The organism is Stenotrophomonas sp. OVS01A (assembly GCF_019969775.1).
In the GTDB taxonomy this organism is placed as follows: Bacteria; Pseudomonadota; Gammaproteobacteria; order Xanthomonadales; family Xanthomonadaceae; genus Stenotrophomonas; species Stenotrophomonas indicatrix.
The window spans coordinates 519,045-573,472 of record NZ_JAHXYV010000002.1 but is presented as its reverse complement, the minus strand read 5'-3'; the positions used below and the strand labels follow the sequence as shown (position 1 = coordinate 573,472).

The following is a 54,428-nucleotide window of genomic DNA, read 5'->3' as shown; positions in this document are numbered from 1 at the left end:
GGGCTGGGGCGGTTGCAACCGCTGCTGCACTGCGCCATGCTGCGCGTCTACTGTGACGAGTACCGCTTCATGGCTGCGACCCGCATCATCAAGAAGTATCCGAACCGCCGTCTGTACGACACCGAGATCTCCAGCTACATCACCATCGAGGACGTGCGCCAGCTGATCCTCGACGGCGAAGACTTCGAAGTCCGCGACGCCAAGAGCGGCGACGACCTGACCCGATCGGTCCTGCTGCAGATCATCGCCGACCAGGAACAGGACGGTGAACCGATGCTCTCCACCCAGCTGCTGAGCCAGCTGATCCGCTTCTACGGCGATTCCCTGCAGGGCTTCATGGGCAACTACCTGGAGCGCAGCATGCAGGTCTTCCTCGACCAGCAGCAGCAGTTCCGCCAGCAGATGGGCAACCTGCTGGGGCAGACGCCGTGGGCGATGATGAACCAGCTCACCGAGCGCAACCTGGAGTTGTGGCAGGAGTTCCAGCGCAACATGGGCAGCGGTTTCGGTGGCCCGCGCCCGGGTGGCACCGGAACGGGCACCGGCGCCGGTACGGCTGGCAAGCCGAACGATCCGACCGGCGGCACCGGCACCGGCGGCAAGACCCGCCGCTGAGCCCCCCGCCCCGGCGGATACGAAAACGGCGCGCCATGAGCGCGCCGTTCTGTTTTGAACGCCTCTACGCGGGGCGTGGTTCTACTTCCTGCAGCCCTTGCAGACCCGCTCGACCTTGTACCCCTTCGCCCGCAGCTTCTCGACCACGCCGTCGTTGCCCAGCAGGTGCAGGCCGCCCACCACCACCAGCGTGCCGCCCTGCCCGGCCTGCAGGTACGGCAGCAGCTTGGGCACCCACGCATCGTTGCGGTCGGTATTGATGCGCTGGTACAGCTGCGGATACTTCTGGCGCATCTCCACGCCCATCCGGCTCCACAGCAGGCGATCGTCGCCGCGGCGCCAGGCCTCATGCAGCATCTGCGCCTGGGCGTCCCCCTTGCCCGCTTCGTCCAAGGCCTCGGACAGCATCTGCCGCTGCTCCTGCACGCTCATGCCATCAAGCAGGTTGATCTGGCTGGACATGTCTTCCAGGCCTGCGGTCTTCTTGCCGGCCTTCTGCGCCCGCTGCATGAAGTGCCGGTCCAGCCCCAGCTCCGGGTCCAGGCCCAGTTTCTGCATCTGCCCGACGGTGATGGTCAGGCCGACGAACCACGCTTTCATCCCCTGCAACTGCGCCAATGGCAATTTGTTCTGCGTCGCATAGGCCTGCAGCTTCTGCCAGGTCGGCGCATCCAGGTCACGCTTGAGTTCGCTGCCGTCCTTGCGGGTAGCCACCTGCACCATCTGGCTGGCCATCTGCGGCGACTGCAGTTCCTCAGGGGTCACTTCGAACAGCACACGCTGCGAGGCTTCGAATGCCTGCTCGACCTCGGTCGACAGTGGATAGTCCTGCGGCTTCAACAGATGGAAGGAACCCAGCAGGTACAGGCGTGCATCTCCCTGCCCGGTGACCTTCCACAGCAGCGGCACCGGCGGCTTGCCGGCCGTGGCTTCGGCCGGCGCATCGCGCGCGACGGCCAACGGACCGACGGCGCAGGCAGCGAGAAAAACGGCACTGCGCAGCAACAGTTTCATCAACATGTTCAACCCTCTCCTTCAGGCAGGTGATACGTCTTTTCACCCGCTTCCACGCGCAGGTCCAGGCGGTTTTCCGGCGGCGCCAACGGACAGGTCGCATAGGCGGTGAACGCGCACGGTGGGTTGTGGGCGTGGTTGAAGTCGATCGTCACGTGGCCGTCGGCCGTGGGCGCATCGGTATCCAGATAGCGGCCGGCAGGGTAGCTGCCGTGGCCACTGGTACGGTCGGCAAAGATCAGGAACAGCGGCTGCCCCGGTTCGCCGATCGCTTCCAGCCGCCAGCTGCGGCCGTCGCGATCGAATTCCACGGCACCGGCGTTGGGCATCTCGGTGGTCAGGCCGGTGATGTCCACGATCGGCAGGGTCTTGCCTGGCGGATGCGCGATGAAGCGCGCCTGCACCTGCCATTGCGGGCCACCGGGCCAGTACTGCAGGCCGGCGAAATCGCGGCGCGCCGGTGCATCGGCATGCTTGACCCGCAGTGCATCGCGCGGGCCGCGACGGATCAGGCTGAGCTGGCCCTTGCCACCATCGAAGGCCAGCAGGGTCGGCTGCGGATCCTTGTCGGTATCCATGCGCACACGCCCGCGCACGGGCTGTCCATCAAGGGTGACATCCGTGCCGGACTCCGGCGTGAACCACCACTGGTCGCCTTCACGGCGCAGCAGGCCCAGCTTGGCCGGCCCCACCGCCAGGCGGATGCCGCTGGTGTCGCCGCTGCCGACGAAGTGCGATCGGTTCTGCAACCAGTGCAGGCCGACCAGCGCGGTCCAGCCATCGGGCCGGGTCAGGTCCTGGTAGCGCAGCACCCGCCATTGCTGTTGCTGCGCGGCGAAGACCGGATCCTCAACGGCGGCCGGTGCCGGCGTGGGTGCCGGGCTGCAGGCCACCAACAGCAGGGCCGCCAGCAGGCTGCCCATTCGGCAAAATCGCATCGGTGCTCCCCTCAACGTCCGCGCAGGAACCAGCGGTCGATCTCCGCCAGCGAAAAACGGGCCCAGGTCGGTCGGCCGTGGTTGCACTGGCCGGACCGCTCGGTGATTTCCATGTCGCGCAGCAGCGCGTTCATTTCCGGCACGGTCAGGCGCCGGTTCGCACGCACCGCGCCATGGCAGGCCATGGTCGACAGCAGCTCATCGCGCGCAGTGGCGATGCGACGGCTCTGGCCGTGCTCGCGCAGGTCGGTCAGCACATCGCGCAGCAGGCCTTCGGGTTCGGCATGGGCCAGCAGCGCCGGGATGCTGCGCACGTGCAGCGCGCCCGGTCCGGCACGGGTGATCTCGAATCCGAGGGCGGCCAGCGTATCGGCCTCCGCCTCGGCGGTGTCGGCCTCGCGCTCGCCCACCGCCAGGGTGATCGGCACCAGCAACGGCTGCGACTGCAGGCCGATGCCATCGTGCGCATTCTTCAACCGCTCGTAGCCGATGCGTTCGTGCGCCGCATGCATGTCGACCACGATCAGGCCTTCGGCGTTCTCGGCCAGGATGTAGATGCCATGCAGCTGGGCAACGGCGTAACCCAGCGGAGGTACGCCGGCGTCGGCACTGGTGACCGGCAATCCGTTCTCCATCGGCATCGGCGGCAGTGCCGCACCGCGCTCGGCACCGGCTGGCGACGCATACAACGCAGCATAGGCGGCGGGTGCGTCGGCCACCTGCAGGCCCAGCGGCTGCTGAGGGCGCCAGCCAGAGAAGCCGCCGCCACCACCGCCGCCCTGCCCGGCACCGGGCGCCGGGCCGCGTACGTAGCCGAAGCTGGACGCCGTCGCGCCCGGCATCGCCGCCGCAGGGTCGCCTTCGGCCGGATGCCCCGCGCCAGCACCGATCTCCTGCGCGGTCATGCCGGCACGGGTGTCGGCCAGTGCATCCTTCAGGGTGCGGTAGACGAAGTCATGCACCAGCCGCGAATCGCGGAAGCGCACCTCGTGCTTGGCCGGATGCACGTTCACATCAACGCGCGTCGGGTCCAGCTCCAGGAACAGCACATACGCTGGCTGGCGGCCGTGGTACAGCACGTCGCCGTAGGCCATCTTCACCGCGTGGGCTACGCTGCGGTCACGCACCGAACGGCCGTTGACGTACAGGTACTGCTGATCGGTGCTGGCGCGCGAATAATGCGGCTGCGCGATCCAGCCATGCAGGCGCAGGCCGGCACTGCTGTGGTCCACGCGCACGGCCTGGTTGGCGAAGTCCTCGCCCAGGGTCTCGGCCAGGCGCACGTCCGAATACAGGTCGCCCGGCTTGTAGCGACGCGAGGCCTTGCCGTTGTGCGAGACGCGCAGCTCGACATCGGGACGGGCCAGCGCCAACGAACGCAGCCACTCTTCGATATGCCCCAGTTCGGTGCGCTCGGCGCGCAGGAACTTGCGCCGCGCCGGCACGTTGTAGAACAGCTCGCGCACCTCCACCGTGGTGCCGGGCGCATGCGCGCGCGGGGTCACCTCGCCGATCTTGCCGCCTTCGATCTGCAGTGCCGAACCGTGCTCATCATGGGCACGGCGCGAGGCCAGGGTGAAACGACTGACCGAGGCGATCGACGGCAGCGCTTCGCCACGGAAACCCAGCGTGGCCACCGCTTCCAGCTCATCCAGGTTGGCGATCTTGCTGGTGGCGTGCCGCGAAACCGCCAGCGGCAACTGTTCTGCGGCAATGCCGCTGCCGTTGTCGCGGATGCGGATCAGGCGCACACCGCCTTCTTCCAGCTCGATATCGACGCGGCTGGCGCCGGCATCGATCGCATTCTCTACCAGTTCCTTGACCACCGATGCGGGTCGTTCGACCACTTCACCGGCGGCAATCTGGTTGATCAGGATTTCCGGCAGCGGCCGGATCGGACGCGGATCGGGCGCGTTCATGGGCAGGCAAGGCAGGCAGACGTCATGCCACGATGATAGCGGAGCGGCGCCAAGGAGAGTCGAGATCCACCGTACGCGGCGCCAGCCAGCCAGGCGTGGCCTGGCTCCAGCGGACGCGGGCGATCAGCGGGTTACTTGCTGCCGCCCGCCACGGTGCTTGCAGCGTCGATCTCGGCCTGCGCGCGCGCGGCGTACAACGTGCCCGGCGGCGGTTGGCGGCTGAAGAAGGTATGCACGCCATCCAGCACCGCACCGGCGACCTTGCGCTGGTAGGCCGGGTCGATCAGGCGGCGCTCTTCATCCGGGTTGGAGATGAACGCGGTTTCCACCAGCATCGCCGGCATGTCCGAAGTGCGCAGCACGGCGAAGTTGGCGCGCTCGATGTTCGGCTTGTGGTTGTTGCCGATACGCTTCAGGCCGCCCAGCACGTGCCCGGCTGCGTCCTCGGAGGATTTCATGTAGCCGCTCTGGGCCAGGTCCAGCAGGACGTTGGCCAGCGTGCCTTCGGTCTGCTGCAGGCGCACGCCACCGACCAGATCGGCGGCGTTTTCCTTGTCCGCCAGCCAGCGTGCACGCTGCGAGGACGCACCCTTGGTCGACAGCACATACACCGACGAACCGGTGGCCGAGCGGTTTTCGGCGGCGTCGGCATGGATCGAAATGAAGATGTCGGCCTTGTTCGCACGCGCCTTCTGCGCACGCATCGGCAGCGGGATGAACACATCGCTGTCGCGGGTGAGGAAGGCTTTCAGGCCAGGCGTGGCGTTGACCTGGCGAGCCAGTTCACGCGCCACCGCCAGAGTGACATCCTTCTCGCGCTTGCCGGTGGGGCCGATGGCGCCCGGATCCTGGCCGCCATGGCCCGGATCGATCGCCACCACCAGGTGGCGCATGCCCGGCTGCATGCGGATGCGCGAGGCATCGCTGGGCATGGTCGGACGCGGCGACTCGGTCGGCGCAACAGGTGTCGGCACCGGCTTCGGCTGGGTGGCCACAACTGCAGTGGTGGCCTGACCAGCCAGGATGGCTGCCGGCGACGACGTCGGGGTGCTGCTGGCGGTGGTGCCTGCTGCCGCCATCTGCACCGGGGTGGTGCTCGGCGCCGGCGTCGGCGCGGCGGGTGCCGCAGCGCTGGCACTGGCCTGCTGCTGGACCTGCGCGGTCAACAGCGCAGTGGCTCGCGCGGCATCACCACGGGACTGTGCGGTTTGTGCCGGGGTCGGGCCCGGGACCGGAGCCGGACTCACCGAAGATGCCGCTGGCGGCTGCGTCGGCGCAGGCGTCGGCGCGGGGCGACTGGCGGCCACGGCCGGGCCATCGCCCGGCCACTCGATCACCAGCTTGGATTCATTGCCTTCGCGCTGCATCTGCGGGCGGAAGGGGGCAACCGTCTCGGCCAGGTCGAATACGACACGGAAAGTGCCCGGCACCGGCTGCCCGGTACGCACCGCCGTCACCACGCCCTGCGGCGACGGCATCTTCAGGTTACGCACCGCGCTGGAATCGGGGAAATCGACCACCAGCCGGTTCGGACCGGCCAGCGACAGGGTCTTGTAGCCACCACTGCCGACCAGCGCGATTTCCGCGCGGGTTCCGGTCGCACCGGTATTGAGCAGCACCTGGCGGACCTCACCGGCCCACGCACTGACGCTCGCCAGACCAAGTCCGACGGCGGCACAGATGGCAATGAGTCGATTCCCCGGGCGCATGACTCAGGATTCAATCACCGCACTGAACGGAATGCAACACCTTTTTCCTTAATAATCCGTAACCTGCCGGTGTTTGTTCTCGTCAGCCGACAGAAAGGGCCTGCAAGTCGCCACCTTCGGGAAGCCGCTGCAGCCATTCACGTCCCGTGTCGCTGATGCCAGTGAGACGCACGCGACGCCCCTGACCTTCAATCTCCAGTGCGACCACCAGATCGGTTGGCGGCAGCGCACCGGCACCGCGCTCTGGCCATTCGACCAGCCACAGCACGGCACTGCCCTCGTCCAGCCCGAGGAAATCCAGCTCGCCGGCCTGGCCGATGCGATACAGGTCCATGTGCCAGGCCTCGCCGCCACTGGACAACGGATAGCGCTCGACCAGGGTATAGGTGGGACTGCGGATCGCCCCCTGCACGCCCAGCGCCCGCAGCAGCGCGCGCGCCGTGGTCGATTTGCCGGCGCCAAGATCACCGCGCAGCTCGACCAGTGCCTGCGGCGGACGGGTGGCTGCCAGCCATTGCCCCAGCAGTTCGGTGGCGTTGCTGTCGGCAAGGAAGAATTCGGTCATCGGGAACGTTCCGGGTTGGCCAGCCGCCGCAGGGGCGCCAGCAGATCAGTGGGAAGCAGGCCGCGGGCACCGTCGGCGGCGGCGACATCGCCGGCCAGGGCATGCAGCAGCGCACCGCCTGCCGCCGCATCGAACGCAGGCAGGCCCTGCGCGCGCAGGCTGGCGATGATGCCGGTCAACAGGTCGCCCATGCCACCCACCGCCATTCCCGGGTTGCCGGCCGCAATCAGTCGCGGTGCGTGGCCGGGCGCGGCGACGATGCTGCCCGCCCCCTTCAGCACCACCACTGCGTGATAGCGCTCGGCCAGCGCCTGCGCGCTGGCATAGCGATCGGCCTGGACTGCCGCCGTGGTGGTTTCCAGCAGGCGCGCAGCTTCGCCGGGGTGCGGGGTCAGGATCGCATCGGGCAGCGCATGTGCATCCTGCGCCAGCAGGTTCAACGCATCGGCGTCGATCACCAGCGGCAGGCCTGACTGCAGCACACGCGCATACAGCGCGCGCGCCCATTCGTCCTGGCCCAGGCCCGGGCCGATCGCCACCACCCTGGCTTTTGCCAGCAACGCCGGCAGCGCTGAGCCATCTTCCAGCGCGTGCGTCATCGCTTCAGGCAACCTCGCCAGCAGCGGGCCGACATGGTCGCGGCGGGTGCCGATGCTCAGCAGGCCCGCGCCAGCGCGCAGCGCAGCTTCGGCGGCCATCGCGATGGCACCGCCGCTGCCATGGTTGCCGCCCACGCACAGCACGTGGCCGGATTCACCCTTGTGGCTGTTGGCACGGCGCGGCGGCAGCAGATCGGGCAGGCGCGACTGCGTCCAGCACTCTGCAGCAGCGACGACACCCTGCCAGGCCGCATCGGCCAGCGCCAGTGGTGCCAGGTGCCTGCGCCCGGTGTATTCCAGTGCATCGCCGGTGTACAGGCCGCGGTGGGCGACGATGAACTGCACTGTCAGGGCCGCGCGTACGGCTGCGCCCGGCACGCAGCCATGGTCGGCGTCGACACCGCTGGGTACGTCCAACGCCAACACCGGCGCCTGCTGCGCGTTCAGCGCCTCGATCAAGGCCAGTGCCGCGCCCTCTGGTGCCCTGGAGAAGCCAAGGCCGAACAGGGCATCGACCCATATATCGGCCTGGGCCAGTTCGCCGTTGAAATCAGTGACGGTGCCGCCCGCGGACCTGAAATCCGCTGCGGCGCGCTGCGCCAACGCCGTGGAAGGTGGGCTGCCCGGCAGCGCGATCAGCTGCACCTGCCGCCCGGCCTCCAGCGCATGACAGGCCAGCACATAGCCATCGCCGCCATTGTTGCCGCTGCCAACCACCACGCCGATCCGCCGCGCCTGCGGCCAGTGCTGCAGCAGGCTCTGCCAGGCCGCCTGGCCCGCCTGGGCCATCAGGCCCCAGCCACCATCGCCAGCCAGCGCGGAGGCCTGGGCATCGAGTATGCGTGCGGCACGGGAATCGAACAGATCGGCGAGGTTGGCCATGCGGGGATTTTATACTGGTGCACATGTCCCCCGTCCCTGCCCCCCTCGATCCGGCCCTGGCCGTACAGCGCATCCGCGATCTGGCGCGCGCGCACGGCTTCCAGCGCTGCGGTATCGCCGGCATCGAACTGGGCGAGGACGAGGCGCACCTGGCCGACTGGCTGGGCCAGGGCCTGTACGGCACGATGGACTGGATGGCACGCCACGGCACCCTGCGCGCGCGCCCGGCAGAGCTGCTTCCCGGCACCGTGCGGGTGATCTCGGTGGGCATGGACTACAGCCACAGGGACGACACCGAGGCGTGGGCGACCCTGGCCGATCCGGGGCGCGCCTACGTCGCCCGCTACGCGCTCGGCCGCGATTACCACAAGCTGATGCGCAACCGCCTGCAGAAGCTGGCCACGCAGATCAACGATGAAGTGGCGCCGCTGGGCTACCGCGTCTTCGTCGATTCGGCGCCAGTGCTGGAACGCGCGCTGGCACGCAACGCGGGGCTGGGCTGGATCGGCAAGCACACCTGCCTGATCGACCGCCACGGCGGCTCGTGGTTCTTCATCGGCGAGATCTACATCGACCTGCCGCTGCCGATCGACACGCCGGCCAGCGCGCACTGCGGCACCTGCACGCGCTGCATCGACGTCTGCCCGACCCAGGCCATCACCGCCCCGCAGCGGCTGGATGCGCGCCGCTGCATCTCCTACCTGACCATCGAGCATGACGGTGCGATTCCAGTGGAGATGCGACCGCTGATCGGCAACCGCATCTATGGCTGCGACGACTGCCAGCTGGTCTGCCCCTGGAACAAGTTCGCCAAGCGCACCGACGAAGCTGACTTCCGCGCCCGCAACAACCTGGACACCGCACGCCTGGACCAGTTGTTCGCCTGGGACGAAGCTGAATTCCTGCGCCGTACCGAAGGCAGCCCGATCCGCCGCAGTGGCCATGAGCGCTGGCTGCGCAACATCGCCGTGGCACTGGGCAATGCGCCAACCACGGCGGAGACGCTGTCGGCGCTGCAGACGCGCGCCGAGGCTGCTTCACCCGTAGTCCGCGAACACGTGCAATGGGCACTGGGCCAGCACGGCCAGCGCTGACGTGCGATCCTGAGCCCCCCTGCTCCATCTGCCCCACGCCGTCACCATGCAGCCACGCAACAACGACGTCTTCACCCCCAGCCAGCTCAACACCCTGGCGCGCGACCTGCTGGAAGGCAGCTTCCCGGCGATCTGGGTGGAAGCCGAACTGGGCAGCGTGGCGCGGCCGGCGTCCGGCCATCTGTATTTCACCCTGAAAGACGCGCGTGCACAGTTGCGCGCTGCGATGTTCAGGATGAAGGCGCAGTACCTGAAGTTCGTTCCGCGCGAGGGCATGCGCGTGCTGGTGCGCGGCAAGGTGACCCTGTACGACGCCCGTGGCGAGTACCAGATGGTGCTGGACCACATGGAGGAAGCCGGCGAAGGCGCACTGCGTCGCGCGTTCGAGGAACTGAAGGCGCGGCTGGAAGCCGAGGGACTGTTCGACCCGGCCCGCAAGCGGCAGATGCCGGCCCACGTGCAGCGCCTGGCGATGATCACCTCGCCCACCGGTGCCGCCGTGCGCGATGTGCTGAGCGTGCTCGGCCGACGCTTCCCGTTGCTGGAAGTGGATCTGCTGCCGACCCTGGTGCAGGGCGCAACCGCTGCCGCGCAGATCACCCGCCTGCTGCAGGCCGCCGATGCCAGCGGCCGCTACGACGTGATCCTGCTGACCCGTGGTGGTGGCTCGCTGGAAGACCTGTGGGCGTTCAACGATGAAGCGCTGGCCCGCGCAATCGCCGCCAGCGGCACGCCGGTGGTCTCGGCGGTGGGTCACGAAACCGACTTCAGTCTCAGCGATTTCGCTGCTGACCTGCGCGCGCCTACGCCATCGGTGGCCGCGGAACTGCTGGTACCCGATCAGCGCGACCTGGCCCTGCGCCTGCGCCGCAACGCGGCTCGCATGGTGCAGCTGCAACGCCACGCCATGCAGCAGGCCATGCAGCGCGCTGATCGCGCGCTGCTGCGCTTGAACGCACAGAGTCCGCAGGCACGACTGGATCTGCTGCGCCGTCGTCAGCTGGACCTCGGACGTCGCTTGCATGCGGCGCACAACCAGCAGCAGGAGCGTCGCGCAGCCCGTTTGCGCCACGCTGCCGCAGTGTTGCGGGGCCATCATCCGCAGCGGCAGATGGAGGCGCTGCGACGTCGCCTTGCCGCGTTGGGCGGGCGCCCACAAGCGGCGCTGCAGCGCCTGCTGCAGCGTGATGCGCTGCGCCTGCGTGGCCTTGCACGTTCGCTGGAAGCGGTCAGTCCGCTGGCGACCGTCGCGCGTGGCTACAGCATCGTGACCCGTGCAGAGGATGGCGCGCTGGTGCGCCGGATCGAGCAGGTGCAACCGGGTGACGCACTGCAGGCCCGGGTCGGCGACGGCGTGATCGACGTACAAGTGACTGCGGTCAAGTAAGGGGTGTTCGGCAGGGCTGCGCCCTGCACCCGCAGAAGCAACGGCAACAGCCGAAGCAACGGCAGAAGCGGGTTTCCTGAGGGATGGCGGGGTGGGCCCGGTTGCGGGGGACGCTGCAAGTACGTCCATGTAAGCTCGGTCGCGCCATCCATGGCGCTCACGCCCCCGCAACCGGACCCACCCCGCCTTCGAGAGTTTTCCGGTGGCGGTTGGTACATCCATGCCATGCGTGAATGAATCTCCATCGAGATCGAATATTTCGACAATTGATCGAAATGCATCCACGCATGGCGTGGATCTACCGTGTCGACCAAGGTCGACACCCACCAAGGGCAGGCCATGCCGTTCCGACAGATCGCGAAATCTGTCGAAGGCGGGGTGGGTCCGGTTGCGGGGTGTCAGCCGCATGGATGCGGCTGCCAAGCCCCCATGGACGGGTTCACGGCGTCCCCCGCAACCGGACCCACCCCGCCATCCCACAGGAAGCCAGCTGTTGCTGTTGAGGTTGCCGGCCAGCGGCCGGCACTACCGCTTCGGCAGGTGCAGGGCGCAGCCCTGCCGAACCACCCTTTACCTGGCCTGCTCGCAGAACTTCTGCCGATACTCCAGTGCCTTCGGCATCAACGCCTGCAGGTTCTGGATACGGGTACCCGGATTGGGGTGGGTCGAGGCGAACTCCGGCGGCGACTGGCCACCACCGGCCTGGCCCATGCGCTGCCACAGCGGCACCGCCTCGCGCGGGTCGAAGCACGCCGCGGCCGCCAGCATCAGGCCCACTTCATCGGCCTGCGTCTCGTGGCTGCGCGCGTACGGCAACAGATACCCATAGCCCATCGCCGACATCATCATCTGTTGCTGCTGCGCATCCATGCCACTGGCGGCGCCGGCTACCTGGCCGATCTGGGTCAGCTTCTGCTGGGCCATGCGCTGTGCACCATGGCGCAGCAATGCGTGGGCGATCTCATGGCCCATCACCACCGCCATCGCATCGCGGGTACGCGCCACCGGGATCAGCCCCGTGTAGACCGCCATCTTGCCACCGGGCAGGCAGAAGGCATTGGCCTGCTCGGACGGAATCACGTTCACTTCCCACTCGAAGTCGCGTGCGAAGTGTGCCGGCTGCAACCCGTGTTCCTGCGCCAGCGCGGTTTCGACCACGTCCACCTTGGCGATCAGTCGCTCGGCAATCGCCCGGACATCCCGCGAGACCTGTTCATTCGGGCCCAAAGGGCGCTCCTGCGACAGGATCTGCTGGTAGGCCTGCAGGCCCAGCGCCTTCTCCTGGCTGGCGTCCAGGCTGCTGTCGATCAGCACCTTCTCGCCGGTATAGGGGTCGACCGCACGGTTGGAGAACCAGTAGAACGCCGCGTAGCCGGCGGCCAGCAGCAGCACCCACCAGCGGATGTTGCCGAACAGGCCACGCCGCTGCCGCGGCGAGCGGGAAAAAGGATCGTTGCGCATCGGCTGGTCTTCCGGCTGACCCCGCCGGCCGGCGGGTACGGCGCAATCTTAGTGCGGCGCTGCCTGCGGCGGGTGAAACCGGCGCCGATCCAGTCGTGCCCGTCAGATCCCTCGCACCAGTCGGAAGCCGATGCGCGCGTTGGTGGTATCCGAATCCTGCGATTGCCGCCACGCCGCCCGGGTCTGCTCCGGCGCATTGGCCCAGTTGCCACCCCGGATCACCCGTGAACGGCAGCCCGGGTTGAACCACGCCACACCATCAGCCGGCGCGCGCCGATAGCTGGCATGCCAGCAATCGGCCACCCACTCGCTCAGATTGCCGCCCATGTCATGCAGCCCGAAGGCGTTGGCCTGGAAACTGGCGACCGGGGCCGGTCCCCACCAACCATCGCCATAGCCGACGAAGGCGTTGTGCCAATGCCTGCCCGAAGGCGAAACATCCTTGCTGCCGGTGTAATTGCCACTGCCTTCCGGTGGCAGACCGGCATCGCCCCACGGGTAGCGGCCACTGCTGCCGGCACGCATCGCGTACTCGAACTCGGCCTCGCTGGGCAGGCGGTAGCTGCGGCCGGTCTGTTCGGACAGCCAGTTCGCGTAGTTCTCGGCATCACGAACGCTCACGTGCATCACCGGCGAATTGCCCAGTGCCCGCCCGCCGTCATAGTCGGACCGCCAGTCCACGCCGCTGCGACGGATGAAATTGCCGCTGCGCTCGTCATAGACCACCGAATGTCCACGCCGGGTCGCACGTGGGCGGGCATTGGTCGCCTTCACATAGCGCTCGAAGTCACCCACGGTGATCTCGGTGATCGCCATCGCGTACCCACGCTCGAAACGCACATAGTGCGATGGCCGCTCTGCGTCGGTTGCGCCCGGTTCGGTATCACTGGCGCCCATCTGGAATCCGCCATGCGGCACCACGATCATCTGCGGTCCACGGCCGCCATCACGCAGCGCATCGCTGAACACCTGCCCCGGCCTGAAGCTGCCGTAATGGGTGGCCAGTTCGATGCGTTCGCGCAGCTGCGCCACCACCGCGTCGCCCGGCAAGGCAATGCGCAGCGCTTCGGCCAGCTTCTCGCGCGCAGGCTTCAGCCCCTGCGGGGTGGTCAGATCATGCAGGCCGCCATCGCGCAGCTGGACCAGTGCCGCTGCACGGATCTGCTCAATGCGCTCGAACGCATCGGCGATGGTCGGTGACGAATCCCTTACCTTGCTGGCTTCTGCCAACCACGCGCCGGCACTGGCGAAATCGCGGATACGCGCGGCATCCTCGGCACGCCGGATCAGCCCACTTTCCGCAGCTGCCAGGCCCTGCCGCGCGCGACGATTCGCCGGGTCCAGCGCAAGTGCCTCACGGAAGTTGCCAATCGCACCATCACCCGCTTCGCCGATACGGTCGGCACGCAGATCGTCTTCGCCCGCGCGGTTGTAGGCGACCACGCGCTGCGCGGTCTCGACCCGCCCCTGCAGCGCGCGCACCTTCTCGTCCTTCGGCGCCAGGGTCAGCAGCACCAGCGCCTGGCGCCCGGCTTCGGCCAGCGCCTCACGCTGCTGCAATGGCCGCTGCAACAAGGCATCGGCCTGCTGCTGCAGCTTCTGTTTCGCGCGTTGCAGGCCCAGGCGCGCCTGCCGATCGTCGGGTTCCTCCTCCTGCACTGCCAGCCACAGGGGCACGGCCGCATCGCCATCTTCATACAGATGCCCCCGCGCGAATGCCTGGTCGGCAGCCCGGCGCAGCTGTGCCAGCGTACGTCCCTGGCGATCGACCCGCGGCGGCGTCCACTGCTGGATGTCCTCGGCCGCGTCGTCACCGGCAATGGTCACCGTGCCCCGCCCGGTACCACGCGCCGGACCGGCCTCTGGTGCGGCATCGGCCGGCTGGGCTGCGGTGGCACCGGCGGTCTGCGCAGGGGGCGACGGCGTGCAACCGGCCAGGCTCACGGCCAAGGCGGTAAACAGCGCGGGCGACAGCAGAAAACGCAAGCAGGGCCTCCTTCGGCACGGATGCGGACCGACGTTAGGCTATTCTCCCCTGCCTGAGCAAACCCGAGTAGTAGGCCCTGACACGTGGCAACCTGGATCACCACCCCCGCCGAGCTGGACACATACCGCCAGCAGCGGCCGACCCGCATCGGCCTGGATACCGAATTCATCCGTGAACGCACCTTCTGGCCACAGCTGGCGCTGGTGCAGATGGCCGTCGGCGAGGACATCCTGCTGATCGACCCGTTGATTCCCGGCATGCCCGAGGCCTTGGCGCCGTGGCTGGCCGATGAATCCATCACCAAGGTGATGCATAGCGCCAGCGAAGACCTGGTGGCGTTCAAGTGGACCTGTGGCGTGCTGCCGCGTCCGTTGTTCGACACCCAGATCGGCGCCGCGCTGGCTGGCATCGGTGCTGGCATGGGCTACCAGAAGCTGGTGCAGGAGATCACCGGCGTGGCACTGGAAAAGGGCGAAACCCGCTCTGACTGGATGCGCAGGCCGTTGTCGGACTCCCAGCTGAAGTACGCCGCCGACGACGTCGAGCATCTGTTCGCGATGCACGACGCCATCTCCGCCAAGCTGGAAACGCTGGGGCGCCAGCAGTGGCTGCACGACGATGGCGAGCGCCTGCTGGCCAGCGTGGCAAATGACGAAGACCGCTGGCCCCACCTGGGCATGCGCTCGGCGCAGTTCCTGGACGCGCCCGCGCAGCGCCGCCTGCTGCGCCTGCTGCGTTGGCGCGACGTGCAGGCGCGCGCCAGCGACCGCCCGCGCAGCTGGATCCTGGACAACGAACTGGCCGCCACCCTGGCACGCACCCCGCCAGCCGATGCCGCTGCAGTGAGCAAGCTGTTCGAACAGTTCCCGAAGGCGCCGCGCAAGCTGGCCGCTGCGGTATGGCAGGCGCTGGACACGCCGCTGGCCGACGAAGCCGATGCGCCGTTGGCGATGCAGGCCAGCGATGCCAGCAAGCAGCTGCTGAAGAAGCTGCAGGATGCGGTGGCCGAACGCAGCCGCGAGCTCGGCCTGGCCGACGGCGTGCTGGCCTCACGCAAGCATCTGGAAAGCTATCTGGAGCATCAGCAGTGGCCGGCTGCACTGGCCGGCTGGCGCCAGCAGGAACTGGAGCCGCGGTTGCAGGCGTTGTTGCCCGCAGTCTGAGGAACCGGGCGGACAACGAAAAACGGCGCTCGATGAGCGCCGTTTTCGATACTCCAACCGGTAGTGCTTACCAGTTCATGTTCAACGAAACACCCACGGTGCGTGGTTCGTTGTAGACCGCGGCCATGTAGTTCTCGATCACACCCTTGAGGTTCTTCTCGTTGGTGATGTTGCGCGCGAACAGCGCCACTTCGTAGGCACCGTAGTTGCCCGAATAGCCGATCTTCAGGCCACCCTCGAAATCACCCTTGGAGTTGAACTCCTTGCTGTCGTACAGCACGAAGCTGGTGTAGCCCTGCTTGTTCCAGTCGGTGGACACGAACATCGTGGCCGCGTCGCTGACCGGGAAGTCGTAGCGCGCTGCCAGGTTGATGTTGTACTTCGGTGCGTTCGGCAGCGGGTTGCCATCGATCTGCGCGAAGGTGTTGGCACCGACCTTGATGGTCGGATCGTTCACCGTGCACACCACCTGGCCGTTCAGGCCGCAGACCTGCGCGTAGACGCGCTTGTCCTTGATCTCGCTGTGCAGCAGGCTCAGGCCGGCGCTCAGGGTCAGGTTCTGGATCGGGCGCAGCTCCATGTCCGCTTCGAAGCCGTAGGCCTTGGCCTTGTCTGCGTTGAACAGCACGCCGTTGCCGTCCGAATCGTTGCCGTTGAGCTGGATGTCGTTGACGGTGTAGGTGAACGCGGTGGCGTTCAGGCGCAGGCGGTTGTCCCACAGGCTGCTCTTCACGCCCGCTTCCCACGACAGGATCGTTTCCGAATCGGCGGTGGTGAAGTCGGCATTGAACACCGCCGAACGGCCCTGGATGGTCGGGCCACGGAAGCCGCGGGCGACCTTCGCATAGACGCTCACGTCCGGGGTGATCTGATACATCGCGCTCAGATCCCAGCTCGGGGTGGTGTCGGTCATCTTGACGTCGGTGCGGCCCTTGTAAGTGACCAGGCCGGCAGCGGTATCGGCCGTCTTCAGCAGGCGGGTGTGCTTCTCATCGCGGGTCTGGCGCAGGCCGGCGGTGACGGTGAACTTGTCGGTGAAGGCGTAGCTCAGCTGGCCGAAACCGGCCCAGGAGGTGTTCTTGTTGCGCAGGCGCACCCAGTTGTTCGGGTTGCGCGCAGCGCCCTTCAGGAACCAGGCGCGCTGGTAGAAGTCGGTGGTGTCGCTGCCGTTGAAGTAGAACGCACCGGCCTGCCACTGCAGGGCGCTGTCGTCATGGCTGGCCAGGCGGAACTCCTGGGTCCACTGGTCCAGGTCACGGATCTGGCCCATCGACTGGCCGTAGCCGTTCGGCACGCCATTGACCGGGAAGTTGACCGCAGCGCCGCCGTCGGTGTCACCGCGGCTGTAGCCGGAAGTGGTCTCGTAAGCGGTGATCGAGGTGAAGTCGATCGCGCCGAAGTCATAACGCGCCTTCACCGAACCGCCGTAGGTCTTGTACGCCTGCGGGTTGTTGTCGGCCTCGTCGTAGGCGACCTGGTCACGCGGCACGTCGGTCTTGTTCGAGCCCTTGGTCAGTGCGTTGCGCAGGAACAGGGTCGAGGTGCCTTCGTAGTCGCGGGCGTGGGCCGAAGCAAGGATCGAGAACTGGTCGCTCGGGGTCAGCAGCAGCTGCGCGCGCACGTTGCGGTCGTCGAAGCCGCCCATGGCGTTCTTCTTCGGGCTGACCGTGCCATCGGCGCTGGGGCCGGTGTAGGTGTTGTCGACGTAGTCGTCGCGGTGCTGGTACAGCGCCGACACGCGGAACGATGCGATGTCGTTGATCGGGCCGCCGAAGCCACCGTCGATCGACACGCTGTTGTAGGAGGCATAGCTGGCGCTGACGCGACCGCTATAGTCCTGGGTCGGCTTGAGGGTGTCGAACTTGACGATGCCGGCGGTGGTGTTGCGACCGAACAGCGAGCCCTGCGGACCGCGCAGCACTTCAACCTGGTCCACGTCATAGACCGGGTTGGACTTCAGCACCACGTGCTCCAGCACGACGTCGTCCTGGATGATCGACACCGGCTGCGAGGCACCGAGGTAGAAATCGATGTTGCCCAGGCCGCGGATGTAGAAGCGCGGGAAGATGCGGCCGGTGGTGGTTTCCGCATACAGGCTCGGCACGCGGCCGGACAGCGCCAGCAGGGTGTCGTCGCCGCCGGCGGTGAAGTCGCGCATGCGCTCGCCCTGCACCACGCCTACCGACACCGGCACTTCCTGCAGGTTCTGCTCGCGGTGCTCGGCGGTCACGGTGATGGTGTCCAGCCCGGTCGGGGTCGGTGCACTGTCCTGCGCGGCAGCACCGAAGCTGGCAGCCAGCGCCAGGCCTGCACAGGCCAGGGCCAGCGGATGGCGACGGAAGGAAACGAAGGAGGACGACATGCCCGACGAACGGCGGGAATCGGAATGGGAAGGCATCGAAAGCTCTGAGGAGGCGTCCGTGCGGCCTGCGCTGGCCGGGCGGCAAATAGGAGGAAAACTGCGCAAGCGGCCATTATCCTCCAAATTGTTACAATTTCGTTGCGCCGGCAGACAGCAGGGGGATCAGGCCGTTTTCGGCACAGTCCCCGCCTCAGCCGTGCTGCGGTAACGGCGCCAGCGCGACCTCGACCATCGCCAGCAGGCGTTCGCGGCTGATGCCGTCTCGCGCCTGCACCGAGATGCCATGCAGCACCGTGGCGAAATGATCGCCCAGCGCCTGCACGGATAGATCGGCCGCCAGCTCGCCAGCCGCCTGCGCCTGCTGCAGCCGCGCGATGATCGCTGCCGTGCGCTGGCGGCGGTGGCCGGCCAGCCAGTCGCGCACGCCCTCGCCATCCGGTGACACGCTGCTGGCCGAGGACACCACCAGGCAGCCATGCGGACGACCGCGACGGGTGTAGGTCAACACGGCATCCCGCAGCATGCTGCCGATCGCATCGCGCAGTGACGCCTGCTCCAGCGCACGCGGCGCGAAGCCGCCCTCGCCTTCCTCGTACAGCGCCACCGCTTCGCGGAACAGCTGCTCCTTGCTGCCGAACGCGGCGTAGATGCGCGCCGAGGCAATGCCAAGCGCTTCGACCAGGGCCGACATCGAGGTGCCCTCATAGCCGTGCTGCCAGAACAGCAGCATCGCCTTGCGCAATGCCTGGTCCCTGTCGAATTCGCGCGGTCGCCCTGCCATCTGCCTGCCTGCCGTTCTGAGGCGCGCAGTGTAACGCGGGTGTTGACCATCCCGATGCACGCGCCTATTCTTTGCCGACTGACAAATAATTGGAGCAACACATGCAAACCCTCAAAGGCCCCAGCCTGCATCTGGCGCAGTTCGCTGGCGACCAGGCGCCGTTCGACAGCCTGTCCGGCATCGCCGCCTGGGCAGCCGGTCATGGTTTCAAGGCCCTGCAGATTCCGGCATGGGACGCGCGCCTGTTCGACCTGGCCACCGCCGCCGACAGCCAGGACTACTGCGATGACCTGCGTGGCACCCTGGCCGAGCACGGCCTGCAGGTCAGCGAGTTGACCACCCACATCCTGGGCCAGCTGGTGGCGGTGCATCCGGCCTACGATGAGCTGTGCGATGGTTTCGCACCGGAAGCACTGCGCGGCAATCCGCAGGCACGCAGCGAATGGGCACAGCAGCAGCTGCATCTGGCCGCCCGCGCCTCGCGCCGGCTCGGGCTGCAGGACATGGGCACCTTCTCCGGCTCGTTCGCCTGGCCCTACCTGTTCCCCTTCCCGCAGCGTCCGCCGGGCCTGATCGATGCCGCATTCGATGAGCTGGCACGCCGCTGGCGGCCGATCCTCGATACCTGCGAGGACAACGGTATCAACCTCTGCTACGAAATCCATCCCAGCGAAGACCTGCACGATGGCACCAGCTTCGAACGCTTCTTCGAGCGTGTGGGCCAGCACGAGCGCTGCCGCATCCTGTTCGATCCCAGCCACTTCGTGCTGCAGCAGCTGGATTACCTGCAGTTCCTGGACATCTACCATCCGCTGATCCGCATGTTCCACGTCAAGGATGCGGAGTTCCGTCCCAATGGTCGCCAGGGCATCTACGGTGGCTACGCCGACTGGACCGAACGCGCGGGCCGCTTCCGCTCGCTGGGCGACGGCCAGGTCGATTTCAAGTCGATCTTCTCCAAGTTGGCACAGTACGACTACGCCGGCTGGGCAACGCTGGAATGGGAGTGCTGCCTGAAGGACCAGGAAGCCGGTGCGCGCGAAGGTGCCGCCTTCATCCGCGACCACATCATCCCGGTCACCGACAAGATCTTCGACGACTTCGCCGGCGCGCCGATCAGCAGCGCCCAGATGCAGCACATGCTCGGCATCGCCTGAGCCCCCACAGGAACATCTCCATGACGAATTTTTCCACCGCTGGTACCCCCGGCGACGACACCCTGCGCCACCACTACCTGCGCATCGACGGCCAGCGCGTGCATTGCGTCTCCGCCGGCAGCGGTCAACCGGTGCTGTTGATTCCCGGCTGGCCGCAGACCTGGTACGCCTGGCGCCACGTGCTGCATGCGCTGGCCGAGGCCGGCTTCGAAGCGATCGCGGTCGACCCGCCCGGCATCGGCGAATCCGATCGCCCTGCGCACGGCTACGACACCGGCAGCGCCGCCGCAGTACTGCACCAGACCATGCAGGCGCTGGGCCACGAGCGCTATCAGGTGGTCGGCCATGACATCGGCATGTGGATCGCCTATGCATTGGCCAGCGACCAGCCGCAGGCGGTGCAGCGCCTGGCCGTGACCGAGGCGGTGATTCCCGGGTTGGCACCCGAGCCGGGCATCTTCGCCGCGCCGGCCGACAACATCTTCCTGTGGCACTTCATGTTCAACCAGGTGGCCGATCTGCCCGAGGCCCTCATCACCGGTCGCGAACGTGCCTACCTGGACTTCATGTTCGACCGCTGGTCGTACCGGCGCGACGCGGTGGCCAGCGAAACCTACATCGCCGCCTACAGCCGCCCCGGCGCGTTGCGTGCAGGGTTTGCCTGGTACCGCGCGATTCCGGAAACCATCCGCCAGAACCAGCTCCGCGCACAACGCCGGCTGACGATGCCGGTGCTGGCCATCGGCGCCGAGCACGCCACCGGCAACGCCCCCATGCTGACCCTGCAGCCGCACGCCGATGACCTGCGCGGCAGCGTCGTGCCAGGCTGTGGCCACTTCATCATGGAAGAAGCACCGCACGCCTTCCTCGCCCAGCTGCTGCCGTTCCTGCAGGAGGCTGACCATGCCGCTTGAACCTGCGTTGCAATCGTTCGTGGATGCGGTGGCGGCGCAACCACTGCCAGACGATCTGCTGGAACTGCGCGCACTGAACGAGCAGGCGCTGCCCACGCTGCAGGGTGCCACCCAGGCGGTATCGCATGTCGTGGAGCACGTCATCAGCGCGCGCGACGGTTATGCGCTCGTCGTGCGCCTGTATACGCCCGCAGCCAACGGCACCGAGCTGCGCCCTGCTCTGTTGTTCGCCCACGGCGGTGGTTGGTTCCAGTGCTCGCTGGCGGTCTATGACGGCCCCTGCCGGGCCCTGGCCAATGCCAGCGGCCATGTCGTCGCTGCCGTCGGCTATCGCCTGGCGCCGGAGCATCCGTTCCCGACGCCGCTGCACGACGTCGCCGATGCGTGGCTGTGGCTGCAGGCCCATGCCGCCACGCTGGGTCTTGATCCAGCGCGGCTGGTCATCGGCGGCGACAGCGCCGGCGGCAATCTCGCCGCCGCGTGCTGCCTGCTGCTGCGCGATCAGGGACTGCCGTTGCCATCGCATCAACTGCTGCTGTACCCGGCACTGGATGCCACCATGGCCAGCGGCTCCTACCGCGAGTTCGCCGACGGCTACTACCTCAGCGCTGAACTGATGCAGCGCTGCTGGCAGGCCTACCTGGGCGACAGTGACCGCCGACAGGCGCTGGCTTCGCCACTGCACGCCCGCGATCTGCGTGGCCTGCCGACGGCCACGGTGCTGAGCTGTGAGCTCGATCCGCTGCGCGACGAAGCTGAACAGTACGCCGCCAACCTGCGGGAAGCGGGTGTGGACTGCACGCTGGAGCGCCTGCCGGGGATGATCCACGCCTGCATCCACCTGCATGGTGTGTCGGCGGCGACCGACATCGCGATCCAGCGCGCGGCGGCCCTGCTGCCCTGAGCCAGGCCTGCAGCGGCGCAGAGCACCTGCGCCGCTGTGTCCGGCCCGCCCCTTTGCAGCCGGCACCGGCCAGCGCTATGCTAGGGCCGTCACGTGGCGCCAGCTCCGCTGCCCACGGGATGCAACACCCCCATGGGGCCATAGCTCAGCTGGGAGAGCGCGTCGTTCGCAATGACGAGGTCAGGAGTTCGATCCTCCTTGGCTCCACCATATGAAAAACAGAAGGCCCCGGCACTGCCGGGGCTTTCTGTTCTGGCCAGCTGCTCAGGCCGGGTCCTGCCCGCCGTCCTTGCGCACCGGTGCACGCGAATGTGCATCGCGCACCTTCTGGTCCTGCTGGCCGGGACGCTGCTTGGCCACTTCATCCTGCTGCCGATCCTGCTGACTCTCCTGCACACCTTCGCGTGCGTGGGAGGGCTTCTTGTCATGTTCGCTCATGCATCGCTCCGACGGCGCCGGCAACAGGCCAGCGTGACGCAGACAACGCTAGCGGCGACTGCGTGATGTGACGGTCAGCTGCCTGCGAACAGCGCGTGCAGCCATCACACCCCGGCAATTACCGCCACCCGCTCAACATCTACCAGATCCAGATACGCGCCGCCAATCAGCTGCGTTTCGCCCAGTAGGCCAACGAACGGCGTGCGTTAGAAGAAGGGAGGCACCGGAATGTTCCGGTGCCTTCAAGACGCGGTCGCTCAATCCAGCTTCACCACCAGCTTGCCGAAGTTGCGCCCCTGCAGCAGGCCGAAGAAGGCTTCGGGTGCATTTTCCAGGCCCTGCACGACGTCCTCGCGATACTGGATGCGTCCATCGCGCAGCCACTGCGGCATGTCGCGCTCGAAATCCGGCCACAGATGCTTGAAGTCATGCACGATGAAGCCACGCACGGTCAGGCGCTGGCGCAGGACCTGGCTGAACAGCGCGGGCAGCCGATCCGGTCCGGGCTGCGCGACGCCGCGGGCGTTGTAGGTGGCGATGGTGCCGCACACCGGAATGCGCGCGAAATCATTGAGCAGCGGCAGCACGGCATCGAGCACATGCCCACCCACGTTCTCGAAGTACACGTCGATGCCATCCGGCACGGCAGCGCGCAGCTGTTCGGCAAAACCAGAGGCGCGATGGTCCAGCGCCACGTCCACGCCCAGTGTTTCCAGATACGCACGCTTGGCCTCACCGCCGGCGATGGCAACTACGCGCGCGCCTTGCAGCTTTGCCAACTGGGCCACGGTGGCGCCGACCGGTCCACTGGCAGCGGCTACCACCAGGGTCTCGCCGGGTTGCAGCTTGCCGATTTCGATCAGGCTGGAGTACGCGGTGAACCCCGGCATGCCGTACACGCCCAACGCTGTGCTCAGCGGCAGCCCGGCCGGATCCAGGCGCCGGCTGATCGCATCACCCGCCACCACGGCATGCGTCTGCCAGCCGCCGGGGGCCAGCACCAGCTCGCCCACCGCCAGGCCAGGCGCCTGCGACTGCAGCACCTCGGCCACGGTCTGGCCCTCCATCACCGCATCCACTGCCACCGGCGGTGCGTACGACGGGCCATCGTCCATGCGTCCGCGCATGTACGGATCCAACGACAGGTAGCGGTTGCGCAGCAGCACCTGGCCTGGGGCCAATGCCGGCAGCGGCACCTGTTCGAGGCGGAAATTGGCGGCGACCGGCGCACCTTGCGGGCGCGAGGCAAGCACGATGCGGGTAGTTGAATCGGACATGTCCAATGGCTCTGCTGCGGGCAGCGTCGGGAGAGGAACCGCGACAGTACGCCGCGCCCTGCCCTCGTGGGTGCCATGAAAACAGCGTTCCATCGGTGCCTTCCCCACTCCGCCGCTGCATCGCTTGCCCCGTCACCTTTGGCGCCAGCGACGGGCCGCTGTTTTCCGCGTCCGGCATTCCCGGTCAGGCCGGCTCAACGCAGGATCAACCACTTGCAGGTACTTCCGCTGGCCGCAGACACCAATGTGAAGGTTTTTTTCCAAAACGCTTGCCGAACCTGTCCTACGTCCGTAATATGCGCGTCCTCGGCAGCGACATCGCTGCAACGAAACAAGTGGCCGAGTAGCTCAGTTGGTAGAGCAGGGGATTGAAAATCCCCGTGTCGGCGGTTCGATTCCGTCCTCGGCCACCACTTTCGAAGACCTGCAGAAATGCGGGTCTTTTTTTTCTACATGGCCGAGTAGCTCAGTTGGTAGAGCAGGGGATTGAAAATCCCCGTGTCGGCGGTTCGATTCCGTCCTCGGCCACCATGTTCAAAGACCTGCAGAAATGCAGGTCTTTTTTTTGTCCGTGACGTTCCGTCCACCCACGACATGGATCGCGCCGCATCGATCCTGCGCGGATGCGGCACGTGGGTTGACGAAACATTCACACCTCCGCGTGCTGTGCAACCTACGCTCCAGACTCCTGCCCGGAGCCAACCAATGCGCTTGCACCCTGCCCTGCTCGCCTGCCTGCTGCTTTTCGCCGCACCGGCACTCGCTGCCGAGCCCGTGCGCGCGGTCAGCGAACTGGACATCGATCGCTATGCCGGCCAGTGGCACGAGATCGCCCATCTGCCGGTGTCGTTCCAGAAGCAGTGCGTGGGCGAGATCACTGCCAACTACGGGCTGCGCCGCGATGGCCGGATCAGCGTCACCAACGCCTGCCGCAAGGCCGATGGCGAGCGGATTGTCGCCGAGGGTGTGGCGCGGCCCGTTGCCGGGCAGCCCGGCCAGCTGCAGGTACGCTTCGTTCCCGACTGGCTTAGCTGGGTGCCCCTGGTCTGGGCCGACTACTGGGTGATCGCGCTGGACCCGGACTACCAGTGGGCGATGGTCGGTGAACCCGGCCGCAGGTATCTGTGGATCCTCGCGCGCCTGCCGGAGATGGACCGCGCCCTGTTCGACCAGCTCAAGGCGAAGGCGCAAGCGATGGGTTACGACCTGGCGCCACTGCGTCTGATGGCGCCCGTGCACGACGCGCCCGTGCGCGACGCGCCCGCCGACTGAGGCGCCGCCCAACCGGCGCACGCAACGTCTGCAATCCAGCATCGCGCACGCCTCGCGTGCATCTTCACGCGCTACCCTCTGTGGCCGGTCGCCGCGGGCGACCTTTTCCACCATACGCCGTAGTATGCTTATCCCACGCACCGCCTTCAGAGGACCTGCGCCCATGTTCCACCGTTTCCGTACCGTCTTGATCGTCCTGTGCACCCTGGCCCTGGTCGCTTGCGGCGATGGCATCGTCAAGCGTGTTTCGGAACCGGCCGCGAGCCTGCAGCAGCTGACCGTGCAGGCCAATGGCGACTGGACTGTCGCCCTGCGCCTGCAGAACTACAGTTCGATGCCGATGAGTTTCGACGACGTCGCACTGGCCCTGACCATCGGCGACACCGAGGCCGGCCCGCTGTCGGCCAAGCCTGGCATCTCCATCGGCGGCGTCTCTGCCGATGTCATCAACGTGAACTTCAAGCCCAGCCCGGCCGCACGCCTGGTGATCGCCGACGCACTGGCCAGCAACCGCACCCTCGCCTACAGCCTGAAGGGCACGGTGTCGGCCACGCCGCAGGAAAAGAAGCAGCGCACCTTCGATATCAACAGCCGCAGCACGCTCAACCAGGCCCCGGGCCTGCCCGGCGTGCTGCGCTGATCTCCGCTTTCCGCCGCGACGCATCGCGCCGCTCCCCTGTTACTGATCAAATCGAGACGCACCGATGAGCAGCTACACCGCCCCGCTTTCCGACCTTCGTTTCGGCCTGCACGATGTGCTGAAGGTCGAGCCGCTGTTCGCCCGTCTTGGCTTCACCGACGCCACCGCCGATGTCGTCGATGCCGTGCTGGAAGAAGCCGGCCGCTTCAGCGCCAGCGTGCTGGCCCCGCTCAACAGCGTGGGCGACGAGATCGGCTGCGTGCTCGACCAGGCCAGCGGCGAAGTGACCACGCCACCCGGCTTCAAGCAGGCCTACGACCAGTTCGTCGACGGCGGCTGGACCGGCCTGACCGCATCGCCGGAACTGGGCGGCCAGGGCCTGCCGCACACGCTGGGCGTGCCGCTCAATGAAATGATCAACGCCGCCAACCTGGCCTGGGGCAACTTCCCGCTGCTGTCGCACGGCGCCATCGAAGCACTGAAGCAGCATGGCGAAGCCTGGCAGCACGAGGCCTTCCTGAAGCCGCTGATCGAGGGCCGCTGGACCGGCACCATGTGCCTGACCGAGCCGCATTGCGGCACCGACCTGGGCCTGCTCAAGACCAAGGCCGAGCCGAACGCCGATGGCAGCTATTCGATCACCGGCACCAAGATCTTCATCACCGCCGGCGAGCACGACCTGACCGGCAACATCGTGCACCTGGTGCTGGCCAAGCTGCCCGATGCTCCCCCGGGCGCCAAGGGCATCTCGCTGTTCGTCACCCCGAAGTTCAAGGTCGACCGCGACGGCAACGTCGGTGAGCGCAACGCGCTGCGCTGCGGCTCGATCGAGCACAAGATGGGCATCAAGGGCTCGGTCACCTGCGTGATGAATTTCGATGGCGCCCAGGGCTACCTGGTCGGCCAGCCGCACAAGGGTCTGCAGGCGATGTTCACCATGATGAACACTGCTCGCCTGGGTGTCGGCCTGCAGGGCATCGGCCTGTCCGAGCGCGCCTACCAGAACGCGCTGAAGTACAGCCGCGAGCGCCTGCAGTCGCGTTCGCTCAGCGGCGCCAAGTTCCCGGACAAGCCGGCCGACCCGATCCTGGTGCATCCGGACGTGCGTCGCATGCTGCTGACCATCAAGTCGCTGGTGGAAGGCAGCCGCCTGCTGGCCCTGCATGCGGCCACCCTGATCGACGTCGTCCACCATGCAGACGATGCCGGTGAACGCGAGCGCGCTGACACCCTGGTGAGCTTCCTGACCCCGATCTCCAAGGCCTGCCAGACCGAATGGGGCATCGAGAACACCTACAACGCCCTGCAGTGCTTCGGCGGCCACGGCTACATCCGCGAGCACGGCATGGAACAGCTGGCCCGCGATGCCCGCATCACCACCTTGTATGAAGGCACCACCGGCATCCAGGCGCTGGACCTGATCGGCCGCAAGACCGCGTCCAGCCAGGGCGCTGGCCTGAAACTGATGCTGGCCGAGATCGAGGCGTTCGCCAAGGCGAATGAAGGCAACGAGAGCCTGGCCGAGTTCATCGGCCCGCTGCGCGCCAAGGCCGCCGAGTGGGGCAAGCTGACGATGGACGTGCTGCAGCGTTCGGCCGCCAATCCGGACGAACTGGGCGCAGCGAGCTACGACTACCTGTTCTATTCGGGTTATGTGGTGCTGGCCTACTGGTGGGCCCGCAGCGTTGCCGCCGCCGATGCCAGCGCACACGGCGCAGCATTCGCCCAGGGCAAGCGCGAGACCGCACGTTTCTACTTCGCCCGCGTACTGCCGCGCACCCTCAGCCACGCCGCCGCCATCCAGGCGGGCGCCGCACCGCTGATGGCAATGGACGACGAACGCTTCGGCGCCTGAGCCGGGCCGCGGTCGGCACCCACGGGAGTGCCGGCCGCTGGCCGGCAACCGCAACAGCTGGAGCAACAGCAACAGCTGGTTTCCTGCGGGATGGCGGGGTGGGTCCAATTGCGGGGGACGGCGCAAGTACGTCCCTGTAGCCTCGATCGCGCCATCCATGGCGCTCACGCCCCCGCAACCGGCCCCACCCCGCCTTCGACAATTTCCCGGTAGATCCACACCAAGCGTGGGTGGAAACCACCCGTAATGCCTCTGGAGAAAAGTCCCCTTTTGTTAAAGGGGGCGCGCCGACAGGCGCGGGGAATAGGAAGAATGCGCGGACCTGAATGTTGACGATTTGTGTATCGCCCAGCGGGCGATACACAAATCGTCAACATTCAGGTATAAGCTGTTTTCCCGATGGAGACAGACACTACACGCTTGGGTCTGATCGAAGCCGGAGCTCCGTTTTCTGCTCCGGGCGCCGAAGCATCGCCCAACGCCACGACGCTGCATCGCCCCGGCACGGTCCGGTTGCTCTCACTGGATGGTCATGGCCGGGTCCTGGACTGGATCACCTGGCAGGACGCCGCCTGTCTCTACGCCCGCGATGCCGTCGCCTGGACCCTCGGCGATCCCTGCCTGCACATCCACGGTGGGACCAATCGTCGCAGTGGCATGCAGAGCGGAATGGACCTGCACCCGATCATCGCCGCGCGCGGCCATGCCCGCTCGCGTGCACTGGACCCGACACCGAACCTGACCAACCCGGCCCTGTTCGCCCGCGATGCCCATCTCTGTCTTTACTGCGGCCAGCAGTTTGGACGCCCGACCCTGACCCGCGACCATGTCATGCCCTTGTCCAAAGGCGGCCTGGATACCTGGGAAAACGTAGTCACCGCCTGCTTCCACTGCAATTCGCGCAAGAGCGACCGCACCCCGCAACAGGCCGGCATGCCGCTGCTGGCGGTGCCGTACCGGCCGAGCTGGATCGAGCACCTGATCCTGTCCAACCGCAACATCCTGGCCGACCAGATGGCGTTCCTGAGGGCCCAGCTGCCCAAGCGTTCCAAGCTCTGCACCTGAACATCCGGGAATGCAACCCTCACCGTCCTGTCACGGGCGGCGGCGTTTGCTTGCCCCACCCCCGTTTGAGGGCGAAAATGGGCGTTCAGAACAAGTGCGAACATGATGATCGACTCTGCCCGCTATCCCCGCCTCGCGCGCATCCAGACACCGGATGACCTGCGCACGTTCGACGAATCCGAACTGACGGCGGTCGCCGATGAACTGCGTGCCTACCTGATCGAATCGGTCGGCAAAAGCGGTGGCCATTTCGCCGCCGGCCTGGGCGTGATCGAGCTCACCGTGGCCCTGCACTACCTGTACCAGACCCCGGTCGACCAGCTGGTCTGGGACGTCGGCCACCAGACCTATCCGCACAAGATCCTCACCGGTCGCCGCGACGAGATCCATACCGTCAAGCAGAAGGATGGCGTCGCGCCGTTCCCCAAGCGCGAGGAAAGCGAGTACGACACCTTCGGTGTCGGCCACTCCTCGACCTCGATCTCGGCGGCGCTGGGCATGGCCATCGCGCGCCAGACCGAAGGTGATGATCGCAAGGTCGTGGCCGTGATCGGCGACGGTGCGATGACCGCCGGCATGGCGTTCGAAGCGCTGATGCACGCCGGCGGCATGGAACCGGAACCGAACCTGCTGGTGATCCTCAACGACAACAACATGTCGATCTCCGAGGCAGTGGGCGGGCTGACCAAGATGCTCGGCCGCGCCACCGGCAGCCGCACGCTCAATGCGCTGCGCGAAGGCGGCAAGAAGATCCTGGGCGACAAGAAGAACAATCCCGCGCGTTTCGTGAAGCGCTGGGAAGAACACTGGAAGGGCATGTTCGTGCCGTCCACGATGTTCGAGGAAATGGGCTTCCATTACACCGGCCCGATCGATGGCCATGACCTGCCGGCGCTGCTGTCCGCGCTGAAGACGCTGCGTGCCTCCAAGGGCCCGAAGCTGCTGCATGTGATGACCACCAAGGGCAAGGGTTACGAGCCGGCCGAAGGCGACCAGATCGGTTACCACGCGGTGGGCCCGTTCGATCCGGACAAGGGCTTGGTGGCCAAGACCGGCGCGAAGAAGCCCACCTATACCGATGTGTTTGGCGACTGGTTGTGTGACGCCGCCGCAGCCGAGCCGCGTCTGTACGGCATCACTCCGGCAATGCGCGAAGGCTCGGGCCTGGTGCGCTTCAGCAGGGAATATCCGCAGCGCTACTTCGATGTGGCCATCGCAGAGCAGCACGCGGTGACCCTGGCCGCAGGCATGGCCACCCAGGGCGGCAAGCCGGTGGTGGCGATCTATTCCACCTTCCTGCAGCGCGCGTACGACCAGTTGGTGCATGACGTGGCCATCCAGGACCTGGACGTGCTGTTCGCGATCGATCGCGCCGGCGTCGTCGGCCCGGATGGTGCAACCCACGCCGGCAACCTCGACCTCAGCTTCCTGCGCTGCGTGCCGAACATGGTGGTGATGGCACCCTCCAACGAAGCCGAGTGCCGGCAGATGCTCAGCACCGGCCTGCAGCACCCCGGCCCGGCTGCGGTGCGCTACCCGCGCGGCAGCGGTACCGGCGTGGATGCCGGCAGCGATCTCTCGACCCTGCCGATCGGCAAGGGCGAGCTGCGCCTGCAAGGCAACCGCGTCGCCCTGCTCGCGTTCGGCAGCACCGTCGCCGCCGCCGAACAGGTGGGTCGCGAACTGGGTTTGAGCGTGGTCAACATGCGTTTCATCAAGCCACTCGATCGCGAGCTGGTGCTGGCCATGGCCAACCAGCACGACGCCCTGGTAACGATCGAAGACAACGTGGTGGCGGGCGGCGCAGGTTCGGCCGTGGCCGAACTGCTCAATGCCGAGGACGTGCTGCGTCCGATCCTGCACCTGGGCCTGCCCGATGCCTTCCAGCATCACGCCAGCCGCGAGGACCTGCTGGCCGAGGCCGGCATCGATGCGGCCGGCATCCGTGCGGCCCTGCTCAAGCGCTGGCCGCAGCTGGCCGCCGGCAACCCGCCGTTGAGCGCGGCGGGCTGAGAGCGTTGCAGGGGTCTGGTGGGGCCAGGCCATGCGTGGCTCCCCAGGTTCCTCATCCACGCATGGCGTGGATCTACCAGATTGCTGGTGGCGCAAAAGCAGATCCACGCCATGCGTGGATGGCGCGGACCGTGCCGACAAGCGGCGTGCTCAGCCGTAGCTGATCGCCTCGACAAACGCACCGCTGGACTCCACCCGCACCGAGGCGCGCTGGCCGGTATCGGTGAAATGCAGGCGGGCCAGGGTTTCGGCGAAATCGAAGGCACGGACGCCATCGCGGAACTCGATCGGCTCCGGCTTGTCCGGGTGCAGCACGCGCCATTGGCGCTGCTCACATTGCAGTCGGATCAACATGCGTTGCTCACTCCTTGAACAGCGTATCGACGACGAGAGAATGACCGCACCAGGCGCGACCGGAATGGCCAGTGCGAACCGGGACGCGCAAGGCGTCCCGGGAGTCGACAATACGAGGAAAGAAGTGTGATCGCTATCAGATTTTTCTGATCTTGAGCCGATTGCGACAGCCGCTCAGTTCACCTGGAACTGGGCCCTGCAGCCATTGCTGACCCAGATGCCACGGCGGTCCCAGCCCCAGGTCTGGCCTTCGATGCAGGCACTGCGCGATTCCTGTCGTACCAGACGCACGCCGCGACGAACCTGCGCATCGCAGTACTGCTGGCGCCGGTCATTGGAATGGCAGGCAATCACCTGGCCACCACCACCCCACTGGCTTCCGCCCCAGCCGTTGCCACCACCGCCACCCCAACCACCGCCACCACCGCCCGGCCGCCGGTATTCACCGACGAATTCGGCACGGCAGCCCTGGGTAACCCAGACACCGTAACGGGACTGGCCCCAGGTCTCACCTTCCACACAGGGGGAGCCGGACAACTGGCGGATCATGCGCGCACGCCCTTCCAGCCGGCACTCGTTGCTGCGGTTCTTGATCGATTCGCAGCGCACGATGCCATTGCCACCACGATCATCGTAGCGATCGTCGTAACCATAGTTCTGCGCCTGCACGCCGCCAGCGGCAGCCATCATCGGCAACAGGGTGCACGCCACGGTGCGCCAAGTGAGTCCCTTGCCCATCCCTTGTCTCCAGGTGAATACGGTGGAGGCAAGCATCAGGGATTCCCGGCGTGGCGCACAGAGGGAGCCGCGACGGCGGTTTTTCCCCCATTCAACCAACCCAACCGCAACTGACTGCGGCTGCGGTGGCTCAGCGGCCGAAGTGCAGCGCGTCGACCGCAGTGCCCAGCGCTTCCACGCGCACGGTGCTGTGCTGGCCGGTACGGCAGTGATGCTCGCTGGCCCGCGAGGCAGCGGCATCGAAGGCGGCCGCACCGGTGCTGAACACTTCGGTCGCGCGTGTCTGCGGATCCAGGACGGACCAGCGCTGGGCGGTGCATTGGACAGTGATGACCATGGTGGGCTCCTGCGGTTCTGGGAAATCGGGGACCGGCGCAAGGCCGATCTCCGATGCCCGACCAGCCTAGCCAGCGCCCCGGAGAAGACCTATCGGATTTATCCGAAAACTCCCCACCATCGCCTCAGAAAGCGCCCCCCATCACATCCCTGAGGCCATTTAGGAAACCCGTTCCGTGACCCTTGTCACGAAGTCAGCCGCGCTTCACACTATCGTCATCAACAGGGGCCCCTTCCACATGCGCACCTCGCTTCCACTGCAGCGTTCGACGCTGCTGAAGTTCTATTTCGCCGCCAGCTACGTGGTACTGATCGAGGAACTGGTCCGCGCATCGCTGAGTTGAGGATCGGCCAGCGATGCTTGCCGCTGCTGCCGGGACCGAACAGACTGTCGGTTTACGGCACGGAGCCGCGCCCATGAAAGTCCTGATGCTGATCCCGCTGCTGGCTCTGGCCGCGTGTGCCAGCCCGGAAAAACCAGTCACCCATGACGCCGCCACACCCGTGGTTGGTGGCGATCGCGATGCGCACGGTTGCATCGGTTCGGCCGGCTATCAGTGGTGTGAACGCAGCCAGCGCTGCGAGCGCCCGTGGGAACTGGCACAGGCGCAGGGCCTGGCCAACACCGCCGAAGCCATCGATGCCTACTGCGCCACCCCTGCGTCGCCGGCACGCAGGTAACGGGCCCACCAATGACCGACCTGACCCCGCTGCCCGCGCTGGCACCTGGCCGCTACCGCCACTTCAAGGGTGGCGAGTACGAAGTGATCGACATCGTCCGCAGCAGTGAGACGCTGCAGCCGATGGTTCTCTACCGCGCTCTGTATGGCGAGGGCGGCCTGTGGGTGCGGCCCTATGCGATGTTCATTGAGCAGGTGCCCGGCGAGCACGGCCCGCAGGCGCGTTTCGCCCGCATCAGCGACTGAGCGGTGCGGCTCACGCCGCGCGCACGGTACCGCCGGGCATGCTGAAGACCCCCTGCGAGACGGAACCCGCATGCGCCACACCCTGTTGATCGCCCTGTCGTTGGCCAGTACCCCGGTGCTGGGCGCGGAACCTCCCAGCTTCGATCGTCCCGGCATCGGCTTCGGCACCGACACGGTGCCGCGTGGCGGCCTTGCCGTCGAACTGGGCCTGCCCAGCTATCAACGTGAGCGTGATCGCGACGGCCTGCGCACGACGACGCTGTCCAGCGACCTGCTGCTGCGCACCGGGCTGGCTCCGGGCTGGGAACTGCAGTTGGCGTCCACGCCATGGCAGCGTCAGCGAGAACGTGGCCCCGACATTCCGCGCACGCAGCAGCGCGGCGCCGGCGACAGCACCGTCGGAGTGAAATGGGCAGGTCCCGGCAGTACCGAACGCACGGCGTGGGCGCTGCTGGCCAGCGGGGTGATCTCGCGTGGCGATGCAGCCTTCAGCGACGGCCGCCAGTACGCGCTGGCCGCCAGCGTCGAGCACAGCTTCAACGACCGCTGGAGCGGCGCGCTGTATGGCAGTCATCAGCGTGGCGCCGGCCAGCGCAGCACCACCTGGTCGCCCAGCCTCTCGTTGAGCGTGACCGAGCGGCTTGGCACCTATCTCGAAGCCGGTTTCACCCACGCCAACCAGCAACCCGACCAGGCCATCGCCGGCGCAGGCCTGACCTGGATGCTGCGGCCGAACGTGCAGCTGGACGCCTCGTTCGACCTGGGCCTCAATCGCAACAGCCCCGACCTGCAGCTCGGCACCGGCATCGCGTTCTATCTGCAGTGAGCTCAAGACCTGATCGTGCGCGCCGGGCGCATCGCCCCCGCGCTACAATCATACCGTCCAGTCGGTTTCGTTCCCCCATGACAGAATCCCCTCTCCGCTCGCGCCGCAAAGCGCCCGACAGCGTGCGCCAGGCACTGCTGCACGCGACCGCCCATACCCTTGGCAAGAATGGGCTGGCGGCCCTCACCGTGCAGGACGTCGCCGACGCCGCCGGTGTCAGCAAGGGCGCGCTGTTCCATCACTTCAGCAGCAAGCAGGACCTGGTCGAGGCGACGCTGACCTCGCTCATCGCCGACTTCGAGGACAGAGTGCGTGCGGTGCTGCGACAGTCCCCGCGCCGCCATGGCGGCTTCAGCCGTGCCTATGTGCAGGTGAATTTCGAACATCTGCTGCAGCAGGAGCAGATCAACGACATCGGGCTCACCATGGGCAACATGCTGGAGCCGGCGCTTCTGGTCTACTGGCGCACGTGGCTGCGCGGCATGCTCGCCGAGTTCCCGGATGAAGCCTGCGATCCGCGCCTGTACGCCGCGCGTTGCGTTGCCGATGGTTACTGGGCCACCGCCTATGGGCGGCCGCTGGACGAAAACGAGCGCCAGAATGCCCAGGCCATGGCCCTGGAGGCATTGAAGCTGTGCGAACCGGCATGAGCAGGAGGATTCGATGAACCCATATGTCTACCTGGCCGGTGCGATCGTGCTGGAGGTGATCGCCACGTCCCTGCTCAAGGCATCCGAAGGCATGACCCGGCTCGGTCCCACGCTGGGCGCGCTCGCCGGTTACGGCGTGTGCTTCTACCTGCTGTCGCTGACGATGAAGTCGATCCCCACCGGCATCGCCTATGCGATCTGGTCCGGCGTCGGCATCGTGCTGATTTCGCTGATCGGACTGCTGGTGTTCAAGCAGCGCCTCGACGCTCCGGCGCTGATCGGTATCGGCCTGATCTGTGCCGGCGTGCTGGTCATCAACCTGTTCTCGCACAGCAGCGCGCATTGAACGCGCTGCTGCACGAACACCCGGGCTAGGCGACCTTCTTGGCGACGGTCATGCCAAGCACGAACAGCACAACGGCAATGATGATGCCGGCCCAGAACAGGAACTTCGCGATGCCCACGGCAGCGCCGGCGATGCCGCCGAAACCCAGCGCACCTGCGATCAGGCCGATGATGGCGAAAATGATGGCCCACTTGATCATGTTGATCCTCTCCCTGGCGGGAATACTGAAGGTGGGATCAGGTTAGGTACGCCGCGATGCCACACGCGTGAACAGGTCGCAGGCGCGGCGTGAAACGAACCCGCTCAGCGCGGCCGGAAGCGCAGCAGCGCCACTGCGAAAGCGAGGAACACGCTGCCGACCAGGCGTTCGAACCAGCGTTGCGCAAATGGCTTTGCCAGCCAACGGCGCAGCCCATGCCCGCCTGCGGCATACATCACGTACCAGAACAGTTCGCAGGTGGCGAAGGTCGCCACCAGCACCGTGTACTGCACGGCCTGGCCACGCGCGGGGTCGACGAACTGCGGCAGGAACGCGGCGGCGAACAGCAGCAGCTTGGGATTGCTCAACCCCACCAGCAGGCCACCACGGAACACTGCCCAGGCACCGTGCACCGGCGGCAGCGCTGCTGCATCGACGTCTGTCGCCACCGGCGCCTGCCGGTAGCTGTCCCGCCACGCCTTGATGCCCAGCCAGGCCAGGTAGGCCACACCCAGGTAGCGCAGCACATCGAACAGCATCGGCGATGATCGCAGCACCGCGCTCAGGCCGGCCGCGGACGCCGCAAGCACCAGCAGCATCGCCAGCAGGCAACCGGCCATGGCCGGCACGCTGCGACGAAAGCCCAGGCCGACGCTGCGCCCCAGGATGTGCAGCATGTTCGGGCCCGGCGTGCCACACAGCACGAAGACTGTCGCCAGGAACCACCACCAGGTATGCAGGGCCATCACTTCATCCACCGTAATAATCCCTGCAAGGATAGTGCGCAGCGGCTGTCACCACCATGTACAGTCCGGGGTCGATTCGACGGTTACAGCTGCTGCGGCTCAGCTGCTGGCAATGCGCGATGCGCGCAGCTCGGTCATCGCGATGCGCAGCACCCGCAGCGCCGAGCGCAGGAACACGACCAGCAGCGCGATGGCGACCAGCAGGTCCGGCCAACCGGCACCGAACAGCGCCACCAGCCCCGCCGCCAGCACCACCGAAACGCCCTCGAAGATGTCGTTGCGTGCGCATTCCCAGGCCGATGCCAGGTTCACGTCATCATTGCGATACGGCGTCAGCAGCCACAGGCAGAAACCGTTGGCAGCCAGGTTCAACAGCGCGGCCAGGCCCATGCTTTCGAACAGGGGGACCTGCGGATGCGCCAGCCGCCATCCGATCTGCGCCGCCACTGCCACGGCTGCAGCCAGGATCAGCACGCCCTTGAACAACGCAACCCGCGCCTTGGCCGCCACGCCGGCCCCCACCACCAGCAGGCTCAGCAGATAGGTCGCCGCATCGCCCAGGTTGTCCAGCGCACCGGAGAGCAACGAGGACGAATGGCTGTACCAGGACGCGCCGACCATCATCAGGAAGGTCGCCAGGTTGATCAGCAGGACGATCCACAGCACGCGCCGGTGGCGCGCCTGCATGGCTGCCACATCCAGCGTCTTGCCGCAGCCACAGCATTCGCCCATCGCCCTGCCCTCTGCCTGTCGTACCCCATTATCACGCCGATCAGGCCCGTCGGCAGCTGCTGCGGCGGGTCCACCCACAATTGCACGTCCTGGCCCAGTTTGTGCTGCAATGGCGCTTCCCCGGCACGGAGACACGCATGAAGACGCTTGGCCTGATCGGTGGCATGAGCTGGGAGAGTTCGGCGCAGTACTACCGCCTCATCAACGAAGAGGTACGCGCGCGGCTGGGCGGCGCGCATTCGGCGCAGCTGCTGATGTGGTCGCTGGATTTCGCCCGCATCAAGCAGCTGCAGCACGACGGCGACTGGAATGCCCTGGGCAACGAGATGGTCGATGCCGCACAGCGGCTGCAGGCCGGTGGCGCCGACCTGCTGCTGATCTGCACCAACACCATGCACAAGCTCGTTGCTGAGATCGAGGCGGCCTGCCCGCTGCCCTTGCTGCATATCGCCGACCCGACTGCCACGGCGATCGTGCAGGCCGGTCTGCAGCGTGTCGGCCTGCTCGGCACCGCCTTCACCATGGAGGAAGACTTCTACCGTGGCCGCCTGAGCGAGCGCTTCGGCCTGGACGTACTGGTTCCGGAGGCCGATGACCGCCGCGAGGTGCACGCGATCATCTACGAGGAGCTGATCGCCGGGGTGGTCAACGAGCGATCACGGCAGGTGTACGTCGAAGTGATTGAACGCCTCGTTGCCCGCGGTGCCGAGGCGATCATCCTCGGCTGTACCGAGATCATGCTGCTGGTACGCGCCGAAGACAGCCCGGTGCCGCTGTTCGACACCACGACCCTGCATGCGCGCGCGGCAGTGGACGCAGCCTTGGCGTAACCCACGACTGCACGGTCAGGCGTCCGGTCACGCAGGCGATTCGGGTTGCACTTCCAGCGAAGTAACCAGCCATTCCACCACCGGTGGCGAATCGCACAGGAAGAACACGGCGTCGCCGCTGCGGGCTTCGGTCAGCATCCGGTAGACACTGATGGCCACGCCCGATTGGCTGGCAATGAAAATCTCGCTGCTGCGCGGCCCGTCGGCCTGGCGGGAAACCCGCCGCAAGGCATCGCGGGCCGCAACCGTATCTTCCGGCTCGGCTTCGCGGGTCAGTTCCAGGCCACGCAGGCCCCACGCAACAAAAACACGCTTGCCCTTGAACGTCGTGTCCAGGACCTGCACGTCGGCCGCGCCTGTGCCGGCCGACCGATGAATGACGATACTGCTGATCAACGCAACCCCCTGTGGTCGTCGTGGTCCGCACATCCTTGTCCGCACCCGCGCCAGCGGCCACGGGCGATGCCCGAAGGCCGCGTCCGAAAGCGCTGGAACGTGTAAAAAACTGTAAACCGATGCAATCGGATGTGCCCGGGATGATACGGGATGTAACGCCCTGCATGCGCCGTCGCACACTTATAAATCCGTCCTGAGCCAGCGCAGCCCGCAGTCGTCGCAGAGCGCCATACGTGCGCCATTCTTGCGTCCCATCCCCAAACCGAGGTTTCAATGAGCCTTCGCCTGCTACTGCCCTTGGGCGGCTCTGCACTTGCCCTGCTGCTGGCCGCAACGACCGTCTCGGCACAGGATTACGACAGCGAATCGTCACCGCGCACGACCTGCGAATCGCACTTCAACAAGACCCAGCAGTGCCCGTTCGAAGGACGCGCGCGACTGGCGCGGCAGCTGTCGGTGACGCGATGCGTTGAAGATGACAACTGGGGACAGCGCCGCGGCATGCTGTGGGTTACCGACGGCTGCCGCGCCGAATTCGTCGCCGAAGAACGCGGGCATGGCCGCTGGCCCGGGCGTGGGCGTGACCGTGATCGCGATGGCGAGCGCCTGGTCTGCGAATCCTACGAAAACAAGGAGAAACAGTGCCGCATCCGCGTCCGTCATGACGTGCGGCTGGTCAAGCAGAAATCGGTCACCCCCTGCACCGAGGACCGCAACTGGGGCTGGGACCGACGCGGTGTATGGGTCAGCGACGGTTGCCGCGCCGAATTCCGCGTCTACTGAGTGCGATGGCTGCGGGCCCATCATCGCTAGAATGAAGCTCCCGCAGCAGGAAACACCGCATGGAACGCTGGTACCTGGCAACGATGATGTGCTTGCTGCTGCATCAGATCGATGCCGCGTTCTGGCACGAGTGGCGGATGTTCCAGGTACCCGGCGGCATCCAGGGATTCCTGCTTTTCAATCTGCTTGCCATCGGCGTACTGCTGCACGGTTACCGTCAGGTCGTGCTCGGCCTGGGCTCTGCGCGCCGCTACGCACTGCTGTGCGGCGCGCTGGGTATCGGCACAGCCATCATCCATGCAGGCTTCGCTGCGGCCGGTCGCGATGAATTCCACCTGCCCCTGTCGCTGCTCACGCTTCTGGCCTGGCTGGTCAGCGGCAGCGGTTTGCTGCTGCGCAGCCGTCGGCGATGAACGTGCGGGCTCCAGCAGTTCGGATACGCGCGGCCGTGTGCACGGATCTTCCGGCACTGATCGCCCTGGACAGCGTTGCGGCCGATGACCCACGGCGTGCCGTGCAGATCGGCCAATGGCTGGCGGACGGCCACATGCACGTCGCCGAACTCGACGACACGCTGGCCGGCTACCGGGTCCAGCACCGGCACTTCTTCGGTGAAGCCTTCATCGAGATGCTGATGGTCGCCGCGCCACTGCGCGGACACGGCGTCGGCAGCGCGCTGCTTCTGCATGCCACGTCGTGCAGCGCAGGTGCCAGGCTTTTCACCTCCACCAACCAATCCAACGCCAACATGCAGCGGCTGCTGGCAGCCGCTGGTTTCCAGCAGTGCGGCATCGTGCACGGCCTCGACGAAGGCGATCCGGAGTTGATCTACCGCTTCGCTGCTGACGATGTGAGGTAAGGCGCGACCTTCGCTTCCAGCAGCGCCATCAGCGCCGGATCCATGCAGCGATAGTCGTCGGGGATATCCAGGCAGTGCAGCGGCGTGTGTTCAAGCAGGCGGGCAAAATTCGCCTGCAGCCGATGCTGGTGCTTGGGCTCCATCACGAAGATGACATCAGCCCAGCGGATATCCGCTGGGCTGATGGGCCGGCGCGCATGCGGGCTGGTGCCTGCCGAGCGCGCACTGATACCTGGCCGGCGCTGCCACATCGCTTCAGCGGTGGGGCTGCGCAGCTGGTTGCGACTGCAGACAAACAACAGGTTCAACATTCCTGGTCCAGCAGTTGCCGCGGGCTGAGGACTGGATAGGTGAAACCCAGCTGGCGCGCCCGCAGCAGCTTGTCGCCGCGCGTATACATCAGCTTCCAGTTCTTTTCCGGCTTGAAGATCGACGGTGCTGCCGTGTGGTCGCCAGCGTGGTGGCGCGACTGCGAGCGCCTCCAGGCGCGGTTCCTTTGCGTTTCCATGATCGTGTTCTCGTGAGTACCGGGTTCAGCAGCCGCGGTAGTACGAGTGCGCGCAGGATACAACGCCGCAACAAAAAAGCCCACGCATCGCTGCGCAGGCTTGTCTGTTACATCACAGTGGTCGGGACGGCCGGATTCGAACCGACGACCCTCTGCCCCCCAGGCAGATGCGCTACCAGGCTGCGCTACGCCCCGACTGATGCTGCGATGTGCCCGCCAGTGCGGCGGGCCGTGAAGTATAGCGGATTACGGCGGAAATGGGTCAGCGACGCAGCAGTTGCAGCACTTCTTCCAGTTCCATCCGCACCTGCTTGATGATCTGGTTGCTCAAGGCCGATTCCTCGCGCGCATCCGGACCATCCAGGCGCAGGCGCGCGCCACCGATGGTGTAGCCCTGTTCGTACAGCAGGCTGCGGATCTGCCGCACCATCAGCACGTCGTGGCGCTGGTAGTAACGACGGTTGCCACGGCGCTTGGCCGGCTCGAGACTGGGAAACTCGGTTTCCCAGTAGCGCAGCACGTGCGGCTTGACGTCGCACAGTTCGCTGACTTCACCAATGGTGAAGTAGCGCTTGGCCGGAATCGGCGGAAGTTCGCGGTTACTGCCCGGATCCAGCATAAGCTTCCACCCTCTCCTTGAGCTTCTGGCCCGGACGGAAGGTAACCACCGTACGGGCGGAAATCGGAATTTCCTCGCCGGTCTTGGGGTTGCGACCCGGGCGCTGGTTCTTGCGCCGCAGGTCGAAATTGCCAAAGCCCGACAGCTTCACCTGACGTCCCTGTTCCAATGCTTCACGCAGCACATCGAAGAACGCGTCGACGAATTCCTTGGCTTCCCGCTTGTTCAGACCGACTTCGTCGAACAGCTTTTCCGCCATCTCCGCCTTGGTCAATGCCATTGCCTGCTACCCCCGAGTGCTGCCCGCTCAGCCGCGGATCCGGGCGTGGTGTTCACGCTCGATGGCAGTGACCGCCTCGGCCACTACCGCTTCCACGTCGCGGTCCGTCAGAGTGCGCGACTTGTCCTGCAAAATCAAGCCCATAGCGAGACTCTTGAATCCCGGCTCGACGCCCTGGCCGACATAGCGATCGAACAGGTTCAGCTCGCGCAGCAGCGGACCGGCAGCCTGACGGATGGTCGCGGCCAGGTCACTCCAGGCCACCTGTTCAGGCACCAGGAAGGCCAGGTCGCGGCGCACTGCCGGGTAGCGCGACAGTTCACCGGCGCGCGGCAGCGCACGGGCCGACAGCGCTTCCAGATCCAGCTCGAAGGCGTATACGTCCACGTCGATGTCCATCGCCTTGGCCAGGCGCGGGTGGATCTGGCCGATCCAGCCGATGGCCAGGCCGTCGCGGAACACCTCGGCCGAACGCACCGGATGGCCGTAGGCACGCGAGGATGGGCGGAACTCCAGGACCGCGCCACTGGCCGCGGCCAGCGATTCCAGGTCGCCCTTCAGGTCATGGAAATCGACCTTGCGGGTCGGCAAGCCCCACTGCACCGCCTGCGCTTCACCGCAGACCGCAGCGGCCACGCGCGGGGTTTCCAGCGGCGCCGGCTGGCCATCTCCGGCCTGCTGCGCGAACACCCGGCCAAGCTCGAACAGGCGCACCCGGCCGAGCTGGCGGGCGGCGTTGCGGCCCAGCGTGGCGACCAGGCCCGGCAGCAGCGACGGGCGCATCACCGCCAGCTCGGCCGACAGCGGGTTGGCCAGCGGCACCAGATCCTCGCGCAGCTGCCACTGGCCCAGCAGGCCATCGTCGACGAAGGCGAAATTGACGGTTTCCTGCAGATCGCGTGCGATCAGCTGGCGGCGCACGCTCAGCGCGTCCAGCTGGGTCTCGGACGGCATCGCGACACGCGATGCGCCACCCGGCAGCGTGGTCGGGATCTGCTCATAACCGTGGATCCGGGCCAGCTCCTCGATCAGGTCTTCTTCGATGGCGATGTCGAAGCGGCGGCTCGGCGCGGTGACCTGCCAGCCTTCGCCAGCGTCCACCACCTGCATGCCCAGCGCACGCAGGATGCGCTCGACTTCGGCGTCTTCGATGGTGATGCCCAGCACGCGGGTGATGCGCGCGCGGCGCAGCAGGATCGTCGCCGGCTGCGGCAGGTCGGCCTCCCGTACCGCTTCGGTAACCGTTGCGGGGGTACCGCCGGCCAGGTCCAGCACCAGGCGGGTGGCGTATTCGATGGCAGTACGCGGCAGCGCCGGGTCGACGCCACGCTCGAAGCGGTGGCCCGCATCGGTGTGCAGGCCCAGCTTGCGGCCGCGGCCCATGATCGCGGCCGGCGCGAAGTGCGCCGCTTCCAGGAACACGGCGGTGGTGGCATCGGTGACGCGCGTATCGAAGCCGCCCATCAGGCCGGCCAGGCCGACCGCGCGATCAGCGTCGGTGACCACCAGGAAGCTGTCGTCCAGCGCAGCATCACGGCCATCCAGCAGCTTCAGGCTTTCGCCTGCGCGCGAACGGCGCACACCGATCGTGCCCTGCAGGGTGCCGAGATCGTAGGCGTGCATCGGCTGGCCCAGCTCGAGCATCACGTACTGGGTGATGTCGACCAGCAGCGATACCGGGCGCACGCCGCTGCGGCGCAGGCGCTCGGCCATCCACAACGGGGTCTTCGCCGCAGCGTTGACTCCTTCGATGACACGACCCAGATAGCGCGGCGCTTCGGCACCGGCATCGAGCTGGATTGCCAGCTCGCGGCTGCTCTGGGCAGCGATCGGTGCTGCGATGAAATCCAGTACTTCGCTGCGCGTCGCTGCGGCGACGTCATAGGCGATGCCGCGGATGCTGAAGCAGTCGGCGCGGTTGGGGGTCAGCTTGATCTCGATGCTGGCATCCGGCAGGCCGAGGTACTCCACCAGGGACTGGCCGACCGGCGCGTCGTCCGGCAGTTCCAGCAAACCAGAGGCATCGTTGTCCAGGCCCAGCTCCTTGGCCGAGCACAGCATGCCGTTGGATTCGACGCCGCGCAGCTTGGCCGGCTTGATCTTCAACTCACCGATCTGCGCACCGACCATCGCCAGCGGCGCGACCAGGCCCGGTCGTGCATTCGGCGCACCACAGACGATCTGCAGCAGCTCAGCCTGCCCCGCATCAACCTTGCACACCTGCAGGCGGTCGGCTTCGGGATGGCGCTCGGCTTCGACGATACGCGCGACGACCACGTGCTGCAGGCCATCGCCAAGCGCGGTCACGTCTTCCACTTCCAGGCCGATGGCGGTCAGCACCGCGCTGAGCTCATCGCGCGAGGCAGTGGTCGGGACGTGGCTGCGCAGCCAGTTTTCGGAGAATTTCATGGGTTCACCCTGGTGGGCCCGGCGCATGCGCCTGGGCCTGCGTTGTTGAGTCCGCCGGGCATGGCCCGGCGCTACCTTATGCGTTACGCGAACTGCTTGAGGAAGCGCACGTCATTTTCGAAGAACGCGCGCAGGTCGTTGACGCCGTAGCGCAGCATCGCGAAACGCTCCACGCCCATGCCGAAGGCAAAGCCGGTGTAGCGTTCCGGATCGATGCCGACGTTGCGCAGCACGTTCGGGTGCACCATGCCGCAGCCGAGCACTTCCAGCCAGCGGGTGCTGCCATCGGGCTGCTGCCAGGCGATGTCCACTTCCGCGCCGGGTTCAACGAACGGGAAGTAGCTGGGGCGGAAGCGCATCTCGAAATCACGCTCGAAGAACGCGCGCACGAACTCGGACAACGTGCCTTTCAGGTCGGCGAAGGTCGAATGCTCGTCAACCAGCAGGCCTTCGACCTGGTGGAACATCGGCGAATGGGTCTGGTCGCTGTCGCTGCGGTAGACCTTGCCGGCGGCGATCATGCGCAGCGGCGGCTGGTGTTCGCCCATGTAGCGCACCTGCACACCGGAGGTATGCGTGCGCAGCAGTCGGCCGTCACCGAAGTAGAAGGTGTCATGCATGGCGCGCGCCGGATGGTGCGGCGGGAAGTTCAGCGCCTCGAAGTTGTGCCAGTCGTCCTCGATCTCCGGCCCTTCGGACAACTCGTAGCCCAGCCGGCCGAAGATGCCGGTGATGCGCTCGAGGGTGCGGGTGATCGGGTGCAGGCCGGCGCGTTCGCCACTGCGGCCCGGCAGCGTGATGTCGATCGCCTCGGCCGCCAGCCGCGCATCGAGCGCAGCATCTTCCAGCACCGCCTTGCGCTCGCCCAGCGCGCTGCTCAGCGCGTCGCGGGCCTGGTTGATGGCCTCACCGGCCGCCTTGCGCTCGTCGGCCGGCAGCGCACCGAGCTGCTTGAGCTGCGAGGTGATGCTGCCGCTCTTGCCAAGCAGGGCCACGCGCAGCTGCTCCAGCGCGTCCGGGCTCTGCGCGGCGGCCACATCGGCCAGCGCCTGGGAAGTGAGGGATTGGATGTCGCTCATGGGTAGCCGGAACTCCAGTCGGTCTGCCATCGCGATGCGCGAAGGGCCGCGCCGTCGCAACCGCTTGCCGGTCGCCCGCCATCTACACGGCTGCGCCCGGCACAAAAAAGAATGGGGAAGGACTTGCGCCCTTCCCCATGCATTGCCTCTACCTGACACCGTTCTCCGTGAACGGCAACGGCATCGGGAAGGACTTATGCCGCCAGTGCGCCCTTGGCCTTTTCGGCCAGTGCAGCAAAGCCAGCTGCGTCGTGCACGGCGATGTCAGCCAGAACCTTGCGGTCCAGGGTGATGCCAGCCTTCAGCAGGCCGTTCATGAAACGGCTGTAGCTCAGGCCGTTGATGCGGGCAGCCGCGTTGATGCGGGTGATCCACAGCGAACGGAAGTTGCGCTTCTTCTGCTTACGGCCGATGTAGGCGTACTGCTGTGCCTTGATGACCGCCTGCTTGGCGACGCGGAAGACCTTGCGACGGGCGTTGTAGTAGCCCTTCGCCAGATCAAGGATTTTCTTGTGGCGGCGACGCGCCTGTACGCCACGCTTTACTCGTGCCATGTATCAGTCCTCAGAGGTAGGGAAGCATGCGGTCCAGACGGCCTGCGTCTTCTGCGCGGACGTGATTCGTCTGACGCAGGTTACGCTTACGCTTGGTCGCTTTCTTCGTGAGGATGTGGCTACGGTTGGCGTGGCCGCACTTGTACTTGCCCGAGGCGGTCTTGCGGAAACGCTTGGCCGCTGCCCGGTTGGTCTTGATCTTGGGCATTGCAATGTCCTTGATGGGATATGACCCTGGTTTCTGACTGATCTGGCGGCGGCCTGGGCCGCTCTTTCCGTCCTGCCATGATCGGCGTACGACCCGTCCTGGGTGGGTCGAGCCGGGCATGATACAGGCAAATCCGCCCTGTAACCAGCCCCCACATCGTTTTCACACCGAGACCGGCCCTGCCCGCCCCGGAAAAGCAAAAGGACGCCAGCGGCGTCCCTTCACCTTCATCCATTCAGCCGCCAGGCGCCCCGCGAGGCAGCCCGTCAGGCGTCAGGTCTTCTTCTTCGGCGCGATCATCATCACCATCTGACGCCCTTCCAGGCGCGGACGGGATTCGATGACGATGTCTTCGCCCAGATCGGCTTCGATCCGGCCAGCCATCTCACGGCCCAGTTCCTGGTGGCTCATTTCACGGCCACGGAAACGGATGTTGACCTTGATCTTGTCGCCTTCTTCAAGGAAACCGCGCATCTTGCGCAGCTTGATCTGGTAGTCGCCCTCGTCCGTGACCGGACGGAACTTCACTTCCTTGATCTCGACCTGCTTGGTCTTCTTCTTGGCCTCGCTGGCCTTCTTCTGGGCTTCGAACTTGAACTTGCCGAAGTCCATGATCTTGCACACCGGCGGGTCGGCCTGCGGCTGGATCTCGACCAGGTCCAGGCCTTCATCTTCGGCCATGGACAACGCTTCGTCTCGCGTCAACACGCCGATCATTTCTCCGTCACTGCCGATCACGCGGACGCGCGGCACACGGATTTCCTGATTCTTGCGGTTCTGTTTGTTGTCAGGGGTACTGATATTGCGATCTCCCAAGGGTGTCGAACCCGGCCCGGGCGCCAATGCGCACGGGCCGGACCTTTGTTTACGCGCCCTCGGCCTGGAGCCGCTCGGTGAAAGCCTGGAGGCTCATGCTGCCGAGATCTTCGCCAGAACGCGTACGCACCGCCACAGCGCCGTTTTCCTTCTCGCGGTCACCAATGACCAGCAGGTACGGCACGCGCTGCAGCGTGTGCTCGCGAATCTTATAGCCGATCTTCTCGTTACGCAAATCGGCGCTGACGCGGAAGCCTTGATCCGCAAGGCTTTTGGTCACCGCAGAGACGTATTCAGCCTGCGCATCGGTGATATTGGCCACCACCACCTGGGTCGGCGCCAGCCAGGCCGGGAACTGGCCGGCATGGTGCTCGATCAGGATGCCCAGGAAACGCTCCATCGAACCGACGATGGCCCGGTGCAGCATGACCGGATGCTTCTTCTGGCTGTTTTCGTCCACGTATTCAGCGCCCAGACGGCCAGGCATCATGAAATCGACCTGCATGGTGCCCAGCTGCCAGGTGCGGCCGATGGCGTCCTTCAGGTGGTACTCGATCTTCGGGCCATAGAAGGCGCCCTCGCCCGGCAGCTCCTGCCATTCCACCCCGCAGCTGGACAGCGCCGAGCGCAGCGCGCCCTCTGCCTTGTCCCAGGTGGCGTCATCGCCCAGGCGCGATTCGGGGCGCAGCGCGATCTTGACCTGGATCTCCTCGAAGCCGAAGTGCTGGTACACCGCCAGCGCCTGCTGGTGGAACGCGGTCACTTCCGCCTCGACCTGGTCTTCGGTGCAGAACACGTGACCGTCGTCCTGGGTGAAGCCACGCACGCGCAGAATGCCGTGCAGCGCGCCGGAGGGCTCGTTGCGGTGGCAGGCACCAAACTCACCGTAGCGGATCGGCAGATCGCGGTAGCTGTGCAGCCCCTGGTTGAACACCTGCACGTGACCCGGGCAGTTCATCGGCTTGAGCGCGTAGGTACGCTTCTCCGATTCGGTGAAGAACATCGCGTCCTGGTAGTTGTCCCAGTGGCCCGATTTCTGCCACAGCGACACGTCCAGGATCTGCGGGCAGCGCACTTCGCCGTAGCCGGTGCTGCGGTACACCTTGCGCATGTACTGCTCGACCACCTGCCACAGCGCCCAGCCCTTCGGGTGCCAGAACACCAGGCCCGGGGCCTCTTCCTGCAGGTGGAACAGGTCCTGCTGCTTGCCGATGCGACGGTGGTCGCGCATCTCCGCTTCTTCAATGCGCTTGATGTACGCATCGAGCTGCTTCTTGTCGGCCCAGGCGGTGCCGTAGACGCGCTGCAGCTGCTCGTTCTGCGCGTCGCCGCGCCAATAGGCGCCGGAAATGCGGGTCAGCTTGAAGGCCTTCAGGAAGCGCGTGTTCGGCACATGCGGACCACGGCACATGTCCACGTATTCCTGGTGGTAGTACATGCCCATCGCCTGGATGTCAGGCGACATGTCCTCGATCAGGCGCAGCTTGTAGTCCTCGCCACGGGCCTTGAAGATCTCGATGACTTCCGCGCGCGGCGTCACTTTCTTGATGACGTCGTAGTCCTGCGCGATCAGCTCGCCCATGCGCTTTTCGATCGCCGCCATGTCTTCGGGGGTGAACGGGCGCTCGGAGTAGATGTCGTAGTAGAAGCCCTCGGCGATCACCGGGCCGATCACCATCTTCACGTCCGGATAGAGCTGCTTGACCGCGTGTCCGACCAGGTGGGCGCTGGAGTGGCGGATGATTTCCACGCCCTCCTCGTCCTTGGCGGTGATGATGCGCAGGGACGCATCGTGGTCGATGACGTCACTGGCATCGACCAGCACGCCATCCACCGAACCGGCGATGGTGGCCTTGGCCAGGCCGGCGCCGATCGACTGGGCGACGTCCATGACGCTGACGGGGTTTTCGAATTCGCGGCGGCTGCCGTCGGGAAGGGTAATCGTGATCATTGCAATGGCTTCATGCGGGGCCCGCCGTAGCGGGCTGGAAAGCGCTCCCGGACTGTCGTCCGGGCAATAAAAAAGCGCCGCGAGGGCGCCTGGAATGCAGGGCCTTCGGGGCAGGTCAACAGTGGGCGGTGGTAGTGCTCATGTCGCACGCTCGGCCGGCGCAGTGCGCGGGCCACCTTGGTTCCAGGATGTGGTTGCCCGTGATCTTAAACCAGCGGCGGACAAAGCCCAAGCGGTGCCTGAATGGCGCTGGCTGGCGGCGTGAAAACGCAATGATTACCATGTCCGCGCAGCCCGCCCCGTGCCGGCCTGCCCGCTTCCCCCCAGGATCCTGCAATGCGCCACCCGCCCCGACCGGCGCCTGCCGGTCCCGCCCGTGCCCCGCGTTCACCGGCCGTATGCCGGGCCCGGAGCCCCCGATGATCACCGTTGGCCTGTCGACCCTGGGCTTCTGCAGCCTCGGCATGCTGTCGGCGATGTTCTCCGCGCTGGCCTTCTATGCCGCCTCCCCGCACTGCCGCTGGCCACGCCTGCGCCGTGCCGGGCGCCTGGGCCGGCAGATCGGCCTGGTCGCTGCAGTCGCTGCGCTGTGGCTGTGGATGGCCGAACTGGGCTTTGCCGCCGGCCTGGTGGCGATGCTGTGCACCTGGATGCTGGCCGCCATGCTGCTGCCGGCACTGGCCGCGTGGCACCGCCCCGATGTGGAGCCGCGCTGATGTGGTCGCGCGCACTGGCCGGCATCTTCGCCGGCTTCTTCCTTGCCGCTGCGGCGACCGGCCTGGTCGCATGGCTGCCGCCGGGCCTCTGGCAGAAAGCCCTGGTGCCGAGCCTGATCGCGTTCGTCCCGTTGTGGATGCTGGCCGCGCTGTGGGCCTTCAGTTTCCGCAGCCCGTTGCGCGCCTGGCTGACCCTGGCGGGTTGCGCGGCGCTTGGCTTCGCCGTACTCGGCCTGCTGCGCCTGGCCGGCGCAGTGCAATGAGATCGACCACATGAAATTCAGTTCACAGACCCTGCGCACGTTCACCACCCTGCACACCTGGGTCGGCCTGGTCGCCGGCTTCGGGCTGTTCGTGGCGTTCTATGCCGGCGCACTGACCCTGTTCCACCACGACCTCCCGCTGTGGCAGACGCCTGGCGCGGCAACCGCATTGCCGGCCGGCCTGGATGACGCCCAGTACCTGCTCGACGACGTGCTGGCCACGCATGCGGAAGCGCGTCGCCACGTCGGCATGACCTTCCCGGGCGCCGATCATCCGCAGCCGCTGGCCTACTGGCAGGCCGAAGATGGCAGCTGGCGCTATGCATGGCCAGGACAGACCGGCGGCAGTCCGACGCCACCGCAGACCGGGCTGGCCGAGCTGGTCAACGAACTGCATTACAGCCTGGGCCTGCCGGTGGCCGGGATCTACGTGATGGGCATCGTCAGCCTGCTGTACGGCATGGCCCTGCTCAGCGGGCTGGTGATCCATCTGCCCAAGCTGCTGGGCGATCTGTTCGCGCTGCGCCCGGGCCGCAATCTCAAGCAGCAGTGGCAGGACGCGCACAACGTGATCGGCGTGCTCAGCCTGCCGTTCCACCTGATGTTCGCGGTGACCGGCGCCCTGCTCTGCCTGGTGTTCATGCAGATGGCGGTACTCGATCCCCTGATCTACGACGGCAAGGCGCTGCAGGCGGTACCGACGGCGATGGATACCGCGCCGCTGCGCGAAGCCAGTGGCATCCCTGCCGCACCGGGCAGCCTGCGCGAATTGCACGCGCGGGCGCTGGAAGTGGCCCGCGCGCAGGGCGTGGCCAACTTCGAACCGGCCTACCTGAAACTGGCCAATGGCGGTGATGCCAACGCGACCATCGAAATCACCGGCGAGGCCAGCGGTACGCTTGGCCCGCTCGGCGCTGTCGCGCTGGATGTCGAAAGCGGCCGCGTGCTGGCCAGCCAGCTGCCCGGCCAGCGCGATGCCAATCACGCCACGCTCAGTGCCGCCTACGCCCTGCATTTCGGCGAGTTCGGCAACGGCGTGGTGGTCTGGCTGTACTTCCTGCTCGGCCTCGGCGGCGCCTTCCTGTTCTATTCGGGCAACCTGCTGTGGATCGAGTCGCGTCGCAAGCGCCGTCAGCCGCAGCAGTCGCGCGCGGCCGTCAACATGGCGCGGGCCACGGTGGGCGTCTGCATCGGCCTGTGCGTGGCGATCTCGGTGGCCTTCGTGGCCGCGCTGGTGCTGGAGCGGGCAGCGCCTGCCCAGGTCGACCACGGCATCCGCTGGGCCTGCTTCGTGACCTGGGCGGCGTGTGCGCTGTGGGCAGCCCTGCGCCGCCCGGCACAGGCGGCGCGTGAACTGCTGTGGGCTGCGGCGATCAGCACCGCGCTGGTGCCGCTGGCGCACGGCGCCCTCAACGGTGACTGGCTGTGGCTGGCCGCCGCACGCGGGCACTGGCCGTTGTTCTGGATCGATGCGATGGCACTGGCGATGGCGTTTGGCTTTGCCCGCTTGGCGTATGCGAGCCAGCGGCGGGCCCGCAACGGTGACCCCAACAGCGTGTGGGCGAACTGACCAAGCCCGCTCGCAGCACGCGGGTTTACATGGCTTCCACGTAGCGGGCCACTTCGATCAGGTTTCCATCCGGGTCACGGAAGTACACCGACTCGATCGGCCCAAGCGCTCCGGTACGCGGCACCGGTCCTTCTTCAATCGTCACCTGCTGGGCCTGCAGGTGGGCCAGCACCGCCTGTACGCCCAGCGGGGTGATCAGGCACAGATCGGCGCTGCCACGGGTCGGCAGCAGCGCGTGGGGCTGCAGCGGCGCGCTGGCCGGGTGCAGGTTGATCTTCTGCTGGCCGAACTGCAGGGCGACGCGGCCGGCCCCGAAGCGCACGACCTGCATGCCCAGCACGCGCTGGTAGAAGTCGCAGCTGCGCTCGATGTCGGCAACGGTAAGCACCAGATGGTCCAGGCGGTCGATGATGATCATGCACGCAGCTTAGCGCTGCGTGCATGGCGCCGATGTGCGGTTTCAGGCCACAGCGTTTGCCCGTCACCGCCGTACCAGCCCCGGTCCGGAGATGTCGAACCGGTCAGTCGCCGACGCGGGCCTTCTGCCACGGAGCGAGCATGGCGTTGAGCAGGCTGGCCTGCTCGTCGTCACCGGTCAGTTCCCACATGAAGACACCGGCCAGGCCCTGCTCGCGCGCGAACTGCGCACGCAGGCCGATGGAGCGCGGATCCTCGTAGCTGATGAAGATCTTCTGCGCCGGGTTGTACAGCCACGGGCTCTGCGCCTGCGGCTGCCAATGCTTCGTCCAACCCGGCTGGTCGAGATAGCGCGCCTTGATCACCCGCCAGTCACCGGCATCGGCCGGCGCGCTGTAGGCCTGGTACAGGCCGTCCGCCGACTCGCCGGCGACCTTGAAGCCGCGCCCGTAGAACGGCACGCCCAGCACCAGCTTGCCCGCTGGCACGCCATGCTCGCGGTAGTACTGCACGGCACCGGCCACGTTGTTCCAGCGCCGCAGTTCCGGCGCCAGCGGGTCGGCTGGCACTTCATGCAGGGGGGCATTGAAGGTCGATACCGACGAGAAGCCGGTGCCCATGTCGTAGCTCATCAGGTTGATGAAATCGAACACCTTGGCCAACGCGCGCAGATCGTAGCTGGCGGCAGGGTCGTATGGCCCATCGGTCTGCAGACGGCCAGCGGCCAGCGCGGCGGTCAGCAGCATCGGCTGCCCCGCCTTTCTGCCGCGGGCATCCAGCGCCAGCCGGAATGCCTGCGCAAGCTTGGTCAGGTTGGCACGGTCCTGCGGGCGGTGCGCCAGTTCATTCGGGCCACCGCTGACGGGGAACTCCCAGTCGATGTCCACGCCATCGAAACTGCCGGCATGGCGCTCGAAGAACAACGCCATGCACGAATCGACCAGGCGCCTGCGGCTGGTCTCGGTCAGCGCCGCATCGGAGAACCCGCCCGCGCCCCAGCCCCCGATCGAAATCAACGTGCGCAGATGCGGATGCCTGCGCTTGAGCTCGGCCAACGCGGCGAAGTTGGCTGGCGCCTCGGCACCGATCGCACAGCGTCCGTCCGCGATGGTGGAAAACGCATAGAACAGATGGGTGAGTCGTTCGGCCGGGATGCTCGATACCGGATAGCGCTCGGCGGAACCGCCGGGATAGTACGCACCGAAGATCGGCGGTTGCGCCGGTTGCGCCTGCGCGGCAATGGGCAGGGTGCCGGCGATCAGCACTGCAAGTACGGCCAAGGTCTGGCGGAACATGGAAACTCCCGGGTCGAAGGCGCCGCCACGTTAGCAAACAGATCGGCCCGTGGTGCGGATGTCCGTGCATGTCGTCCGCTGGACAGTGGCGTGCCGCTGGAAGCTGACACGGTCGTGGCTGCACAACGTCGAAAGCACTTCGCTGCAGGACAACACACGACCTGCCTGAGCTAAGGTGGCGCTGGATCTTCACTGGCACACGGACATGACCGCAGACCACGACGCAGACGGCGAACTGCTGGACGACGAAACCCTCGAAAAGCTGCAGGCGCTGGAGGCCCGCGCCTATGCGGCCTTTGATGCGGGCGACCTGGCTGACGCAGCAATGCTGTTCGGCCAGCTCGTCGAATGGACACCCGACATCCCCCACCTGCACTACATGCGCGGGCTGGCACACAAGTACCTGCGCGAGTGGGCGTTGTCGCTGCAGGACAATCTCCGCTCCGAGCAGCTGCGCGATGAAGTCGATGAGGCGACCGCGTGGAATGCGGGAATTGCCGCCACCGGCGCCGGCGACTGGGCCGAGGCGCGCCGGCAATGGACCCGCTGCGGCATCACCCTCCCCGAGGGCGAAGGCCCGATCAACGGCAATTTCGGTGTTGCCTGTGTTCGCCTGAATCCGTGGTCCAGCGGCGAGACCGTGTACATGCGCCGGCTCGATCCGGTACGCGCGCGGCTGGAAAACGTGCCGCTTCCGGAGAGCGGGTTCCGCTTCGGCGACATCGTGCTGCACGACGGCGCCTCCACCGGGCGCCGGACCTACGGCGAGCGCGAAGTACCGGTGTTCAATGCCATGCAGCGCCTGCAGCAGTCGGACATGGCGACCTACGCCGTGTTCGTGCAATGCGGTTCGCAGGACGACATCGCCGCGCTGCGCGCAATGACGTTGCCCGGCATCGGCCTGGTCGAAGACTGGACCCATTCGGTACGTCACCTGTGCCTGCGCTGCAGCTATGGGGCACCTCACCAGCACGATGACGACAGCCGCGAGGATGACGGCGGCTGGGTGCGCGAGCGCAATCTCGGTATTGCCGCACAGGGCCGCGCTGCGGTCGAAAAACTGATGTCGGCCTGGGCCGCGGCAGGCACCGGGCGCACGCTCGATGCGATCGAACACCGTGAGCACCCGCAGCAGGGTCCGCAGCCGGGCCAGGTGTGGTGGCTGGGTCACGAACAAGCGGACGCATGACGGCAGGGCGCTGCAGGCCTTGCAGCACAAGGCTTTCAGAATTCTTCAGGCGTCCTTCCAGCACTTCAGCCAACCCTCTGGCCGAATCGGCACTCCTTTCGATGGAGTCCGATCATGCGTTCGCCCCTGCCTGTGTCCACCCTGCTGCTGTGCCTGTACGCCCTCCCCTGCATCGCAGGCCCTGCCCACCCTGATCCCGGTCGCATGCGCGCGCTGGAGCAGGCCATCGCCAGCGATGAGCTGAAACAGATCCGCAGCGTGCTGCTGCAGGTTGATGGACAGGTCGTGTACGAGGGCTATTTCAACGGTGCCGATGCGCAGACCCTGCACGACGTGCGCTCGGCCAGCAAAAGCGTGACCGCCCTGCTGGTCGGCGCAGCGATCGGCGACGGCCGGCTGCCGGGCGTTCGCGCGAAGGTGTACGACTACTTCCCGGCCTTCGTCGCCCACCACGACGTGGACCCCCGCCTGCGTGGCACGACGGTGGAGGATCTGCTGGCGATGAGCACGCTGTGGGAGTGCGACGACGAGAACCCGTTCTCGGCCGGCCACGAGGAGCGCATGTACGTCGGCGAGCGCTGGCTCGATTTCGCCCTGGCGCTGCCGGTGAAGGGCTTCGCGCCCTGGATGGCGCGCCCGGAGGACAGTCCTCACGGGCGCGCGTTTGCCTACTGCACCGCCAACTCCTTCGTGCTCGGCGCGGTACTGGAACGTGCGACCGGACAACCGCTGGCCGATTACGCAGCCCATGCACTGGAACGACCACTGGGCATCACCCACAGCCAGTGGAACCGTTCCCCCGAGGGCATCGGCATGGGCGGAGGCGGCACACGCTACCGCAGCCGGGACCTGGCCCGCCTCGGCCAGCTCGTGCTTGATGGCGGTCGTTGGCAGGGGCGCCAGCTGGTTCCACGCGACTACGTCGCCGCGATGCTGTCACCGCAGGCAACGGCCGGCGACGGCAGCGATTACGGCTATCAATGGTGGGGCCTGAAACTGACTGTCGGTGGCCAGCCACAGACCGTATGGGCGATGTCCGGCAACGGCGGCAACTACGTGTTCCTGCTGCCGCAACAGCGCGCTGTCGCGGTGGTGACCAGCCAGGCCTACAACCGCAGCATCGCTCACCCGCAGTCGCGCCGCATTCTCACCGAATTCCTGCTGCCGGCGCTGCGCTGAGGTCGGCCAGCCCGGCGGGACGCCAGTCGGCCGCCAGCACCTGCGCACGCTGGCGGCCGATATCGGCATCGATGCGCGCCAGCAGCGGCGCCCAGCCGCGCGCTTCGTGCAGGGACGCAAACAGCGGCGTGGAGCGCAACCACGCCGCATCGCGGAAGCCATCATCGACCGCCTGTTGCAGCGCGGTGACGGCAGCCTCCGGGTCGCCTTGCGCCTGCAGCAGCAGGGCCCGCTCAAGCGCGGCATCGGACCAACCGTCGCCGCGCTGCGCCTGCAACATTGCAAGACGCGACGCCACCCACTCCGGCGATGCCGCGGGCTGCGCGTACAAGGCCGCCAGCGATTGACCGAGCGATTGCTGTGGACGCAGCTGCCGCCCGCGCTCGAAGGCATCGGCAGCACCGGCGTGATCGCCCGCCAGCAGCGCCAGTTCGCCCTGCAGCCGCAGCAACTGCGGATGTGGCGTGCCGCGTGCCAGCGCCTCGGTCAACGCCTGCCTCGCCCGGCCCGGGTCACCTGCCGCGAACAGACTGCGCGGCCAGGCGATGTTGGCGAAGACGTTGTCCGGATACAGCTGGAAATTACGCGCGTGGCGCTGCGCGGCCGCGTGAGTGAAACCGAGCAGCTCCAGTTCGCGCGCCAC

At 66.7% G+C, this 54,428-nt stretch carries 58 protein-coding genes and 4 tRNA genes (1 of these 62 only partly in view); 29 read left to right on the top strand and 33 right to left on the bottom strand.

Annotated elements, in window-relative coordinates; genetic code table 11:
* Positions 1–69: 69 nt before the first annotated feature.
* Positions 70–615 carry a polyhydroxyalkanoate synthesis repressor PhaR gene (gene phaR / locus LC407_RS11415; protein ID WP_025876379.1) on the top strand — a complete coding sequence of 182 codons (546 nt, stop codon included), beginning with the start codon at positions 70–72 and terminating at the stop codon, positions 613–615.
* 81 nt (positions 616–696) lie between these two features.
* Here phaR and LC407_RS11410 read toward each other — a convergent pair whose 3' ends face one another.
* The 6 genes from LC407_RS11410 to LC407_RS11385 all read right to left on the bottom strand — a co-directional run bounded on the left by LC407_RS11410 (position 697) and on the right by LC407_RS11385 (position 8,241).
* Positions 697–1,635, bottom strand: a complete 939-nt coding sequence (locus tag LC407_RS11410) for a TraB/GumN family protein (protein WP_025876377.1) — start codon at positions 1,633–1,635, stop codon at positions 697–699.
* A gap of 2 nt (positions 1,636–1,637) precedes the next feature.
* The gene (locus LC407_RS11405) at positions 1,638–2,567 is read right to left on the bottom strand and encodes a DUF1684 domain-containing protein (RefSeq protein ID WP_223482848.1); all 930 of its coding nucleotides are present in this window, start codon (positions 2,565–2,567) and stop codon (positions 1,638–1,640) included.
* A gap of 11 nt (positions 2,568–2,578) precedes the next feature.
* On the bottom strand, positions 2,579–4,486 hold the full coding sequence (gene mutL / locus LC407_RS11400) for a DNA mismatch repair endonuclease MutL (RefSeq protein ID WP_025876373.1): 1,908 nt from the start codon (positions 4,484–4,486) through the stop codon (positions 2,579–2,581).
* 131 nt (positions 4,487–4,617) lie between these two features.
* The gene (locus LC407_RS11395) at positions 4,618–6,195 is read right to left on the bottom strand and encodes an N-acetylmuramoyl-L-alanine amidase (RefSeq protein WP_025876371.1); all 1,578 of its coding nucleotides are present in this window, start codon (positions 6,193–6,195) and stop codon (positions 4,618–4,620) included.
* A gap of 82 nt (positions 6,196–6,277) precedes the next feature.
* Complete coding sequence (tsaE, locus tag LC407_RS11390; protein WP_025876369.1) at positions 6,278–6,760, bottom strand: tRNA (adenosine(37)-N6)-threonylcarbamoyltransferase complex ATPase subunit type 1 TsaE; 483 nt, start codon at positions 6,758–6,760, stop codon at positions 6,278–6,280.
* Positions 6,757–8,241: an NAD(P)H-hydrate dehydratase gene (locus LC407_RS11385; RefSeq protein ID WP_223482847.1), complete on the bottom strand. Its 1,485-nt coding sequence runs from the start codon at positions 8,239–8,241 to the stop codon at positions 6,757–6,759. The genes tsaE and LC407_RS11385 overlap by 4 nt, the downstream gene beginning before the upstream one ends.
* A gap of 23 nt (positions 8,242–8,264) precedes the next feature.
* Between LC407_RS11385 and queG the strand changes: the two genes are divergently transcribed.
* Complete coding sequence (queG, locus tag LC407_RS11380; RefSeq protein WP_099784858.1) at positions 8,265–9,335, top strand: tRNA epoxyqueuosine(34) reductase QueG; 1,071 nt, start codon at positions 8,265–8,267, stop codon at positions 9,333–9,335.
* 46 nt (positions 9,336–9,381) lie between these two features.
* Positions 9,382–10,722: an exodeoxyribonuclease VII large subunit gene (gene xseA / locus LC407_RS11375; RefSeq protein ID WP_223482846.1), complete on the top strand. Its 1,341-nt coding sequence runs from the start codon at positions 9,382–9,384 to the stop codon at positions 10,720–10,722.
* 570 nt (positions 10,723–11,292) lie between these two features.
* Here xseA and LC407_RS11370 read toward each other — a convergent pair.
* Entirely contained in the window at positions 11,293–12,183 is an 891-nt protein-coding gene (locus LC407_RS11370; RefSeq protein ID WP_223482845.1) for a M48 family metallopeptidase, read from the bottom strand.
* Positions 12,184–12,285: 102 nt separating this feature from the next.
* Positions 12,286–14,169 (bottom strand): formylglycine-generating enzyme family protein, encoded by a 1,884-nt coding sequence (locus LC407_RS11365; protein WP_033831596.1) that lies wholly within the window; start codon positions 14,167–14,169, stop codon positions 12,286–12,288.
* Between the two features lie 84 nt (positions 14,170–14,253).
* On the opposite strand from LC407_RS11365, the gene rnd reads away from it, so the two are divergent.
* Positions 14,254–15,333, top strand: coding sequence for a ribonuclease D (gene rnd / locus LC407_RS11360; protein WP_025876359.1), 1,080 nt, complete (start codon positions 14,254–14,256; stop codon positions 15,331–15,333).
* Between the two features lie 67 nt (positions 15,334–15,400).
* Here rnd and LC407_RS11355 read toward each other — a convergent pair whose 3' ends face one another.
* Both LC407_RS11355 and LC407_RS11350 read right to left on the bottom strand, forming a co-directional pair.
* Positions 15,401–17,731 (bottom strand): TonB-dependent receptor, encoded by a 2,331-nt coding sequence (locus LC407_RS11355; protein WP_025876358.1) that lies wholly within the window; start codon positions 17,729–17,731, stop codon positions 15,401–15,403.
* Between the two features lie 154 nt (positions 17,732–17,885).
* The gene (locus LC407_RS11350) at positions 17,886–18,476 is read right to left on the bottom strand and encodes a TetR/AcrR family transcriptional regulator (protein ID WP_059064683.1); all 591 of its coding nucleotides are present in this window, start codon (positions 18,474–18,476) and stop codon (positions 17,886–17,888) included.
* A gap of 101 nt (positions 18,477–18,577) precedes the next feature.
* On the opposite strand from LC407_RS11350, the gene LC407_RS11345 reads away from it, so the two are divergent.
* The 4 genes from LC407_RS11345 (at position 18,578) to LC407_RS11330 (ending at position 21,661) form a co-directional block, all read left to right on the top strand.
* Entirely contained in the window at positions 18,578–19,633 is a 1,056-nt protein-coding gene (locus LC407_RS11345) for a sugar phosphate isomerase/epimerase family protein (RefSeq protein ID WP_059064684.1), read from the top strand.
* Between the two features lie 20 nt (positions 19,634–19,653).
* Complete coding sequence (locus tag LC407_RS11340; RefSeq protein WP_140227438.1) at positions 19,654–20,547, top strand: alpha/beta hydrolase; 894 nt, start codon at positions 19,654–19,656, stop codon at positions 20,545–20,547.
* On the top strand, positions 20,537–21,451 hold the full coding sequence (locus tag LC407_RS11335; protein WP_223482844.1) for an alpha/beta hydrolase: 915 nt from the start codon (positions 20,537–20,539) through the stop codon (positions 21,449–21,451). The genes LC407_RS11340 and LC407_RS11335 overlap by 11 nt, the downstream gene beginning before the upstream one ends.
* A gap of 134 nt (positions 21,452–21,585) precedes the next feature.
* Positions 21,586–21,661 (top strand) — tRNA-Ala (locus tag LC407_RS11330).
* 54 nt (positions 21,662–21,715) lie between these two features.
* On the opposite strand, the gene LC407_RS11325 is transcribed toward LC407_RS11330, so the two are convergent.
* Together LC407_RS11325 and LC407_RS11320 are read right to left on the bottom strand one after the other, a co-directional pair.
* Positions 21,716–21,889 carry a hypothetical protein gene (locus tag LC407_RS11325; protein ID WP_223482843.1) on the bottom strand — a complete coding sequence of 58 codons (174 nt, stop codon included), beginning with the start codon at positions 21,887–21,889 and terminating at the stop codon, positions 21,716–21,718.
* A gap of 257 nt (positions 21,890–22,146) precedes the next feature.
* Complete coding sequence (locus LC407_RS11320; protein ID WP_223482842.1) at positions 22,147–23,166, bottom strand: NADP-dependent oxidoreductase; 1,020 nt, start codon at positions 23,164–23,166, stop codon at positions 22,147–22,149.
* Positions 23,167–23,503: 337 nt separating this feature from the next.
* On the opposite strand from LC407_RS11320, the gene LC407_RS11315 reads away from it, so the two are divergent.
* The 7 genes from LC407_RS11315 to dxs all read left to right on the top strand — a co-directional run bounded on the left by LC407_RS11315 (position 23,504) and on the right by dxs (position 30,011).
* Positions 23,504–23,579, top strand: a tRNA-Phe gene (locus LC407_RS11315).
* A 42-nt stretch (positions 23,580–23,621) separates the two neighbouring features.
* A tRNA-Phe gene (locus tag LC407_RS11310) sits at positions 23,622–23,697 on the top strand.
* Positions 23,698–23,871: 174 nt separating this feature from the next.
* Positions 23,872–24,438, top strand: a complete 567-nt coding sequence (locus tag LC407_RS11305; protein WP_025876343.1) for a lipocalin family protein — start codon at positions 23,872–23,874, stop codon at positions 24,436–24,438.
* 163 nt (positions 24,439–24,601) lie between these two features.
* A complete protein-coding gene (locus tag LC407_RS11300) occupies positions 24,602–25,078 on the top strand; it encodes an LEA type 2 family protein (protein WP_025876342.1) in 477 nt (158 codons plus the stop codon).
* 64 nt (positions 25,079–25,142) lie between these two features.
* On the top strand, positions 25,143–26,933 hold the full coding sequence (locus LC407_RS11295) for an acyl-CoA dehydrogenase C-terminal domain-containing protein (protein ID WP_223482841.1): 1,791 nt from the start codon (positions 25,143–25,145) through the stop codon (positions 26,931–26,933).
* A 399-nt stretch (positions 26,934–27,332) separates the two neighbouring features.
* Positions 27,333–27,998, top strand: a complete 666-nt coding sequence (locus LC407_RS11290; RefSeq protein WP_025876340.1) for an HNH endonuclease — start codon at positions 27,333–27,335, stop codon at positions 27,996–27,998.
* Positions 27,999–28,103: 105 nt separating this feature from the next.
* A complete protein-coding gene (dxs, locus tag LC407_RS11285) occupies positions 28,104–30,011 on the top strand; it encodes a 1-deoxy-D-xylulose-5-phosphate synthase (protein ID WP_032951912.1) in 1,908 nt (635 codons plus the stop codon).
* 150 nt (positions 30,012–30,161) lie between these two features.
* Here the strand turns inward: dxs and LC407_RS11280 are convergent, their stop codons facing one another.
* The 3 genes from LC407_RS11280 to LC407_RS11270 all read right to left on the bottom strand — a co-directional run bounded on the left by LC407_RS11280 (position 30,162) and on the right by LC407_RS11270 (position 31,440).
* A complete protein-coding gene (locus tag LC407_RS11280; RefSeq protein WP_032978640.1) occupies positions 30,162–30,365 on the bottom strand; it encodes a hypothetical protein in 204 nt (67 codons plus the stop codon).
* Between the two features lie 174 nt (positions 30,366–30,539).
* Positions 30,540–31,103, bottom strand: coding sequence for a DUF3011 domain-containing protein (locus LC407_RS11275; RefSeq protein ID WP_099784882.1), 564 nt, complete (start codon positions 31,101–31,103; stop codon positions 30,540–30,542).
* A 130-nt stretch (positions 31,104–31,233) separates the two neighbouring features.
* Positions 31,234–31,440 carry a hypothetical protein gene (locus tag LC407_RS11270; protein WP_025876332.1) on the bottom strand — a complete coding sequence of 69 codons (207 nt, stop codon included), beginning with the start codon at positions 31,438–31,440 and terminating at the stop codon, positions 31,234–31,236.
* A gap of 416 nt (positions 31,441–31,856) precedes the next feature.
* Between LC407_RS11270 and LC407_RS11265 the strand changes: the two genes are divergently transcribed.
* From LC407_RS11265 to LC407_RS11245, 5 genes are all read left to right on the top strand, one after another.
* Positions 31,857–32,120: a hypothetical protein gene (locus tag LC407_RS11265; protein ID WP_033831612.1), complete on the top strand. Its 264-nt coding sequence runs from the start codon at positions 31,857–31,859 to the stop codon at positions 32,118–32,120.
* 11 nt (positions 32,121–32,131) lie between these two features.
* The gene (locus LC407_RS11260; RefSeq protein ID WP_025876328.1) at positions 32,132–32,365 is read left to right on the top strand and encodes a DUF1653 domain-containing protein; all 234 of its coding nucleotides are present in this window, start codon (positions 32,132–32,134) and stop codon (positions 32,363–32,365) included.
* Positions 32,366–32,435: 70 nt separating this feature from the next.
* Positions 32,436–33,191, top strand: a complete 756-nt coding sequence (locus tag LC407_RS11255) for a transporter (RefSeq protein WP_223482840.1) — start codon at positions 32,436–32,438, stop codon at positions 33,189–33,191.
* Positions 33,192–33,268: 77 nt separating this feature from the next.
* Positions 33,269–33,841 (top strand): TetR/AcrR family transcriptional regulator, encoded by a 573-nt coding sequence (locus LC407_RS11250; protein ID WP_223482839.1) that lies wholly within the window; start codon positions 33,269–33,271, stop codon positions 33,839–33,841.
* Positions 33,842–33,854: 13 nt separating this feature from the next.
* On the top strand, positions 33,855–34,187 hold the full coding sequence (locus LC407_RS11245; protein ID WP_025876322.1) for an SMR family transporter: 333 nt from the start codon (positions 33,855–33,857) through the stop codon (positions 34,185–34,187).
* Positions 34,188–34,212: 25 nt separating this feature from the next.
* Here LC407_RS11245 and LC407_RS11240 read toward each other — a convergent pair whose 3' ends face one another.
* From LC407_RS11240 to LC407_RS11230, 3 genes are all read right to left on the bottom strand, one after another.
* Positions 34,213–34,386, bottom strand: a complete 174-nt coding sequence (locus LC407_RS11240; protein WP_025876319.1) for a DUF1328 domain-containing protein — start codon at positions 34,384–34,386, stop codon at positions 34,213–34,215.
* A 104-nt stretch (positions 34,387–34,490) separates the two neighbouring features.
* The gene (locus LC407_RS11235; RefSeq protein WP_059064787.1) at positions 34,491–35,132 is read right to left on the bottom strand and encodes a LysE family translocator; all 642 of its coding nucleotides are present in this window, start codon (positions 35,130–35,132) and stop codon (positions 34,491–34,493) included.
* Positions 35,133–35,231: 99 nt separating this feature from the next.
* Positions 35,232–35,864, bottom strand: a complete 633-nt coding sequence (locus LC407_RS11230) for a cation transporter (RefSeq protein ID WP_134832867.1) — start codon at positions 35,862–35,864, stop codon at positions 35,232–35,234.
* A gap of 137 nt (positions 35,865–36,001) precedes the next feature.
* Between LC407_RS11230 and LC407_RS11225 the strand changes: the two genes are divergently transcribed.
* Positions 36,002–36,694, top strand: a complete 693-nt coding sequence (locus LC407_RS11225; RefSeq protein ID WP_134832868.1) for an aspartate/glutamate racemase family protein — start codon at positions 36,002–36,004, stop codon at positions 36,692–36,694.
* A 27-nt stretch (positions 36,695–36,721) separates the two neighbouring features.
* Here the strand turns inward: LC407_RS11225 and LC407_RS11220 are convergent, their stop codons facing one another.
* Positions 36,722–37,039: a hypothetical protein gene (locus LC407_RS11220; RefSeq protein ID WP_223482838.1), complete on the bottom strand. Its 318-nt coding sequence runs from the start codon at positions 37,037–37,039 to the stop codon at positions 36,722–36,724.
* 324 nt (positions 37,040–37,363) lie between these two features.
* On the opposite strand from LC407_RS11220, the gene LC407_RS11215 reads away from it, so the two are divergent.
* The 3 genes from LC407_RS11215 to LC407_RS11205 all read left to right on the top strand — a co-directional run bounded on the left by LC407_RS11215 (position 37,364) and on the right by LC407_RS11205 (position 38,732).
* The gene (locus LC407_RS11215) at positions 37,364–37,873 is read left to right on the top strand and encodes a DUF3011 domain-containing protein (RefSeq protein ID WP_223482837.1); all 510 of its coding nucleotides are present in this window, start codon (positions 37,364–37,366) and stop codon (positions 37,871–37,873) included.
* Positions 37,874–37,932: 59 nt separating this feature from the next.
* On the top strand, positions 37,933–38,286 hold the full coding sequence (locus tag LC407_RS11210; protein WP_223482836.1) for a DUF6713 family protein: 354 nt from the start codon (positions 37,933–37,935) through the stop codon (positions 38,284–38,286).
* A 101-nt stretch (positions 38,287–38,387) separates the two neighbouring features.
* On the top strand, positions 38,388–38,732 hold the full coding sequence (locus tag LC407_RS11205) for a GNAT family N-acetyltransferase (RefSeq protein WP_317850717.1): 345 nt from the start codon (positions 38,388–38,390) through the stop codon (positions 38,730–38,732).
* Here LC407_RS11205 and LC407_RS11200 read toward each other — a convergent pair.
* The 11 genes from LC407_RS11200 to thrS form a co-directional block, all read right to left on the bottom strand.
* Positions 38,702–39,043 (bottom strand): phosphotyrosine protein phosphatase, encoded by a 342-nt coding sequence (locus LC407_RS11200; protein ID WP_093820570.1) that lies wholly within the window; start codon positions 39,041–39,043, stop codon positions 38,702–38,704. The two genes, LC407_RS11205 and LC407_RS11200, sit on opposite strands and share 31 nt — an antisense overlap.
* Positions 39,037–39,240: a hypothetical protein gene (locus LC407_RS11195; RefSeq protein WP_025876303.1), complete on the bottom strand. Its 204-nt coding sequence runs from the start codon at positions 39,238–39,240 to the stop codon at positions 39,037–39,039. Before LC407_RS11195 ends, LC407_RS11200 begins: the two co-directional genes overlap by 7 nt.
* Positions 39,241–39,358: 118 nt before the next feature.
* Positions 39,359–39,435, bottom strand: a tRNA-Pro gene (locus LC407_RS11190).
* Between the two features lie 67 nt (positions 39,436–39,502).
* On the bottom strand, positions 39,503–39,859 hold the full coding sequence (locus LC407_RS11185; RefSeq protein WP_005410431.1) for a MerR family transcriptional regulator: 357 nt from the start codon (positions 39,857–39,859) through the stop codon (positions 39,503–39,505).
* A complete protein-coding gene (locus tag LC407_RS11180; protein ID WP_005410432.1) occupies positions 39,840–40,139 on the bottom strand; it encodes an integration host factor subunit alpha in 300 nt (99 codons plus the stop codon). The genes LC407_RS11185 and LC407_RS11180 overlap by 20 nt, the downstream gene beginning before the upstream one ends.
* A gap of 27 nt (positions 40,140–40,166) precedes the next feature.
* On the bottom strand, positions 40,167–42,548 hold the full coding sequence (gene pheT / locus LC407_RS11175; protein ID WP_223482835.1) for a phenylalanine--tRNA ligase subunit beta: 2,382 nt from the start codon (positions 42,546–42,548) through the stop codon (positions 40,167–40,169).
* Between the two features lie 83 nt (positions 42,549–42,631).
* A complete protein-coding gene (pheS, locus tag LC407_RS11170) occupies positions 42,632–43,627 on the bottom strand; it encodes a phenylalanine--tRNA ligase subunit alpha (RefSeq protein WP_032978609.1) in 996 nt (331 codons plus the stop codon).
* A 194-nt stretch (positions 43,628–43,821) separates the two neighbouring features.
* Positions 43,822–44,181 carry a 50S ribosomal protein L20 gene (gene rplT, locus LC407_RS11165; protein WP_005410435.1) on the bottom strand — a complete coding sequence of 120 codons (360 nt, stop codon included), beginning with the start codon at positions 44,179–44,181 and terminating at the stop codon, positions 43,822–43,824.
* Positions 44,182–44,191: 10 nt separating this feature from the next.
* On the bottom strand, positions 44,192–44,389 hold the full coding sequence (gene rpmI, locus LC407_RS11160) for a 50S ribosomal protein L35 (RefSeq protein WP_002811096.1): 198 nt from the start codon (positions 44,387–44,389) through the stop codon (positions 44,192–44,194).
* 273 nt (positions 44,390–44,662) lie between these two features.
* Positions 44,663–45,205: a translation initiation factor IF-3 gene (infC, locus tag LC407_RS11155; RefSeq protein ID WP_025876259.1), complete on the bottom strand. Its 543-nt coding sequence runs from the start codon at positions 45,203–45,205 to the stop codon at positions 44,663–44,665.
* Positions 45,206–45,254: 49 nt separating this feature from the next.
* Complete coding sequence (gene thrS / locus LC407_RS11150; protein ID WP_025876257.1) at positions 45,255–47,156, bottom strand: threonine--tRNA ligase; 1,902 nt, start codon at positions 47,154–47,156, stop codon at positions 45,255–45,257.
* Positions 47,157–47,575: 419 nt separating this feature from the next.
* On the opposite strand from thrS, the gene LC407_RS11145 reads away from it, so the two are divergent.
* From LC407_RS11145 to LC407_RS11135, 3 genes are read left to right on the top strand one after another with little or no spacing between them, the layout of a single operon-like run.
* Positions 47,576–47,872, top strand: coding sequence for a hypothetical protein (locus tag LC407_RS11145; protein ID WP_025876254.1), 297 nt, complete (start codon positions 47,576–47,578; stop codon positions 47,870–47,872).
* The gene (locus LC407_RS11140) at positions 47,872–48,135 is read left to right on the top strand and encodes a hypothetical protein (RefSeq protein ID WP_223482834.1); all 264 of its coding nucleotides are present in this window, start codon (positions 47,872–47,874) and stop codon (positions 48,133–48,135) included. Before LC407_RS11145 ends, LC407_RS11140 begins: the two co-directional genes overlap by 1 nt.
* A 10-nt stretch (positions 48,136–48,145) precedes the next feature.
* Positions 48,146–49,705: a PepSY-associated TM helix domain-containing protein gene (locus LC407_RS11135; RefSeq protein ID WP_218787777.1), complete on the top strand. Its 1,560-nt coding sequence runs from the start codon at positions 48,146–48,148 to the stop codon at positions 49,703–49,705.
* 25 nt (positions 49,706–49,730) lie between these two features.
* Here LC407_RS11135 and LC407_RS11130 read toward each other — a convergent pair whose 3' ends face one another.
* Positions 49,731–50,120: a VOC family protein gene (locus tag LC407_RS11130; RefSeq protein ID WP_343122494.1), complete on the bottom strand. Its 390-nt coding sequence runs from the start codon at positions 50,118–50,120 to the stop codon at positions 49,731–49,733.
* A 106-nt stretch (positions 50,121–50,226) separates the two neighbouring features.
* Positions 50,227–51,417: a glycoside hydrolase family 18 protein gene (locus tag LC407_RS11125; RefSeq protein WP_223482833.1), complete on the bottom strand. Its 1,191-nt coding sequence runs from the start codon at positions 51,415–51,417 to the stop codon at positions 50,227–50,229.
* Between the two features lie 205 nt (positions 51,418–51,622).
* Between LC407_RS11125 and LC407_RS11120 the strand changes: the two genes are divergently transcribed.
* Entirely contained in the window at positions 51,623–52,606 is a 984-nt protein-coding gene (locus LC407_RS11120; RefSeq protein ID WP_223482832.1) for a hypothetical protein, read from the top strand.
* Positions 52,607–52,720: 114 nt separating this feature from the next.
* Positions 52,721–53,785 carry a serine hydrolase gene (locus LC407_RS11115; RefSeq protein WP_025876243.1) on the top strand — a complete coding sequence of 355 codons (1,065 nt, stop codon included), beginning with the start codon at positions 52,721–52,723 and terminating at the stop codon, positions 53,783–53,785.
* Here the strand turns inward: LC407_RS11115 and LC407_RS11110 are convergent.
* Positions 53,754–54,428, bottom strand: the 3' end of a protein-coding gene (locus tag LC407_RS11110; RefSeq protein ID WP_223482831.1) for a winged helix-turn-helix transcriptional regulator. The gene runs 891 nt beyond the window's last position; only the last 675 of its 1,566 coding nucleotides appear in the window; its start codon lies off the right edge, out of view; the stop codon is at positions 53,754–53,756. The two genes, LC407_RS11115 and LC407_RS11110, sit on opposite strands and share 32 nt — an antisense overlap.

Excerpts from the sequence above, each read along its gene's own strand:
- LC407_RS11240 (WP_025876319.1), bottom strand. The coding sequence starts at position 34,386 with ATGATCAAGTGGGCCATCATTTTCGCCATCATCGGCCTGATCGCAGGT.
- LC407_RS11335 (WP_223482844.1), top strand. The coding sequence starts at position 20,537 with ATGCCGCTTGAACCTGCGTTGCAATCGTTCGTGGATGCGGTGGCGGCG.
- LC407_RS11370 (WP_223482845.1), bottom strand. The coding sequence starts at position 12,183 with ATGCGCAACGATCCTTTTTCCCGCTCGCCGCGGCAGCGGCGTGGCCTG.
- LC407_RS11295 (WP_223482841.1), top strand. The coding sequence starts at position 25,143 with ATGAGCAGCTACACCGCCCCGCTTTCCGACCTTCGTTTCGGCCTGCAC.
- LC407_RS11230 (WP_134832867.1), bottom strand. The coding sequence starts at position 35,864 with ATGGGCGAATGCTGTGGCTGCGGCAAGACGCTGGATGTGGCAGCCATG.
- LC407_RS11405 (WP_223482848.1), bottom strand. The coding sequence starts at position 2,567 with ATGCGATTTTGCCGAATGGGCAGCCTGCTGGCGGCCCTGCTGTTGGTG.
- phaR (WP_025876379.1), top strand. The coding sequence starts at position 70 with ATGGCTGCGACCCGCATCATCAAGAAGTATCCGAACCGCCGTCTGTAC.
- LC407_RS11290 (WP_025876340.1), top strand. The coding sequence starts at position 27,333 with ATGGAGACAGACACTACACGCTTGGGTCTGATCGAAGCCGGAGCTCCG.
- LC407_RS11210 (WP_223482836.1), top strand. The coding sequence starts at position 37,933 with ATGGAACGCTGGTACCTGGCAACGATGATGTGCTTGCTGCTGCATCAG.
- LC407_RS11350 (WP_059064683.1), bottom strand. The coding sequence starts at position 18,476 with ATGGCAGGGCGACCGCGCGAATTCGACAGGGACCAGGCATTGCGCAAG.
- pheS (WP_032978609.1), bottom strand. The coding sequence starts at position 43,627 with ATGAGCGACATCCAATCCCTCACTTCCCAGGCGCTGGCCGATGTGGCC.
- LC407_RS11115 (WP_025876243.1), top strand. The coding sequence starts at position 52,721 with ATGCGTTCGCCCCTGCCTGTGTCCACCCTGCTGCTGTGCCTGTACGCC.
- LC407_RS11225 (WP_134832868.1), top strand. The coding sequence starts at position 36,002 with ATGAAGACGCTTGGCCTGATCGGTGGCATGAGCTGGGAGAGTTCGGCG.
- LC407_RS11125 (WP_223482833.1), bottom strand. The coding sequence starts at position 51,417 with ATGTTCCGCCAGACCTTGGCCGTACTTGCAGTGCTGATCGCCGGCACC.
- LC407_RS11140 (WP_223482834.1), top strand. The coding sequence starts at position 47,872 with ATGTGGTCGCGCGCACTGGCCGGCATCTTCGCCGGCTTCTTCCTTGCC.
- LC407_RS11215 (WP_223482837.1), top strand. The coding sequence starts at position 37,364 with ATGAGCCTTCGCCTGCTACTGCCCTTGGGCGGCTCTGCACTTGCCCTG.
- LC407_RS11180 (WP_005410432.1), bottom strand. The coding sequence starts at position 40,139 with ATGGCATTGACCAAGGCGGAGATGGCGGAAAAGCTGTTCGACGAAGTC.
- tsaE (WP_025876369.1), bottom strand. The coding sequence starts at position 6,760 with ATGACCGAATTCTTCCTTGCCGACAGCAACGCCACCGAACTGCTGGGG.
- LC407_RS11260 (WP_025876328.1), top strand. The coding sequence starts at position 32,132 with ATGACCGACCTGACCCCGCTGCCCGCGCTGGCACCTGGCCGCTACCGC.
- LC407_RS11410 (WP_025876377.1), bottom strand. The coding sequence starts at position 1,635 with ATGTTGATGAAACTGTTGCTGCGCAGTGCCGTTTTTCTCGCTGCCTGC.
- LC407_RS11320 (WP_223482842.1), bottom strand. The coding sequence starts at position 23,166 with ATGTCCGATTCAACTACCCGCATCGTGCTTGCCTCGCGCCCGCAAGGT.
- LC407_RS11305 (WP_025876343.1), top strand. The coding sequence starts at position 23,872 with ATGCGCTTGCACCCTGCCCTGCTCGCCTGCCTGCTGCTTTTCGCCGCA.
- LC407_RS11250 (WP_223482839.1), top strand. The coding sequence starts at position 33,269 with ATGACAGAATCCCCTCTCCGCTCGCGCCGCAAAGCGCCCGACAGCGTG.
- LC407_RS11185 (WP_005410431.1), bottom strand. The coding sequence starts at position 39,859 with ATGCTGGATCCGGGCAGTAACCGCGAACTTCCGCCGATTCCGGCCAAG.
- queG (WP_099784858.1), top strand. The coding sequence starts at position 8,265 with ATGTCCCCCGTCCCTGCCCCCCTCGATCCGGCCCTGGCCGTACAGCGC.
- thrS (WP_025876257.1), bottom strand. The coding sequence starts at position 47,156 with ATGATCACGATTACCCTTCCCGACGGCAGCCGCCGCGAATTCGAAAAC.
- xseA (WP_223482846.1), top strand. The coding sequence starts at position 9,382 with ATGCAGCCACGCAACAACGACGTCTTCACCCCCAGCCAGCTCAACACC.
- LC407_RS11280 (WP_032978640.1), bottom strand. The coding sequence starts at position 30,365 with ATGTTGATCCGACTGCAATGTGAGCAGCGCCAATGGCGCGTGCTGCAC.
- mutL (WP_025876373.1), bottom strand. The coding sequence starts at position 4,486 with ATGAACGCGCCCGATCCGCGTCCGATCCGGCCGCTGCCGGAAATCCTG.
- rplT (WP_005410435.1), bottom strand. The coding sequence starts at position 44,181 with ATGGCACGAGTAAAGCGTGGCGTACAGGCGCGTCGCCGCCACAAGAAA.
- pheT (WP_223482835.1), bottom strand. The coding sequence starts at position 42,548 with ATGAAATTCTCCGAAAACTGGCTGCGCAGCCACGTCCCGACCACTGCC.
- LC407_RS11300 (WP_025876342.1), top strand. The coding sequence starts at position 24,602 with ATGTTCCACCGTTTCCGTACCGTCTTGATCGTCCTGTGCACCCTGGCC.
- LC407_RS11200 (WP_093820570.1), bottom strand. The coding sequence starts at position 39,043 with ATGTTGAACCTGTTGTTTGTCTGCAGTCGCAACCAGCTGCGCAGCCCC.
- LC407_RS11135 (WP_218787777.1), top strand. The coding sequence starts at position 48,146 with ATGAAATTCAGTTCACAGACCCTGCGCACGTTCACCACCCTGCACACC.
- LC407_RS11120 (WP_223482832.1), top strand. The coding sequence starts at position 51,623 with ATGACCGCAGACCACGACGCAGACGGCGAACTGCTGGACGACGAAACC.
- rpmI (WP_002811096.1), bottom strand. The coding sequence starts at position 44,389 with ATGCCCAAGATCAAGACCAACCGGGCAGCGGCCAAGCGTTTCCGCAAG.
- LC407_RS11235 (WP_059064787.1), bottom strand. The coding sequence starts at position 35,132 with ATGGCCCTGCATACCTGGTGGTGGTTCCTGGCGACAGTCTTCGTGCTG.
- LC407_RS11395 (WP_025876371.1), bottom strand. The coding sequence starts at position 6,195 with ATGCGCCCGGGGAATCGACTCATTGCCATCTGTGCCGCCGTCGGACTT.
- dxs (WP_032951912.1), top strand. The coding sequence starts at position 28,104 with ATGATCGACTCTGCCCGCTATCCCCGCCTCGCGCGCATCCAGACACCG.
- LC407_RS11345 (WP_059064684.1), top strand. The coding sequence starts at position 18,578 with ATGCAAACCCTCAAAGGCCCCAGCCTGCATCTGGCGCAGTTCGCTGGC.
- LC407_RS11195 (WP_025876303.1), bottom strand. The coding sequence starts at position 39,240 with ATGGAAACGCAAAGGAACCGCGCCTGGAGGCGCTCGCAGTCGCGCCAC.
- LC407_RS11385 (WP_223482847.1), bottom strand. The coding sequence starts at position 8,241 with ATGGCCAACCTCGCCGATCTGTTCGATTCCCGTGCCGCACGCATACTC.
- LC407_RS11245 (WP_025876322.1), top strand. The coding sequence starts at position 33,855 with ATGAACCCATATGTCTACCTGGCCGGTGCGATCGTGCTGGAGGTGATC.
- LC407_RS11255 (WP_223482840.1), top strand. The coding sequence starts at position 32,436 with ATGCGCCACACCCTGTTGATCGCCCTGTCGTTGGCCAGTACCCCGGTG.
- LC407_RS11340 (WP_140227438.1), top strand. The coding sequence starts at position 19,654 with ATGACGAATTTTTCCACCGCTGGTACCCCCGGCGACGACACCCTGCGC.
- LC407_RS11265 (WP_033831612.1), top strand. The coding sequence starts at position 31,857 with ATGAAAGTCCTGATGCTGATCCCGCTGCTGGCTCTGGCCGCGTGTGCC.
- LC407_RS11355 (WP_025876358.1), bottom strand. The coding sequence starts at position 17,731 with ATGCCTTCCCATTCCGATTCCCGCCGTTCGTCGGGCATGTCGTCCTCC.
- LC407_RS11145 (WP_025876254.1), top strand. The coding sequence starts at position 47,576 with ATGATCACCGTTGGCCTGTCGACCCTGGGCTTCTGCAGCCTCGGCATG.
- LC407_RS11270 (WP_025876332.1), bottom strand. The coding sequence starts at position 31,440 with ATGGTCATCACTGTCCAATGCACCGCCCAGCGCTGGTCCGTCCTGGAT.
- LC407_RS11275 (WP_099784882.1), bottom strand. The coding sequence starts at position 31,103 with ATGGGCAAGGGACTCACTTGGCGCACCGTGGCGTGCACCCTGTTGCCG.
- LC407_RS11325 (WP_223482843.1), bottom strand. The coding sequence starts at position 21,889 with ATGAGCGAACATGACAAGAAGCCCTCCCACGCACGCGAAGGTGTGCAG.